The 57671-nt window shown below is 38.5% G+C and carries 52 protein-coding genes and 3 pseudogenes (2 of these 55 only partly in view); 27 read left to right on the forward strand and 28 right to left on the reverse strand.

Annotated features, from left to right (window positions below; all coding sequences use genetic code 11):
* The 7 genes and pseudogenes from ACLCEG_RS09805 to ACLCEG_RS09835 form a co-directional block, all read left to right on the forward strand.
* Positions 1–734 carry the 3' portion of a PLP-dependent transferase gene (locus tag ACLCEG_RS09805; RefSeq protein ID WP_410567329.1) on the forward strand. It extends 457 nt beyond the left edge of the window, so 734 of the gene's 1191 nt are visible here — the last part of the coding sequence; its start codon lies beyond the left edge, outside the window; it ends in the stop codon at positions 732–734.
* Positions 735–777: 43 nt separating this feature from the next.
* Positions 778–2313: a helicase HerA-like domain-containing protein gene (locus tag ACLCEG_RS09810; RefSeq protein ID WP_410567331.1), complete on the forward strand. Its 1536-nt coding sequence runs from the start codon at positions 778–780 to the stop codon at positions 2311–2313.
* Positions 2301–2431, forward strand: a pseudogene (locus ACLCEG_RS09815) (hypothetical protein). Before ACLCEG_RS09810 ends, ACLCEG_RS09815 begins: the two are co-directional and overlap by 13 nt.
* A 23-nt stretch (positions 2432–2454) precedes the next feature.
* Positions 2455–3219: a globin domain-containing protein gene (locus tag ACLCEG_RS09820; protein WP_134262388.1), complete on the forward strand. Its 765-nt coding sequence runs from the start codon at positions 2455–2457 to the stop codon at positions 3217–3219.
* An 85-nt stretch (positions 3220–3304) separates the two neighbouring features.
* Positions 3305–3742 carry an RrF2 family transcriptional regulator gene (locus tag ACLCEG_RS09825; protein ID WP_019457787.1) on the forward strand — a complete coding sequence of 146 codons (438 nt, stop codon included), beginning with the start codon at positions 3305–3307 and terminating at the stop codon, positions 3740–3742.
* Between the two features lie 108 nt (positions 3743–3850).
* On the forward strand, positions 3851–4627 hold the full coding sequence (yihA, locus tag ACLCEG_RS09830) for a ribosome biogenesis GTP-binding protein YihA/YsxC (protein ID WP_019457788.1): 777 nt from the start codon (positions 3851–3853) through the stop codon (positions 4625–4627).
* A gap of 123 nt (positions 4628–4750) precedes the next feature.
* Positions 4751–5701: a metal-dependent hydrolase gene (locus ACLCEG_RS09835; RefSeq protein ID WP_410567334.1), complete on the forward strand. Its 951-nt coding sequence runs from the start codon at positions 4751–4753 to the stop codon at positions 5699–5701.
* A 44-nt stretch (positions 5702–5745) separates the two neighbouring features.
* On the opposite strand, the gene ACLCEG_RS09840 is transcribed toward ACLCEG_RS09835, so the two are convergent.
* Both ACLCEG_RS09840 and ACLCEG_RS09845 read right to left on the reverse strand, forming a co-directional pair.
* Positions 5746–7011 carry a dicarboxylate/amino acid:cation symporter gene (locus ACLCEG_RS09840; RefSeq protein ID WP_068932529.1) on the reverse strand — a complete coding sequence of 422 codons (1266 nt, stop codon included), beginning with the start codon at positions 7009–7011 and terminating at the stop codon, positions 5746–5748.
* A gap of 106 nt (positions 7012–7117) precedes the next feature.
* Entirely contained in the window at positions 7118–7990 is an 873-nt protein-coding gene (locus ACLCEG_RS09845; protein ID WP_004705360.1) for an acyl-CoA thioesterase, read from the reverse strand.
* Between the two features lie 275 nt (positions 7991–8265).
* On the opposite strand from ACLCEG_RS09845, the gene plsB reads away from it, so the two are divergent.
* On the forward strand, positions 8266–10839 hold the full coding sequence (plsB, locus tag ACLCEG_RS09850) for a glycerol-3-phosphate 1-O-acyltransferase PlsB (RefSeq protein ID WP_410567336.1): 2574 nt from the start codon (positions 8266–8268) through the stop codon (positions 10837–10839).
* Positions 10840–10881: 42 nt separating this feature from the next.
* On the opposite strand, the gene ACLCEG_RS09855 is transcribed toward plsB, so the two are convergent.
* Together ACLCEG_RS09855 and ACLCEG_RS09860 are read right to left on the reverse strand one after the other, a co-directional pair.
* Positions 10882–11868, reverse strand: coding sequence for a putative solute-binding protein (locus tag ACLCEG_RS09855; protein WP_216985835.1), 987 nt, complete (start codon positions 11866–11868; stop codon positions 10882–10884).
* A 67-nt stretch (positions 11869–11935) separates the two neighbouring features.
* A complete protein-coding gene (locus tag ACLCEG_RS09860; protein WP_077165171.1) occupies positions 11936–12763 on the reverse strand; it encodes an NAD-dependent epimerase/dehydratase family protein in 828 nt (275 codons plus the stop codon).
* 20 nt (positions 12764–12783) lie between these two features.
* On the opposite strand from ACLCEG_RS09860, the gene recG reads away from it, so the two are divergent.
* Together recG and ACLCEG_RS09870 are read left to right on the forward strand one after the other, a co-directional pair.
* Positions 12784–14829 carry an ATP-dependent DNA helicase RecG gene (gene recG, locus ACLCEG_RS09865; RefSeq protein WP_410567338.1) on the forward strand — a complete coding sequence of 682 codons (2046 nt, stop codon included), beginning with the start codon at positions 12784–12786 and terminating at the stop codon, positions 14827–14829.
* Positions 14822–15457, forward strand: coding sequence for a ComF family protein (locus ACLCEG_RS09870; protein ID WP_410567340.1), 636 nt, complete (start codon positions 14822–14824; stop codon positions 15455–15457). The genes recG and ACLCEG_RS09870 overlap by 8 nt, the downstream gene beginning before the upstream one ends.
* A gap of 5 nt (positions 15458–15462) precedes the next feature.
* On the opposite strand, the gene ACLCEG_RS09875 is transcribed toward ACLCEG_RS09870, so the two are convergent.
* On the reverse strand, positions 15463–15861 hold the full coding sequence (locus tag ACLCEG_RS09875) for an NUDIX hydrolase (RefSeq protein ID WP_019457794.1): 399 nt from the start codon (positions 15859–15861) through the stop codon (positions 15463–15465).
* A 14-nt stretch (positions 15862–15875) separates the two neighbouring features.
* Positions 15876–16457, reverse strand: coding sequence for a TIGR00730 family Rossman fold protein (locus ACLCEG_RS09880; RefSeq protein WP_004705346.1), 582 nt, complete (start codon positions 16455–16457; stop codon positions 15876–15878).
* 157 nt (positions 16458–16614) lie between these two features.
* Between ACLCEG_RS09880 and ACLCEG_RS09885 the strand changes: the two are divergent.
* Positions 16615–17623: pseudogene (locus ACLCEG_RS09885) on the forward strand (magnesium and cobalt transport protein CorA).
* A 73-nt stretch (positions 17624–17696) separates the two neighbouring features.
* Here the strand turns inward: ACLCEG_RS09885 and ACLCEG_RS09890 are convergent.
* From ACLCEG_RS09890 to dxs, 8 genes are all read right to left on the reverse strand, one after another.
* Positions 17697–17984 (reverse strand): lipid asymmetry maintenance protein MlaB, encoded by a 288-nt coding sequence (locus ACLCEG_RS09890; protein WP_019457795.1) that lies wholly within the window; start codon positions 17982–17984, stop codon positions 17697–17699.
* Between the two features lie 11 nt (positions 17985–17995).
* Positions 17996–18637 (reverse strand): phospholipid-binding protein MlaC, encoded by a 642-nt coding sequence (locus ACLCEG_RS09895; RefSeq protein WP_039253560.1) that lies wholly within the window; start codon positions 18635–18637, stop codon positions 17996–17998.
* Between the two features lie 26 nt (positions 18638–18663).
* Positions 18664–19347 carry an outer membrane lipid asymmetry maintenance protein MlaD gene (locus tag ACLCEG_RS09900; RefSeq protein WP_019457797.1) on the reverse strand — a complete coding sequence of 228 codons (684 nt, stop codon included), beginning with the start codon at positions 19345–19347 and terminating at the stop codon, positions 18664–18666.
* A complete protein-coding gene (gene mlaE / locus ACLCEG_RS09905) occupies positions 19347–20123 on the reverse strand; it encodes a lipid asymmetry maintenance ABC transporter permease subunit MlaE (protein WP_004705340.1) in 777 nt (258 codons plus the stop codon). Before mlaE ends, ACLCEG_RS09900 begins: the two co-directional genes overlap by 1 nt.
* Complete coding sequence (locus tag ACLCEG_RS09910) at positions 20120–20938, reverse strand: ABC transporter ATP-binding protein (protein ID WP_004705339.1); 819 nt, start codon at positions 20936–20938, stop codon at positions 20120–20122. The genes mlaE and ACLCEG_RS09910 overlap by 4 nt, the downstream gene beginning before the upstream one ends.
* Before the next feature lie 404 nt (positions 20939–21342).
* Positions 21343–23208, reverse strand: a complete 1866-nt coding sequence (locus tag ACLCEG_RS09915; protein WP_039253555.1) for a DEAD/DEAH box helicase — start codon at positions 23206–23208, stop codon at positions 21343–21345.
* A 410-nt stretch (positions 23209–23618) separates the two neighbouring features.
* Positions 23619–24449, reverse strand: coding sequence for an inositol monophosphatase family protein (locus ACLCEG_RS09920; protein WP_019457801.1), 831 nt, complete (start codon positions 24447–24449; stop codon positions 23619–23621).
* Between the two features lie 121 nt (positions 24450–24570).
* Positions 24571–26475 carry a 1-deoxy-D-xylulose-5-phosphate synthase gene (dxs, locus tag ACLCEG_RS09925; RefSeq protein ID WP_410567343.1) on the reverse strand — a complete coding sequence of 635 codons (1905 nt, stop codon included), beginning with the start codon at positions 26473–26475 and terminating at the stop codon, positions 24571–24573.
* A 303-nt stretch (positions 26476–26778) separates the two neighbouring features.
* On the opposite strand from dxs, the gene ribA reads away from it, so the two are divergent.
* From ribA to aroE, 3 genes are all read left to right on the forward strand, one after another.
* On the forward strand, positions 26779–27381 hold the full coding sequence (gene ribA / locus ACLCEG_RS09930; protein WP_001121170.1) for a GTP cyclohydrolase II: 603 nt from the start codon (positions 26779–26781) through the stop codon (positions 27379–27381).
* A 128-nt stretch (positions 27382–27509) separates the two neighbouring features.
* A complete protein-coding gene (hemF, locus tag ACLCEG_RS09935; RefSeq protein ID WP_019457803.1) occupies positions 27510–28460 on the forward strand; it encodes an oxygen-dependent coproporphyrinogen oxidase in 951 nt (316 codons plus the stop codon).
* Between the two features lie 178 nt (positions 28461–28638).
* On the forward strand, positions 28639–29427 hold the full coding sequence (aroE, locus tag ACLCEG_RS09940) for a shikimate dehydrogenase (protein WP_410567345.1): 789 nt from the start codon (positions 28639–28641) through the stop codon (positions 29425–29427).
* Between the two features lie 46 nt (positions 29428–29473).
* On the opposite strand, the gene ACLCEG_RS09945 is transcribed toward aroE, so the two are convergent.
* Positions 29474–31822, reverse strand: coding sequence for a hypothetical protein (locus ACLCEG_RS09945; protein WP_410567347.1), 2349 nt, complete (start codon positions 31820–31822; stop codon positions 29474–29476).
* A gap of 256 nt (positions 31823–32078) precedes the next feature.
* Between ACLCEG_RS09945 and ACLCEG_RS09950 the strand changes: the two genes are divergently transcribed.
* Entirely contained in the window at positions 32079–33902 is a 1824-nt protein-coding gene (locus ACLCEG_RS09950) for an acyl-CoA dehydrogenase C-terminal domain-containing protein (RefSeq protein WP_077168962.1), read from the forward strand.
* 71 nt (positions 33903–33973) lie between these two features.
* On the opposite strand, the gene ACLCEG_RS09955 is transcribed toward ACLCEG_RS09950, so the two are convergent.
* Positions 33974–34633, reverse strand: a complete 660-nt coding sequence (locus tag ACLCEG_RS09955) for a hypothetical protein (protein ID WP_410567349.1) — start codon at positions 34631–34633, stop codon at positions 33974–33976.
* Positions 34634–34874: 241 nt separating this feature from the next.
* Between ACLCEG_RS09955 and ACLCEG_RS09960 the strand changes: the two genes are divergently transcribed.
* The gene (locus tag ACLCEG_RS09960; RefSeq protein ID WP_410567351.1) at positions 34875–35129 is read left to right on the forward strand and encodes a PspC domain-containing protein; all 255 of its coding nucleotides are present in this window, start codon (positions 34875–34877) and stop codon (positions 35127–35129) included.
* 68 nt (positions 35130–35197) lie between these two features.
* Here ACLCEG_RS09960 and ACLCEG_RS09965 read toward each other — a convergent pair whose 3' ends face one another.
* From ACLCEG_RS09965 to ACLCEG_RS09980, 4 genes are all read right to left on the reverse strand, one after another.
* Positions 35198–36298 carry an HPP family protein gene (locus ACLCEG_RS09965; protein ID WP_191016454.1) on the reverse strand — a complete coding sequence of 367 codons (1101 nt, stop codon included), beginning with the start codon at positions 36296–36298 and terminating at the stop codon, positions 35198–35200.
* Between the two features lie 132 nt (positions 36299–36430).
* Positions 36431–37228 (reverse strand): TIGR03915 family putative DNA repair protein, encoded by a 798-nt coding sequence (locus tag ACLCEG_RS09970; protein ID WP_410567353.1) that lies wholly within the window; start codon positions 37226–37228, stop codon positions 36431–36433.
* Positions 37229–37231: 3 nt separating this feature from the next.
* The gene (locus ACLCEG_RS09975; RefSeq protein WP_068530106.1) at positions 37232–38494 is read right to left on the reverse strand and encodes a putative DNA modification/repair radical SAM protein; all 1263 of its coding nucleotides are present in this window, start codon (positions 38492–38494) and stop codon (positions 37232–37234) included.
* A 109-nt stretch (positions 38495–38603) separates the two neighbouring features.
* Positions 38604–39020, reverse strand: a complete 417-nt coding sequence (locus tag ACLCEG_RS09980) for a lysozyme inhibitor LprI family protein (RefSeq protein ID WP_348884257.1) — start codon at positions 39018–39020, stop codon at positions 38604–38606.
* Positions 39021–39049: 29 nt separating this feature from the next.
* Here ACLCEG_RS09980 and ACLCEG_RS09985 point away from each other — a divergent pair, with 29 nt between their 5' ends.
* The 6 genes and pseudogenes from ACLCEG_RS09985 to ACLCEG_RS10010 all read left to right on the forward strand — a co-directional run bounded on the left by ACLCEG_RS09985 (position 39050) and on the right by ACLCEG_RS10010 (position 45430).
* Positions 39050–39475 (forward strand): hypothetical protein, encoded by a 426-nt coding sequence (locus ACLCEG_RS09985; protein WP_410567355.1) that lies wholly within the window; start codon positions 39050–39052, stop codon positions 39473–39475.
* An 89-nt stretch (positions 39476–39564) separates the two neighbouring features.
* Positions 39565–40542 (forward strand): glycine--tRNA ligase subunit alpha, encoded by a 978-nt coding sequence (gene glyQ, locus ACLCEG_RS09990; protein ID WP_002044989.1) that lies wholly within the window; start codon positions 39565–39567, stop codon positions 40540–40542.
* A complete protein-coding gene (glyS, locus tag ACLCEG_RS09995) occupies positions 40542–42611 on the forward strand; it encodes a glycine--tRNA ligase subunit beta (protein WP_212294928.1) in 2070 nt (689 codons plus the stop codon). Before glyQ ends, glyS begins: the two co-directional genes overlap by 1 nt.
* A gap of 85 nt (positions 42612–42696) precedes the next feature.
* Positions 42697–43170 (forward strand): hypothetical protein, encoded by a 474-nt coding sequence (locus ACLCEG_RS10000; RefSeq protein WP_410567358.1) that lies wholly within the window; start codon positions 42697–42699, stop codon positions 43168–43170.
* 41 nt (positions 43171–43211) lie between these two features.
* A pseudogene (locus tag ACLCEG_RS10005) lies at positions 43212–43348 on the forward strand (hypothetical protein); the annotation flags it as partial.
* A 72-nt stretch (positions 43349–43420) separates the two neighbouring features.
* The gene (locus tag ACLCEG_RS10010; RefSeq protein WP_325778355.1) at positions 43421–45430 is read left to right on the forward strand and encodes an AAA family ATPase; all 2010 of its coding nucleotides are present in this window, start codon (positions 43421–43423) and stop codon (positions 45428–45430) included.
* A gap of 308 nt (positions 45431–45738) precedes the next feature.
* On the opposite strand, the gene ACLCEG_RS10015 is transcribed toward ACLCEG_RS10010, so the two are convergent.
* The 3 genes from ACLCEG_RS10015 to ACLCEG_RS10025 all read right to left on the reverse strand — a co-directional run bounded on the left by ACLCEG_RS10015 (position 45739) and on the right by ACLCEG_RS10025 (position 48565).
* Entirely contained in the window at positions 45739–47097 is a 1359-nt protein-coding gene (locus tag ACLCEG_RS10015; RefSeq protein WP_325778354.1) for a hypothetical protein, read from the reverse strand.
* 175 nt (positions 47098–47272) lie between these two features.
* Positions 47273–47557, reverse strand: coding sequence for a YciI family protein (locus ACLCEG_RS10020; RefSeq protein ID WP_410567361.1), 285 nt, complete (start codon positions 47555–47557; stop codon positions 47273–47275).
* 105 nt (positions 47558–47662) lie between these two features.
* A complete protein-coding gene (locus ACLCEG_RS10025) occupies positions 47663–48565 on the reverse strand; it encodes a DMT family transporter (protein WP_410567363.1) in 903 nt (300 codons plus the stop codon).
* Positions 48566–48673: 108 nt separating this feature from the next.
* On the opposite strand from ACLCEG_RS10025, the gene ACLCEG_RS10030 reads away from it, so the two are divergent.
* Positions 48674–49540: a LysR family transcriptional regulator gene (locus tag ACLCEG_RS10030; protein WP_410567365.1), complete on the forward strand. Its 867-nt coding sequence runs from the start codon at positions 48674–48676 to the stop codon at positions 49538–49540.
* Positions 49541–49775: 235 nt separating this feature from the next.
* Entirely contained in the window at positions 49776–50486 is a 711-nt protein-coding gene (locus ACLCEG_RS10035; RefSeq protein WP_410567367.1) for an aspartate/glutamate racemase family protein, read from the forward strand.
* Between the two features lie 37 nt (positions 50487–50523).
* Here ACLCEG_RS10035 and ACLCEG_RS10040 read toward each other — a convergent pair whose 3' ends face one another.
* Positions 50524–51420, reverse strand: coding sequence for a LysR substrate-binding domain-containing protein (locus ACLCEG_RS10040; RefSeq protein WP_410567369.1), 897 nt, complete (start codon positions 51418–51420; stop codon positions 50524–50526).
* A 170-nt stretch (positions 51421–51590) separates the two neighbouring features.
* On the opposite strand from ACLCEG_RS10040, the gene ACLCEG_RS10045 reads away from it, so the two are divergent.
* Positions 51591–52010 (forward strand): hypothetical protein, encoded by a 420-nt coding sequence (locus ACLCEG_RS10045; RefSeq protein WP_004705301.1) that lies wholly within the window; start codon positions 51591–51593, stop codon positions 52008–52010.
* Positions 52011–52105: 95 nt separating this feature from the next.
* The gene (locus ACLCEG_RS10050; protein ID WP_077168950.1) at positions 52106–52537 is read left to right on the forward strand and encodes a hypothetical protein; all 432 of its coding nucleotides are present in this window, start codon (positions 52106–52108) and stop codon (positions 52535–52537) included.
* A gap of 98 nt (positions 52538–52635) precedes the next feature.
* Here ACLCEG_RS10050 and ACLCEG_RS10055 read toward each other — a convergent pair whose 3' ends face one another.
* A complete protein-coding gene (locus tag ACLCEG_RS10055) occupies positions 52636–53991 on the reverse strand; it encodes a S8 family peptidase (protein ID WP_019457823.1) in 1356 nt (451 codons plus the stop codon).
* Positions 53992–54065: 74 nt separating this feature from the next.
* On the reverse strand, positions 54066–54374 hold the full coding sequence (locus ACLCEG_RS10060) for a hypothetical protein (protein WP_134262741.1): 309 nt from the start codon (positions 54372–54374) through the stop codon (positions 54066–54068).
* 580 nt (positions 54375–54954) lie between these two features.
* Here ACLCEG_RS10060 and ACLCEG_RS10065 point away from each other — a divergent pair.
* A complete protein-coding gene (locus tag ACLCEG_RS10065) occupies positions 54955–55689 on the forward strand; it encodes a hypothetical protein (RefSeq protein ID WP_151740716.1) in 735 nt (244 codons plus the stop codon).
* Between the two features lie 62 nt (positions 55690–55751).
* Here the strand turns inward: ACLCEG_RS10065 and astE are convergent, their stop codons facing one another.
* Both astE and astB read right to left on the reverse strand, forming a co-directional pair.
* Positions 55752–56726 carry a succinylglutamate desuccinylase gene (gene astE, locus ACLCEG_RS10070; RefSeq protein ID WP_410567371.1) on the reverse strand — a complete coding sequence of 325 codons (975 nt, stop codon included), beginning with the start codon at positions 56724–56726 and terminating at the stop codon, positions 55752–55754.
* A gap of 12 nt (positions 56727–56738) precedes the next feature.
* On the reverse strand, positions 56739–57671 hold the 3' portion of the coding sequence (gene astB, locus ACLCEG_RS10075; protein ID WP_410567373.1) for an N-succinylarginine dihydrolase. The gene runs 411 nt beyond the window's last position; 933 of the gene's 1344 nt are visible here — the last part of the coding sequence; its start codon lies beyond the right edge, outside the window; it ends in the stop codon at positions 56739–56741.

A 57671-nucleotide genomic window follows, 5' to 3' on the forward strand; every position in this document is an offset into this window, starting at 1 on the left:
CCGCGGGCTCTGTCACTATGGAGTTTCCAAATCTTAAAGAGTTAGTAAAAAAGGCAAAAGATCAAGGTGTTTTAACAGCTTTAGATAACACTTGGGGGGCTGGGCTTGCATTTAATGCTTTTGATTTTTCTAACGAACATCTATCAGTTGACTTAACTGTGCATGCACTTACCAAATATCCAAGTGGTGGTGGCGATATATTGATGGGTAGCATTGTAACTCGTGATGAAAAACTATATCACCGCCTGTTCCGTACACATGCAATTCTAGGTATTGCTATTTCAGGAGATGATGCAGCACAAGTTCAGCGTAGCCTCGCACACATGTCTCTACGATATGAACAGCAATCAAATAATGCGAAAACTTTATTGGAATGGTTAAAGCAACAGCCTCAATTTGCACAAGTTCTACATCCAAGTGATAAAGCTTCCCCAGGTCATCAATATTGGCAAGAGATTTGCACTACAGGTAAGAGTGCAGGATTAGTCAGTGTCATATTTAAACCTGATTATGATATTTCAGCTATACGTCGCTTTTGCGATGCTCTTAAGCTATTTAAACTTGGTTTTAGTTGGGGTGGTCCAGTTAGTCTTGTCATGCTTTATGATCTAAAAATGATGCGAAAACTTGAAAATACACATTTACAACAAGGTTTATTGGTTCGTTTGTGTATAGGTCTGGAAGATCCGCAAGATTTAATTCAAGATATCGAAAATGCGCTGAAATATTTGTAAAACGACAAGATCAACAGTGACTCACACCGAAGGATAAAAATATATGGGTACACCGATTGTTATTGCTAAAAATATTAATGACACCTCTAAAGAAATTGTTTTGCTTTCTCAATTTGCTAACCGGCATGGCCTAATTGCAGGTGCTACGGGTACAGGTAAAACAGTCACTCTAAAGGTTCTTGCAGAAAGTTTTTCTAGAATCGGTGTTCCCGTCTTTCTTGCCGACGCAAAAGGCGATGTTTCTAGCCTAGCAAAAGCTGGAGAGGCATCAGATAAATTTAATGAACGCTTAAAGCTTCTACAAATTAATAGTGTTCCTTTTGCTGCCAATCCCGTTATTTTTTGGGACTTATTTGGGCAACAAGGCCATCCTATTCGAACCACTATTTCTGAAATTGGGCCAATTTTATTAGCACGTATACTCAATCTAAATGACACTCAAGAAGGTGTTCTATCTGCTGTTTTCCGAATTGCAGATGATCAAGGATTACTGTTAGTCGACTTTAAAGACCTAAAAGCCATGATCACTTTTGTGAGTGAACATGCAGCGGAATTTAAAGCTGAGTACGGCAACTTATCTCCAGCCAGTTTAGGAGCAATTCAGCGCAATTTACTCGCTCTTGCCGACCAAGGTGGGGATCAGTTCTTTGGAGAGCCAGCTTTAAATATTCTGGACTTTATACAAACCGATGCTAATGGCCGCGGCTATATCAATATTCTTGCTGCTGACAAGCTAATGAATACACCCAAGCTATACGCTACTTTTTTATTATGGATGCTTTCCGAATTATTTGAACAGCTTCCAGAAGTTGGCGATATGGATAAACCAAAACTCGTGTTTTTCTTCGATGAAGCTCACTTATTATTTGATAATGCCAGTCAAGCTTTACAACAGAAAATTGAACAAGTTGTACGTTTAATTCGCTCTAAAGGTGTCGGTATTTATTTTATTACTCAAAATCCACTTGATTTACCAGAAAGTGTTTTGGGTCAGCTTGGTAACCGCGTACAACATGCTCTACGCGCATTTACTCCGAAAGATCAAAAGGCAGTAAAAACTGCTGCAGATACGTTTCGTGCTAATCCTAATTTCAAAGTGGATGAAGCGATTACACAGCTAGCCGTAGGTGAAGCCCTCATTAGTTGCCTAGATGAACAAGGTACTCCACAAATTGTAGAGCGTGGCTGGGTGATGCCTCCCTACTCCTCTTTTACACCCATTACACCTGAAGAACGAAAAACCCTAATTTCCCAAAGTATTATTGCTGGTGTCTATGAACAAGTTGTAGATCGTGAGAGCGCTTATGAAATGCTCCAAAATAAAGTTGCTGAACGCGAGCAGCAAAAACAGGATGCTGAGCTTGCCAAAGAGCAAGAAGCTTTAGCGAAGCAACAAGCCAAGGAACAAGAACGTTTAGCACGAGAACAGCAAAAGGAAGAAGAACGTGCTGCAAAAGAACGAGCAAAACTAACTCAAGATATAGTGGGAACTTTTGCAAAAAGCGCTGCACGCACTTTAGGCGGCAGTACAGGACAGAAATTGGTACGCGGATTACTTGGCTCATTATTTGGGAAATAGACCATTTAAATCAGCACTTTATTTTAAGGGATTTTATATCCCTTAAATTTTTTATGGTTTTATTAAGAAAACTATTGCGATTAATTTTTATAAGATGTATTTTAAATACATCTTATAAAGCCAGATAATTAAGGTCTAGCCATGACTCCACAACAAATTGAACTCGTAAAATCTACTGTACCTGTATTGCGTGAACACGGCGTTACACTGACTACATACTTTTATAAGCGGATGTTAAATAACAGTCCTGAATTAAAAAATGTTTTTAACCTCGATGACCAGACAAGCTTACGCCAACCTCGCGCCCTCGCAGCAGCAGTACTCGCATATGCTGAAAATATTGAAAATCCTACAGTGCTTGCCAAAGCAGTTGAGCGTATTACCACTAAGCACGTAAGTTTAGATATTCAACCAGATCAATATGCAATTGTTGGAGACAACTTACTTCATTCAATTAGTGAAGTTTTAAATGTTCCATTTGAGTCAGAACTGATTGAAGCGTGGAAACAAGCTTACTTACAGTTAGCAGATATTTTAATTGGCGTTGAAAAACAAAAATATGAACAGCTTGAAAGCTTAAAAGGTGGATGGGCTGGCTGGCGTTCATTTGAAATTACACAAATTGACCCACTTGAGTCTGGCAAGCGCTTTACGTTAAAAGCGACTGATCATGAAGATGTACTGACTAGCCCAGCAAATGCTTTTATTTCTGTAAAAGTACAAGTTCCCGATCAACAACTGGAACAACCTAAAGCATTTAAATTTACAGAAGCTCAGGAAAATAATGCGTACCACTTTGAAGTGCAGCCAGAAGAAAATCATACTGAATTTTCCGTTGCTAATATTTTACTTGAGCACTATAGAGTTGGTGATCAAGTACAAGTTTCAGCTCCTTTAACGCTCTAATATAAAAAGCACCAGCCTGAAAGTTTTCTTCTTTAGACTTTCAGGCTAAGATGATCGTCCGTCAACCTTTAGTTTTTTGGTGATCATGCAACTTAATAAATTTACCGATTATGCTTTACGAATATTAATGTACGTCGCTCGCCCAAGTGATGCACCGTATACGATTGCAGAAATCGCGAAAGATTTGCATGTTTCGCAAAACCATCTGGTTAAAGTTGTTCATTTCATGGGCAAGCAAGAATGGATTATTACCATTCGCGGCAAAGGTGGAGGAATTCGCTTAAATCCTAATGCACTAAACTCAAATTTGGGTGCAATTGTTCGTATATTACAAGGTGATAACCAAATCGTTGAATGCAATACACCACCATGTGTTTTACGCTCTCATTGTGGCTTAAAAGGAATTCTCGATCAGGCTTTAGAAAGTTTTTATCAAAGCTTAGACCAATACACGCTTGGAGAAGTCTTACAACAGCCGAGATCTGCTTCAAATACCTCTCCGATAGACTTTTTGCAAATCTAAACTTCGTAATTCTATTTATCTTTACAAGCAAGCTTACTGAAAATTAGCAAGAATAACCAAGCTCCTTTATACTAGGCGCGAGCCCTCTCATTTAAAAAGTTATTTTTTATGCGTCGTAGTGAAAAATCGAAAGACACCAAAGCCAGACTCGCACCCAAACAAAAGATCAGTTATGAAAAGAAACCAGATCCAGCGATCACGGAATATGCCGTACAATCCCTGAACTGGTTACGCCAAGCTGAGTTTTTAATGAGTGCACCTAAATTGGCACTTTGTGTTGAAGATAGTGGCTACGAGATTGCTTTTGCAGGACGCTCAAATGCTGGTAAGTCTAGTGCTATTAATGCCTTAACCAACAAAAAACAACTCGCACGTGCCTCAAAAAAACCAGGCCGCACTCAGATGATTAACTTCTTCAGCCTAGGTAATCCTGATCAACGCCTAGTTGACCTTCCTGGTTATGGTTATGCTGCCGTACCAGAGGACATGAAACGTGTATGGCAAAAAGAATTAGAGAACTATCTAATCCATCGTAAAAGCTTACAAGGATTAGTTTTACTTATGGATATTCGCCACCCTTTACAGCACTTTGACATGATGATGTTAGAGTGGGCTTATTCACGCCATCTATTTGTACATATTCTTTTAACTAAAGCAGACAAACTTAATCGTGGCCCAGCAAACAAAGTCTTGCTTGAAGTTAAACAACAACTGAAAAAAATGAAGCTTGATTTCTCGATTCAGCTTTTCTCTTCATTGAACAAACTAGGCTTAGAAGAACTCGCCAGTGTAATGGCTGGACGCTTACATTTTACGCTTGATCAAGAGCCAGAATTTGACGTTGATGCGATTCCTGAAGCAAGCGATGAGGATGCTGAAGAGTAAATCGTCATAACAGATACAATTTCTTTATCAAATTTATATTCAAATGGCCCCTATTGCTAAACACAAATGCAGGGGCTTTTTTTATACTCGTTATAACTTCATCGAGTTAAAAATCAGGACTAAATGATGAAATTGCTATCTTTTTTGAAGAATAAGGCTTTAGGTTCTTCTATTGATTATAAAATTCTTCCACGCAAGGTGAAATTTGATTGGAAAGACACGCCTGTAGACTGGATTCCAAACCAACCGTTTGCAAGTTACTTTATTAATGAAATTAATAATATCTTGCCTGCTGGAGAGTTCTGGTTCTGCCGTTTATATAACAAAGTTTTACCTCGCATTACCGATGAAAAACTTAAACAGGACGTTCAAGCATTTATTCGCCAAGAGGCTATGCATGCAAATGCACATACTTCTGCCAATAAAGAATATTTAAGTGCACGTAATATTGATATCCAGAGAAATCTGGACATTATGAATTATCTATTTACCACTGCCTTGGCAGATAAACCTTTTGATAAAGAAGTTCCTCAGTTCTTGCAGGAACAATGGGATTTATTTCGTTTAGGTGTTATTGCAACTGTTGAGCATATGACCTGTGTACTCGGTAAATATGCGCTTTATAACAACCGTTGGGAGGAACTAGGTGCAGATCCTGAAATGGTCGATCTGGTTAAATGGCATGGTTCTGAAGAAATTGAACACCGTACCGTAGCCTTTGATTTATATCGTCATCTTGGTGGCGGATATATTCCACGTTACTACTTAAGCCTTGCAGTTATTACCCTTGTGCTGGGATTATGGGTAGATGGCGCAGCACATATCATGAAGCAAGATCCTCGCTTTGCCGATGCTGCCAAATCTAAATTTTTTCCAGCTTGGGTTGCTTTAGAGTGGTATAAGATTAGCCGTAAGGATAATCAGGTATTACCAAATCCGTTTTGGCTTATTGCTCAGCAAATTGATTACCTCATGCCTTGGTATGATCCAGTTAAAGAAGGTAGCACTGAAGATGCGGTAAGTTATTTATCTCAATCTCCAGCAGCAAAAAGAGCCGAGCTACAAGCCGCTTAAAAATAAAAAAAGCAGGATATAAATCCTGCTTTTTTATTGAGTGATCAGATACTGATATCATTCTCTTTGGTATATCGATCTACAACCACACTAATCATCATATCGCCCTGCACATTTACCACCGTTCTTACTGTATCGAGCAACCGGTCGATTGGAAGTAAAATAGCAATTGCTTCGGCTGGTAGACCCACAGACTGCAATACCATAATCATGGTGACCATACCTGCACTCGGAATTCCCGGTGCTCCAAGTGATGCAATCATCGCAGTTAAACACACAACAATTTGCTGGGTTAGGTTTAAGTCTAGTCCAACTAAATTTGCAACAAAGAGCGCAGCAGCAGCTTCATATAAAGCTGTACCATCCATGTTAAGCTGCGAGCCTAGTGGAATAACAAAGCCTGCTGTTTGAGGACGAACACCTAAGTTTTCCTGTGTACATTTCATACTCAGTGGCATCGTTGCCGAACTAGAACTTGTTGCAAATGCAGTAATTAAGGCTGTACGTGTACCTTTGAAAAAAGTCCAAGGACTCATACGACCAACAATCCAAAGCAGTAATGGCAAAACAACAGCACCATGAAAAATAGTGGTTCCAGTTACCACAACAGCAAACTCTGCCAAGCGACTTAATACTGAAATATCTTCTGTCGCCATTAATTTAGCAAGTAATGCAAAAATTCCTAATGGTGCCAGTTTCATGACCCATCCAACCAGCATCATCATCATTTCAAAAAACTGATGACTCAATAAACGAATACTCTTAAAGCGCTCACCACCTTGAACCAATGCAAAACCAACAAATAGTGCAAATACCACAACAGCTAAAACATTTCCGTCGCTAAATGCTTTAAAGGGATTAATTAAAGTATTTTGAATAAAGTTAGTAAAAAAAGTTGCTGGATTTAAACTATCTGGTGCTTGATAGCTTTGCATTGATGCCTGAAAAATTGAAATATCCACGCCTCGGCCCACCTCAAATAAATGAGCACAGCCAATACCTAAGATTAAGGCCAATGTGGTGGTGGTGATAAAACATAAAAATGTGATTTTCCAAACCGGACCTAGCTGCCCGCCTGCCTGTAAATTTGAAACTCCAACTACAATCGAGCTAAAAATTAATGGCACCAACAACATTTTGAGTAGCCCAATAAAAACACTACTCAATATACCCAAGCCATATAAACTATGCTTTACAAAAGCAGTATCAGGATACATGGTGAGTAGGAAGCCAAAGGCTAAACCTAAAATCGCGGCAATCAGAATTTGTGTATTTAAGTTCATATCAACGTTATTTTTTTCAGTAGGCAATACTTTTGCAAATATGACATGAGCTTGATTTTCATTCGAGCAATTTTTTGTCACATGCTTTGAATTAAAAATAAAAAAGCCATCTTTTTAGATGGCTTATTATTAATTATTGAGTTTCAATTTCCCGCAAACGGATCAAACCCTCTTGCACCGTACTACAAACGAGCTGTCCATTTTGCCACATACGGCCAAAGTTTAAACCGCGAGAAGCTGCGCTCACTGTGGCTTCCATGTCATAAAGCATCCATTCATCAGCACGAAGTGGGCGATGGAAATAAATGGCATGATCAATACTGGCACATTGCAAACTTGGAGAAATATAGCTTAAACCATGAGGTCTTAAAGCCGTAGTCATTAAAGTGAAGTCTGAGTAAAACGCCACAATTGCTTGATGTAAAGCAATGTCATCTAGCTGTTTTGGAATGCGATCATGAGTACGAATATAGTGCGCATTGAACGGCGCTTCCGGCTGAGGCTGAAATGGATTGACTGGATCAATCGGACGAATTTCAACATGACGCTCACGCATGAAACTCGCACGGACATTCTCTGGTACAAAATTAAGAATACCTTCTTTCAGTTCACTTTCCGATTTTAACGTCTCAGGAGCTGGGTATTCTGGTTCTGAATGTTGGTAGTTCAAGCCTTCTTCAGGGTTCGCGAAAGACACCATTGCCGAGAAAATAACTCGACCATGCTGGATTGCCCGAACTTGGCGGCTAACAAAGCTTTTACCATCACGTAAACGATCTACTTCATAGATGATTGGAGCATTAATGTCGCCACCATATAAAAAGTAAGCATGCATTGAATGCGCAGGACGGTCGGTTGTATAAGAGGCAGCACGTAAAGCCTGACCTAAAACCTGACCTCCAAAAACACGTTTACCGACCAAATTACGGCTAATTCCACGGTAAATATTTTCTTCAAGCTTTTCTAAAGTGAGCAGCTCAACCAGTTCTTGGGTTAACGCATTCATGAGAGATACCTTCATATTGCAGGCAAAATTGGTATTAAAGGACAGATGTGTAGAATCTATTGTGCCATAAAAAACTATTTGTACATGGAACAATCAGTCAACTTCTGACGAACATTGCCCTTAAAACAGCTAAAAATACGATTTTTAACGATAAAAAATGCCAAAAGCATTATAATTTATAAGAAAGTAGCATATTGTTTTTTTTAATAAATGCCTCAAAATAATTACCCTCTGCATTTGGTGCCGGGATTTGTCTTTAAGAAGTAGGAGTTCTTATGTCCAAGAGTGGGTTTGGTCAAATGTATCGTCGGCTTTCGAGTAAGCTACTTGACCTCGTGGTAACACCACATGTTCTTGGGGAAGTTCCTACTGAACCAGTATCAGAAACAACGGAAACTGAAGCAAAGACTGAGCGCCAAAAAGTGGTGTGCTATGTCTTACAAAACCATTCTCGCAGCAATGCTTTAGTGGTGGATGGGGAAACTCGTCGTTTAAATTTAAAGCCTGCATTAGATCCGTTAGTGATCGGTTCTCATCAGGAAAAAGCATCAGTTTTATTTTTACAGCATAATGATGAAAATAACCTGTTAAATCCCCCTCCTCATGCTTTTCCACCTCGCTTAATTAAACTGATTGAAGTTTTACAGGCAAATCCTGAGCTCGATATAGAACTGGTTCCAGTAACCGTTTTGTGGGGGCGTTCTCCAGATAAAGAAGACTCTTGGTTCAAGCTCTTGTTCTCAGACACATGGGCAACACCAAGTACAGTTAAGCAGCTTGTGAATATCGGTTTACATGGTCGCCAATCTTATTTGGAGTTCCATGAACCACAGTCTTTACGTGACCTTGTTGAATATGCTCAACAACATTATCCAAACCTTTCACCAGCGACTTATATTGTTAGTACCTTAAATGACTATCTTGACCGTCAACGTGAAGTGGTTTTAGGCCCTGACTTATCAGATCGTCGTAATGTCATGCAGTCAGTTGTAAAGTCTCGTGACGTGCAAGAGGCTATTCGACGTGAGAGTATTCGCGGCAAAATTAGCATGCTTGAAGCAGAACGTCGTGCGATTGGTTATGTCAATGAAATCGTATCTGACTATTCACACTCAGCAGTCCGCTTTGCAGATTTAGCATTAACACGCCTATGGACTCAGCTTTATGACGGCGTAGAGGTTCACAACTTTAGTACGGTTCGTGAACTCGCGAAAGATTACGAAATTGTTTATACACCGTGTCATCGCAGCCATATTGACTACCTATTATTGTCTTATGTGATTTATAGACGAGGCCTAATGGTTCCGTATATTGCTGCTGGTGATAACCTGAACTTGCCTTTCGTGGGTCAGCTTTTACGTGGTGGTGGTGCTTTCTTTATTCGCCGCTCTTTCCGTGGCAATGGTCTTTATACAACTGTATTTAAAGAATATTTATACAGCATTCTTTCTCGTAATACGCCACTTGAATACTTTATTGAGGGTGGTCGTTCGCGTACAGGTCGTTTATTACCACCGAAAACCGGTATGCTTGCCATGACGGTTCATAGTCATTTACGTGGCCGTACAAAGCCAATTGTATTTGTACCAACTTATATTGGTTATGAACGCTTGATGGAAGGTTCGACTTACGTTGGCGAAATGCAAGGTAAGCCAAAAGAAGCTGAATCTATTTTTGGTATTGTTAAAACATTACGAAAAATTGAACGCATTTTCGGTAAGGTACACGTTAACTTTGGTGAACCCGTTTTTCTTGATGATTTGCTTAAACAGCATAATGCAGAAAATGTCTATATCGAGAAAAACGACGACCCAATTCCTCAAGCCGTTTCAGATGCTGTAAATAGCTCTGCACATGCAATTTTAGAAAATATTAACCGTGCGGTAGTCATTAACCCGGTTTCTTTACTCTCAATTATTTTGCTTGCTACTCCAAAGCATACTCTTGATGAAGAAATCTGTATTAAGCAGCTTGAAGCTTACCGCAATTTAGCATCGAATTTCCCATACGATCAGCGTACAGAAGTAACACCACTATCTGGCAAGGAAATTATTGCTTACGGCTTAAAGCTAAAATTAGTTAAGCGTGTACAGCATGCACTGGGCGATATTATTGCGATTGAAGATAACCAAGCAGTTCTGCTTACATACTTCCGTAATAACATTTTGCATGCTTTCGTTTTACCTTCATTGGTTGCATCGCTTGTTGAGCATAACGGTAAAATCAGTCGTGCTGATTTAAGTAATGTCATCTATACCCTTTATCCATTCTTAAAAGCTGAACTATTCCTTAAGTGGCAAAGCAGTGAGCTTAAAGAACAGATTGAACAATATGCAGATGCATTGGTTCAATCAAACCTTATTCATCAAGATGAAGAAGGTAACTTGATTAGCTCTGCACCAAACACCGAAGAGCACAATCAACTTGTTGTATTGGCAACACCTGTTAAGCAAAGTCTAGAACGCTATTACATGACTTTAGCTTTAATTACTCAGCGTGGTTCAGGCAATATTTCAGCAAAACAAGTTGAAGAGTTAAGTCATTTGTTAGGACAACGCTTGTCTGTTCTTTACGAGTTTAATTCTCCAGAATTCTTTGACAAAGCATTGTTCCAAAGCTTTATTAAAGTTTTAACTCAGCAAAATTACATCCGTACTAATGACCAAGGTCAGATTGAGTTTGACGATAATTTCCGTCAAATGGCAGCAGGCGCACAGCTAGTACTTGATGAAGTAACATTGCAGATGTTGCAGCACATCACGACCTTTACTGATGAAGAACTAAAAGAAGCACTTGAAGCAATGGCCTCTCAACAAGCGAAACGTCGTTTAAAACGTAAAAAATCTTAAAGTTTGACTCAAAATAAAAGGCAACTTAAGTTGCCTTTTATTTTATCGAGGCATTGAACACTCGAAGTAACGTGGATCATCAATACAACGTAAGCGCTTCATCAATTCAACAAAGTAAGCATCGTAATATCCAGAACGCACATATTGATTGCGTATTTTGGCCACCATAATGTCATAGCTCTGCTTTTCGTAAAAAGAAACATCTACCCAATAGTAAGCTGGCAAATGGTTTTCCCACTGTATCGCTCGATTCGTTAATAATTGACTATTTTGCGCAAACCAAGACCGAATTTTTCGGCCAAAATTGGCAGGATACGATTTAGGCTTAATAATTAGATTTACCCCAAAATAAGCCAATGGAAAGTTAATCACCTGAGTGTCTGGCCCAAAATCTTTCTGTAAGTTATATGGTAAAAGCCCATAAATCGGTGCCGGCATAATATCGATTTTGTTTTGCTGGAACTGAGTGATCGCATTGGATAAATCAACATAGACTGGCTGTGCACCTACACTTCTCACCAACGCCTGCTGTGGCGGATTATTGGCTAATACACCGACTCGTTGACCTCTAAGCTGTGCCACTTTCGATATTTTTTTGTTTTTCATGACCATATAGGCAGTTCCTACGGGAATCATACCAACTACTTCATAGTCTTGATTAATGAGTTTTTTCTCAATTGTCGGGTGATTTAAAAGCTGCAATAAATTTCGAGCAGTCCTGTTATTAGGTATAAGGCCAATCCCAGAGCTACTTCCCATAAAATGATTGTATTGATAAGTATTAAAGTTACTAGCTGCTAAACCTGAACATTTACCATCGTCAAAAGCTTGAATGGCTTGCTGCTCTTTTTGATAGCTGACAACTTTGAATTTGACATTATATTGCTGAGCATATAATCGGATGTCATTTAAACGACGCGTTATATCCCCTTGGGTGCCCATAGGATCATATGTACACCACAACTGATCCTCTGCCCAACTCGCAACAGACGTTGCACTCAAAATAAGTGCTAAACAAAATTTCTTCACTTTCAACATTTTTATCTTTATCGGCAATTTATTTGCCTCTTCAGGTATTTCTATTGTTATTTAAAGTTTAGTCTAAATTTTGATTTGTACCATGAGCATTTAAACATAATAAATAGTCATTAAAGCAAATTGGGTGTTCAAGTTGAAAACCTGTTTCAAATAAGAGTTTCGCATATATTTTTTTACCTGAAACATGAGCTGAATCTAAAGTAAGCAGCGGTAAGTCTAACTGGCTCTGAAACCAAAGGATGACTTCATGTAATGGTACAGGGGCATTATTGGCAACAAGATAACTCTTATGCGGTTTTTCATAATCGGCTAAAAATGCTAAAAATCTTGCCAAGTCATCAATATGAATACGATTACTATAGTGAATATTTGGATAGGTTTGTGTGTTTTCAGCCATCCGTTTTAATCGATCAACCGAAGCACCATAAATCCCTGTGGGACGTACAATCACACATTGAGCTGGAAAGTATTTCTGCCATAGCAATTCCATATTATGAAGAATATGGCCTTGAGCATCATTCGGGTGAATCTGACTATCATCATCAATCGTTTCACCAGAATTTTCACCATATACCCGCGTAGATGACACTACAATTAATCTTTTGACTGGATGTGATTTTAACGCCTGTCGAATAGGCTCAATACTATCCACGTAAGTATGATGATAACCTTGAACTGTACTATCGTCTGGAGAAAGCAAAATATAAACGACATCTACAGGCGCAATTTCACTTAAATCGAGCGTAAAAATATCCTGTATGAGGTGTGTCCCGTAAGGATCTGTTTTTTCACTACGGCTAATTGTGGTAATTTGATGTCCTGTCTCAAATAGTTGTTTAGCAACACGCTGAGATGTTTTACCATAACCGATAAATAATATATGCATAGAGAACTCGTTGAGGGGACATGACTTCAGTCCATCAGTTACAAGGCGTTGGATCGGCTTCAGCAGCCCTACTCGAAAAACTAAATATTTTTACCACAGATGATTTACTGTTTCATCTGCCCCGTGATTATGAAGATCGCAGTACCATTATTCCTATGAATCAGTTGGTGGTTGGTCGTAGTTATTTACTTGAGGGTGAAGTCAAATCTGTTGATTTCCCTCCAGGTAAACGTAAATCTATGGCTGCATTAATACAAGATGAATTTGGTAAGGTGACTTTACGTTTTTATCATATTTATAAAAACTTAACCGATAAAATAAAACCTGGTAACCGTTTACGTATTTTTGGTGAAGTTCGCGTAGGTGCAAGGGGACTTGAGCTTTATCATCCAGAAATTCAGCTCATTAATGAACACACGCCTCTGCCAAAAACGCAGCTCACAGCAATTTACCCGAGTACTGATGGATTAACACAACCTAAATTACGCGAATATGTTAAACAGGCGTTGAAGCATCATAGTGATGCTCTACCTGAGTTGCTTCCCAAGCAATATACAAATGGATATGCACTCAAAGAAGCATTACATTACATTCATGAGCCACCTGTCGATGCCAATATGCTCCAATTGGCCGAAGGATCTCACCCTGCACAGCGGCGTCTTATTTTTGAAGAACTGGTCGCACACCAAATTAGCCTTCTCACACGACGTGCTTATATTCGTCAAATTGCCTCACCCGCTTTCCCAAGTAGTAAGGTACTGGCAAAAAAACTGTTAGAAGCCTTACCTTTTCAAATGACCAATGCACAAAAGCGTGTATCCAAAGAAATTTTAAGCGACTTAAAACAACACCAGCCTATGCTACGTTTAGTACAAGGTGACGTAGGTGCAGGGAAAACTCTAGTTGCGGCAGTTGCAGCATGCCATGCATTAGAGGCCGATTGGCAAGTTGCATTAATGGCACCTACCGAAATTTTGGCAGAGCAGCATTATTTAAACTTTAAACGTTGGTTTGAACCTTTAGGTATTACGGTCGCTTGGTTATCAGGCAAACAAAAGGGTAAAGCGCGAGCACAAGCTGAACAACAAATTAAAGAAGGTCATGCCGAACTGATTGTAGGTACTCATGCCTTATTTCAAGATAACGTTGGGTTTGCAAAGTTAGGTCTTGTTATTATTGATGAGCAACATCGCTTTGGGGTAGACCAACGATTGGCTCTACGCAATAAAGGCGCTGAACAACTCACGCCACATCAATTGGTCATGACTGCAACGCCAATTCCTAGAACATTAGCAATGAGTGCTTATGGCGATTTAGACACATCCATTATTGATGAATTACCACCAGGTCGTACACCTATCCAAACTGTCACGATTCCACTAGACCGTCGTGAAGAAGTGCTAAATCGAATTGGTACAAATTGTCGAGAAGGCAAACAAGCCTACTGGGTATGTACTCTGGTTGAACAGTCCGAAACTTTAGACGCCCAAGCCGCGGAAGCCACCTATCAAGAAATGAGAGAGCGCTTTCCTGAACTTAATATTGGTTTAGTTCATGGCAAAATGAAACCTGATGAAAAGCAATCTGTCATGCAAGCATTTAAAAATAACGAACTACAACTCTTGATCGCCACAACTGTTATTGAAGTCGGTGTAGATGTACCTAATGCTTCAATTATGGTCATTGAAAATGCTGAACGTTTAGGACTTTCACAGCTACATCAATTACGTGGCCGTGTAGGACGAGGCGCAAAAGCCAGTTTTTGCGTTCTTCTTTATAAACCACCACTTTCACAAAATGGTCAGGAAAGACTTTCGATTTTAAGAGAGAGTAATGATGGCTTTGTGATTGCAGAAAAAGACCTTGAGCTAAGAGGTCCAGGTGAATTATTAGGAACCAAACAAACAGGCGATATGGGCTTTAGAGTCGCGCGGTTAGAACGAGATGATCATTTATTAAGTCAAGCACATTATGTTGCACAACAGGTTCTAAAGGACTATCCACAACAAGCTGATGCCCTCTTGAAACGTTGGCTACCTGAAGCGCCGCGATACGCTTATGTTTAAGTTATTCAATCCTCAGTATCTTTTTCAGTTATTGTCCCCTTGCCTATTATGTGAAATAGGAACACGGGGTAAGTACCCTCTTTGTAAAGAATGTTGGGAACAACTACCATGGCTTAAGCAGACAGTTCAGCGTAATGATCTATCTGTTCTTGTGGCCTGTCATTATGCCTATCCAATTAACCGCATAATTCAGCAGTTTAAATATGAACAAAAATTACATTACCAAACCTTACTTGCTGAAATTTTACAGCAAATAAAATTTCCTAAGGTACAGGCCATAGTACCCATGCCTATTTCTAAACAGCGTTTAACGGAGCGAGGTTTTAATCAATCATTATTACTTGCCAAGCTTCTAAGTAAACAATTAAGAATACCCGTTTGGCAGCCTGTACAGCGCCTCAATGAGCGTTCACAAAAAGGATTATCTCGACTCGAAAGATTTGAAAATATTGAACAGCAATTTGTTGCGATAGCTCAAGAAAAACGGCGCTACCGTCGTGTGCTGATTATTGATGATGTGATCACAACAGGAAGTTCAATTTCTGCTCTAAGTCAGGCATTAGAGCAGCTAGGTTGTACATCTATTTATGCAAACTGCCTAGCTGCTGCCTCATCTACATCATATTAAAATTATTAAATTGCAGATAAGTTTTGCTCACACCAAGGAATTACTATTTCTTTGGTTAATGGTGCAAGTTTAGTTTCGGAATCATTAAATTTTATCCACTTCATTTCAGCAATTTCGGCTGCAATTTGTGGAGACTGTTTTAATCGAACCAAATATAAATGGCTAATCAGCGTATGATCTGGCTCATTAGCAGCTGCTGTCTCAAAACGCCCTATAAACTGTTGTATTACACACGGGCTGCCAACTTCTTCCAGAATTTCACGTTGTATGGCTGTTTCCGGAGCCTCATTCGGCTCCAGCTTACCGCCTACTTGCATAAAAGCTTGTGTATCACGCTTTCTAACCAGTAATAATTCATTGTGCTCATTTAAGATCACCGCAGCGGCGACCGTAATTATTTTCACCGATTTAACCTCGTTTATGGTTGAACATCTGCATTAGCCCATTTTGGAGCTGGTGGTTGATATTGTTCAAATTGTTGAAGAATATCCTCAATTTTATCCGAAGCGATCAATTTATCAGCGAACCGTGCCTGACTAAAACCTTTATCTACAGTTCCTTGAACCATTTTAAGCAAATCTTCATAAAAGCCCGCTACATTTAGAAAAGCACACGGCTTTTGATGAATACCTAATTGTGCCCATGTCCATTGTTCAAAGATTTCTTCCAATGTACCTGCCCCACCTGGTAACGCAATAAAACCGTCCGACAGATCTGCCATTTTGGTCTTACGCTCATGCATATTCTCGACGACATATAATTTTGTCAGTCCGGGATGAGCTAACTCGCGATCGACTAAAGCACGAGGAATGACGCCAATGACCTGCCCACCGGCTTGCAAAGCACTATCAGCGACAACACCCATCAAACCTGAACGACCACCGCCATAAACGAGAGTTTTACCTTGCTTGGCAATAGTTTGACCGGTTAATTGAGCAATTTGTTGAAAGATTGGGTCTGAACCTAAAGATGAACCACAGAAAATGCAAATTGAATTCATAGTATAAAAACCGTTTTATTGAACTGTCATGCTGACAAACTAGACTATCGACAGAGTTTTTTTTTGCAAAATAGTGTATTGGCAAGTGTTTTTCGGCAAATCCTTGTCTAAAATACACCCATCAATTTCCATCAGACTGCGTGAGGAAAAAAGACACATGCTTGAAGCCTTTTATGCCACAGAACGCGGAAGTCTGGAAGATGCCACCATCAACGGTGGATTTGATCTACATCCCGAATTAGTATGGCTTGATCTAATTGCACCCTCTCAAGAAGAACAACAATGGGTCTTAGATGCCTACGATCAGAACTTACCTACACTAAAGTCCCTAGAAGACATTTCTTCTTCTGCTCGATTCTACCGCGATGATGACGGTATTTTGCATATCAGCACCTATTTTTTAACGAAAAATAAAAATTATCAGGTCGATGGAGATGCTGAAGAGTCATCACATATGCTTGCCATGGTGCAAACCGTAGCATTCATTTTACACAAAGATCGCTTATTTACGTTACGCGGTGAAAAGCTCGTTGCATTTCGTGCATTTCGTGCCCGAGCTCGCCGTAACGACTATGAAATGGATTATAAAGATCCAACTTGGATTTTATTAGGTCTGCTTGAAGCAAAGCTAGATGAGCTTGCGGATATCTTAGAAGATATCCACAAGGATCTAGAAAAATACTCCACTGAGGTTCTTAACAACCATCAACGTGAGAAAATTTTAGACCTTGATGACATGATTACCCGCTTGGCGCAACAAGAAGACATGCTTGGAAAAGCTCAACTGTGTTTAATTGATTTACGACGTGTCTTAACGTTTTTATCTCGTCCACGCGCCTTAGGTAGTCACATCTACGATGCTGATATCCGAGAGCTCAGTGAAGATGTCCGCTCACTTGTAGAACATGATGCGTTCTTATTCCAAAAAGTACGATTCTTGCTTGATACAACGTCTGGGTTCATTAACACCGAACAATACGATTCGTCGATTCTCGATTTTACCAAGTATGTTAGCACCACCAATGCTGATCGCGAGTATCTATGGCATGAACACTGAAGTATTGCCTTTTGCTCATGGTAAAAGTAGTTTTATCGCAGTGCTATTAATTATTGTCGGCTTTTTTATTGGCCCTATCATTTACTTCCGCTGGAAGAAATGGATTTAAAATCTGCACTTACCCCCTATTAATTTTTATAAAAAAAGCACCTAAATTTAGGTGCTTTTTTATTTTTGCATGACTAGACCAAATGTAGGTCTTCTTGCAAATGGCAAGCTTGAATGATTTTCAGCATCTTCTCTGGAACATTTTTAAAATGTAAGCCAGCCTTCTGCGGAGTCTGACGTAGCCATTGGACTAACACCGCCAATGCCAACGTATTACCATGCTCAAGCTGTTTTAGATCGACTATTAAAGGAAAGCTTGTTTGCTTCTTAATAATTGCCAATCCAGCTTGGTATTGTTGCTCAGCATTTTCAAAATCGATTTTGCCTGAAACAACTAACTCTTGGTTAAGATACTGAACCACTCTTCACCTACTTATTTTTGTTTGTTCTGATTAACAGCAGCATCTGCATCAGGTTGGAATGTCGCAATTGCTTTGTTCAAATCGCCGCCATTACGTTTCACAGTTGCAGCAAACTGATTTCGGAACTGTAACCCTAAATCAATACCAGAAACATTGATGTTACGGATTTTCCACTGTGAGCCTTTATCAGCCAACTGGAACGACACAGGAATTTTGTCGCCATTATGGTTGAAATCTAAAGTTACAACAGGGTTTTTACCTGCTGTCGCTTTATAAGGGCGCATGGTGTAAGTTTGGTTTGTGTATTTAGCAAATGCACTACCGTAATTCTCAATTAAAGTATTACGGAAGTTTGTTTCAAACTGAGCACGCTGTGCAGCCGTACTATACTGATTTGTTGCATAAGTACCCATCACAATACGAGTGAACGCTTGTGAATCAACATACGGGTCTAAGTTTTGACGTATGATTGATTTAACCAAAGCAGGGTTGTTTTGCAACTTGGCATGGTCTGTTTTCAAACGCGCAATCAAACCATCAGCAACACGCTTAATAAAATCAGGTGGTGCTTCTGAAGGTGCAGCAAAAGCTGTACCAGCAATCATAGTAGACAAAATACTTGCTGTCAGGGTTTGTTTAAACAACTTATTCACCTGGAACCACTCCTTCAAATAATCTCTTACTCAACAAATGACGGCTGTGCGCTGCTGTCAGTACTTGCAGGAGCTTTTTCTTCTGCTGAGGATGATGAACCAGCGGCAACTTTACCTGCGCCACCACCAGTAATAAATTTACTAATTAAATCTTCTAAATCCATCGTTCCTTGGGTGTTAGAAATCGTATCACCACGTTTAAGGTAGTTAAGACCACCACCTGGTACGATTTTTAAATATTTCTCACCCAACAAACCATTGGTTGCAACCATTATATAAGCATCTTCATCAATACTGGTGATGGATGACATGTTACTGATCAGTTGCTGTTCCATTGTTTTTTGTTGCGCTGGCGTCGCTTGCGTATAATCAGAACTATAACGCAATTCGTCTAAAGCATTTTTTTGAACTTCTTTTAACTGCTGAGCATTAAAACTTGTCAGTTTTCCATCAAGGTCAAAAGTTACTGTAGCTAAACGTGTAACCGGATCAAGTGTAATTGAATCAACACGACCAATTGTTACACCGCTCATCGTTACTTTAGCACGAGGCTTAAGTCCATTAACGTTGTCAAACTGAGCTTTCATCGTGTAGCCATCACTCAAGTTTGTACCAACTAAACCACTTACTTTCATCGCTAAAAAAAACAAAGCAATACCGAAGATAATGACAAAAATACCTACGGCCAGCTCACTAGTACGTGATTTCATTAAATCCCTCCGAACATGACCGCAGTCAACACGAAATCAAAACCTAAAACACATAATGAAGAATATACAACCGTACGGGTCATTGCTGTCGCAATGCCTTCAGGTGTTGGATCACACGCATACCCTTGGAAAACTGCAATCCATGTACAAAGTAAAGCAAATACAATGCTCTTAATGATGCCATTTACAACATCATGGCCAAATTGAACATTATTTTGCATACCACTCCAGAAGGAGCCTTCATCAACGCCAAGAAAATCAACGCCAACCATTTTGCCGCCAACAATACCAATCGCAGCAAAGATAACAGTTAACATTGGTAAACTGACTATGCCAGCCCAAAGACGTGGTGAGACGATTTGCTTTAAAGGATCAACACCAATCATTTCCATACTGGCAAGCTGCTCACTTTGTTTCATCGAACCAATTTCAGCAGTTAATGCAGAACCTGCGCGCCCAGCGAAGAGTAAAGCAGCAACAACTGGTGCAAGCTCACGCAGCAAAGTTAAAGACACCATAGTGCCTAGCATTGATTCACTACCCACATTGACCAATATTGAGTAGCCTTGTAGTCCGAGTACCAGACCAATAAATAAACCTGATACCGTAATAATAAGTAAAGACATTACCCCTACACGATGCATTTGATAGACGAAACGCCCAAAACCACCCGATGAAGGTAATGAAAAAATAATCTGTAAGAGCATCAGTGCCGCAACACCAATCCCTCGAATCCGCTCAATAACGAGTCTACCTAACCAGGCAATCGTATTCATGGACGAACCTCGTTATCTAAATAAGCTTGGTGGCTAAACTGGTACTCAACCGGACCTTCTGCCGAACCGGTTAAGAACTGTTTTACAAAAGGAGAAGCATATTTTTGCAATTCTTCCGGTGTTCCTTCCCCTTGAATCTTTCCTTCCGCTACGACATAAATGTAATCGGCAATAGATAAGGTTTCGGAAACATCATGCGAAACAATAATGGTGGTTAAATCCAAAGCTTCACGTAACGAACGAATTAGACGAGTTAAAACACCTTTTACAATCGGGTCTTGCCCAGCAAATGGTTCGTCATACATGATTAAATCTGGATCAAGCGCGATTGCACGAGCCAAAGCAACTCGTCGATTCATACCGCCTGATAACTCTGTAGGCATGAGCTGTTCTGTTCCACGCAGGCCAACAGACTCAAGCTTTAAAGCAACCAGTTCAGCAATCAAATTTTCAGAAAGCTTGGTATGTGCACGGATTGGAAAAGCGACATTTTCATAAACCGACATATCGGTAAATAAAGCGCCACTTTGGAAGAGCATTCCCATACGCGCACGAGCGGCAAACAATTCCTGACGTGACATTTGAGCAATATCTTTGCCATCAAGCAAAACTTCACCCTGATCAGGAACAAGTTGTCCACCAATCAAACGTAATAAAGTCGTTTTACCTGTACCAGATGGTCCCATAATGGCCGTAATCTGACCGCGACGTATATTTAAACTAATATTGTCATAAATGACGCGTTCCCCTCGATTAAAACTCAAATTTTTCACTTCAATGAGTGACTGAGTCGAGAGAGGAGTTTTATTATTCATAATGGCAATCATTCCTGCACTTTTATGCCCGCATACTATAACACTGAATTTTGGGAATCTTGTTGTAATTTTGACAAAAGCAAAGACAACTAAACGTATAAATATAGGTTAGTTTTTGAAGGGAATTTACTGATTGAGCACTTGGAACTGATCTACAAAATGGCCTGTTAGCAAAGCATAGGCAAAGTAAATCCCATTGCACAAAGCGAGTACAATAAAAAGATATGGCAACCCATGTTGAAGTAATAATTTACTCAACCATGTCAAAGATGCCCTTTTTCGATTACTTTTACGCATTATTACAATTAAATTTGAACTGCTTCACATTTTGTTATTTTATAGCAAAACTGACAAATAAAAAAGGCCAGTTTGTTAACTGGCCTTTTTTTAAATCTTTTTAAAGATTAGCGGTCGAATTTACGACGTGGTTTGTCATCAAAACTACGACGTGGGCGATCTTCACCACCGAAGCTACGTTTTGGACGATCTTCACCACCAAACGATGGACGTTCACCACGAGGTTTGTCATCAAAGCTACGACGTGGCTTATCATTAAAACCACCTTCGCGACGTGGACGATCTGAGTTGAACTCACGACGTGGACGATCTTCGCCACCAAATGACGGACGCTCACCACGTGGCTTGTCATCAAAACTACGACGTGGACGATCTTCACCACCGAAGCTACGTTTTGGACGATCACCAAAACCGCTTTCACGACGTGGTTTATAGTCTACACGGTTACCACGGTTGTCATCATTCGAGTCAAAACGCGGTTTATCATTGAAACCACCTTCACGACGTGGGCGATCTGAATTGAACTCGCGACGTGGACGGTCTTCAAAACCACCTTCACGACGTGGACGATCTGAATTGAACTCACGACGCGGACGATCTTCGCCACCGAATGGACGATCACCACGTGGCTTGTCATCAAAGCTACGACGTGGACGGTCATCACGACCACCTTCACGACGTTTGAAGTTGCTTTCGCCTTCAAAACGACGACCACCGCCAAAACCGCCACCACGACGACCATCACGGCCACCGCCATTGCCACCACGACCACGACCACCACCATCACGACCTGAACGAGCAGGAGGTGGAGATGGCTCTAAGCCTTCAATTTCAGAAACGCTTAAACGAGCTTCTAAGTATTCTTCAAGTGCACGAATCTTACCGCGTTCACGATAAGTCGCTAAAGTAATCGCTTGACCTGTACGACCAGCACGACCTGTACGACCAATACGGTGTACGTAGTCTTCGTGCTTCATCGGAAGACCAAAGTTAATTACGTGAGAAATAGTCGGTACGTCAAGACCACGAGCAGCAACGTCAGTTGCAACTAAGATCTTCGCACGGCCTTCACGGATACTACGTAAACGACGGTTACGCACTGTTTGTGGCATCGCACCGTGAAGTGCAACAACTGAATGACCTGCTTCTGCAAGTTCTTCAGCCAACATATCAGTGTCTTCTTGAGTGCTTGCAAAAACTACAGCTTGATCTAAGTTTTCATCACTTAACCAATGAGTAAGTAATTTTTTCTTATGCTCAAAGCCATCAGTCCAATGCAATGTTTGCGTAATATCTGTATTGGTTGAATGACCAGTTTCAATTGCGATACGCATTGGATCTTTCATCATGCATGCTGCAAGACGAATAATACGATCAGCAAATGTTGCAGAGAACATTAATGTTTGTTTACGGTTAGCCGCTAATTCGCTAATTGCTTCTAAGTCTTCAGAGAAGCCTAGGTCAAGCATACGGTCCGCTTCATCAACAATTAAAGCATCTACTTGGTCTAATTTAATTTGACGACGGTTTACCAAGTCAAGTAAACGACCCGGTGTTGCAACAACAACTTGCGCGCCTTTTAACTGTTGAATTTGTTTAGCAAATGGCATACCACCCATAATTGCAGCAATACGAACACCTTTCATGTGACGTACAAATGCAATTGCATCTTGGCTTACTTGTTGTGCTAATTCACGAGTAGGAGAAATAACCAAAATATTTGGTTGAGTTACTGCTTTCATGCGTTCTTTGAACGGAACGAAAGTTTCTTGACCAGCCAAGTTATTTAATGTCGGCAATAAGAAAGCTGCAGTTTTACCAGAACCAGTCTGGCTAGAAACTAAAAGGTCTTTACCTTCTAAAGCTGCAGGAATAGATTGTTCTTGCACAGGAGTCGGGGTAGTAAAACCTAAACCTTCAAGCGCTTGTTGTAAGGTTTCATGCAAAGAAAATTCGGCAAAAGTTTTGCTCATAGAGAGTTTCACCCTAATGGGTGCTCCATTTTTAATAAGTACAAAATAGACATCGGCACAAAGCGGCAAAGCAAAATTAGCTGAACCTTATTATTCAGCGGCAATCCGAGTAACGACGATGTGGATTAAACGCACGCTTGATTACGGCCGAACCTGAAGAATCGCTGAGCGATCGGGGCGCAAGAAATGGTCCTCTCTATGGACAGCGTGCGCTTACAATGAATAGAACAGAATGTTCAGGTAATGAACGGAAATTTAAGTGCGTGGGCGGATTATAGCAGAAAGAATTTAAAAGTCATGTGTTTTAATCAACTTTCTCGTTATTTCTATTATTATTTGTATTTTACCGATCATTAAAAAGTTAAAACCCTCTATAAAAAGAGGGTCTTAACAGAGAAACTATTTCTAAATTATTTTGCAGCTTTGTCCCAAGCAGGAACAACAGTTTGCATTAATGGCTTTAACATTTTAAGTGAACATGCGATCACTTGACCATTTTCAAGTGAATCATTGCCACCACGAGCATCAACAACTACACCGCCCGCTTCTTTAATAATAAGCTCACCAGCAGCGATGTCCCATGGTTTTAAACCAAGTTCAAAGAAACCATCGAAACGACCAGCAGCAACATAAGCCAAGTCTAGAGCAGCTGAACCACCACGACGGATTTGAGCACCCGCTTGAGTCACTGCTAATAATGATGCGAAATGTTGTTCTGCATAAGATACGATCTCACCAGCACGTTTAGCACGGTAAGGATGGCCTACTGCCAAGAATGTATTTTCTAAGCTATCTTTTACATTTACACGAATACGGCGTTGGTTCATAACCGCACCGCGACCGCGACTTGCAGAGAACAATTCGTCACGCACTGGGTCGTAAATTACGCCGTGCTGAGTAACACCTTTATGTTGAACTGCAATAGAAATACAGAAATGAGGGAAACCATTAATAAAGTTTTGCGTGCCATCAAGCGGGTCAATGACCCAGCACCAGTCTGCATCGTGGCCTTTGCCTTCTTGCATACCAAACTCTTCACCTAAGAAGCTATGGTTTTTATAACTTTTACGTAATGTATCAATCGTTAATTGTTCCAAATAACGATCTACACGTGTTACCGGGCCATCAATGCCTTTCTCTTCAACTTGCAAATCGAGTTTATGACGATTTTGATGCGCTTTTAAAAGCTCTTGACCAACTGTTTGAGCCGCACGCGCAGCCATAACCACCATAGGTTCCATTGAACACCCACTACAATACAAATTTGAAGATTTTGACAAAGAATAATGCATAAAAGCGCATACATTTTAGCAAATGAATGCGCTTTATGGGAAAAAATGTTTCAAATTTTTTGTGAAAGGCTTAAACGACCTGATTTTGCTTAAGCCAAGCTCTCTCAATTGAGTTCAAAATACCTTTCGTATCTAGACCACAATCTTGCAACATTTGATTATGTGAAGCCTGATGCAAGAATGAGTCTGGCAAACCTAAGTTAATGATAGGTTTAACAATTTGTTCTTGTGCCATAAACTCATTCACTGCACTACCTGCACCACCCATAATCGCATGTTCTTCAACTGTTACGAATAAATGAGTATGCTCAGCCAAGTCTCGAATGATTTGTTCATCAAGCGGTTTTACAAAGCGCATGTTTACCACACGCACACCAACATCATGTTTTTGTGCAAGTTGCTCACCAGCTTCTATAGCAACCATGACACGGCTACCAAACGCTAGAATTGTAATTTGCTCATCATTGTTTGCATTAATTTCTGCAACAATTTCAGCTTTACCTAATTCAAGGAGCACCATTTCTTTTTGAATTTCGACACCAACACCAGCACCACGTGGATAACGTACTGCGGCTGGGCCATTGTAGACATAAGCTGTATGGAGCATTTGACGACATTCATTTTCGTCTTTTGGCGCCATGATCACCATATTCGGGACAGTACGCATATAAGCATAGTCATAAGCACCAGCATGAGTTGGGCCGTCTTCACCCACTAAACCTGCACGGTCGATTCCGAAAGTTACATCAAGGTTTTGCAAGGCAACATCATGAATAAGCTGATCGTAACCGCGCTGCAAGAATGTTGAATAAATTGCAACAACAGGTTTGAGCCCTTCGCAAGCCATACCAGCCGCAAGTGTTACAGCATGCTGCTCTGCAATGGCGACATCAAAGAAACGCTGTGGAAATTGCTTGGCAAATTTAACCATGCCTGAGCCTTCACACATCGCAGGTGTGATCGCAAGCAGACGTTCATCTTGAGCAGCTTCATCACACAACCATTCACCAAATACATCGGAATACTTTGGTGGAGTTTTGCCACCTGAGGTAGCATTTATTTTACCAATCGCATGGTAAGTGATCGGGTCTGCTTCAGCAGGAGCAAATCCTTTTCCTTTCTTGGTATAAACGTGTACTAAACGCGGCCCTTTACGTTTTTTGAGCGCGTTAAAAACTTGAGCTAATTGAGTAACATCATGCCCATCAAATGGACCAAAATAGTCAAAACCAATTGCTTTAAATAAATTATCTGCTGCATCGGTTGCTGATTGGTGTAAGCGAGAGTTATAAGTCCATTTTGGGTGTGGCTGAATGTAAGCCTCACCATGTTCATCTACATTGACTAAATGACCCTTTTCCCAAATTGCAGCTAAATGCTTAGCGAAGCCACCTGTACTGCAAGAAATTGACATGTCATTGTCATTAAGGACAACAATCAAGTCAGCATCATGTGCAACAGCGTCGTTCATTGCTTCAAAAGCCATGCCCGCAGTCATTGCCCCATCACCCACAATACATACCACTTCACATGGGTCATTTTGATAGCGACGTGCAAGTGACATGCCCAAGCCAGCAGAAATAGCTGTCGATGAGTGCCCCACTCCGAAAGTATCAAAAACTGATTCTTCTCTGGCAGGGAAAGCTGCTAAACCATTTTTTGAACGGATAGTGGTAATTTGTTCGCGACGTCCAGTCAGGATTTTATGTGGGTATGCTTGATGTCCCACATCCCAAACTAAACGGTCATTTGGTGTATTAAAGCAATAATGCAGCGCAACCGTCAGCTCAACCACGCCGAGGTTAGCACCGAAATGGCCACCACTCTGGCCTGCTGCATATAAAATATATTGACGCAACTCATCAGCCACTTGAACCAGTTGGCTATGCTCGAGCTGACGTAATTGTTGAGGATGATCAATTGCATCTAACAATGGCGTAACAGGGCGTTGAGTTGGAATTTCGGTATACAACATATGTGGCAAAGCCTTTATAAGCCTGGCAAATCCTAAGCTGGGTCAAAATGGGTCGATCATACAATCGAATGAAGTCACCTTCAATCAGCCACATTTGCGAACGAGATCATGCAAAGCAGTCTCTCATACATTATGGGTATGGTTGGCAGATTATCCTGAATAATCTGACTATTTATCAACTATTATCGTCTTCTTTATACAAAAAAGAAAACCTTAGTGTGCAAAATGATTATGACAATTCGACCAATCTCCCAGCATTACGCTATACTTTAAACCGTTTTCGGTTAAAAGATGAGTTAATCTGTGCCTATAGAGTTCATTGCAACATCAAAACTCCCGACCGCTTTTGGTGAATTCAATATTTCTGTGTTTCAAGATCCAGCAACAGGTGAAGAACATGTGGCACTTTCTAAAGGGTTAGAAAATCCGCCAACAGGCCCTGTTTTAGTCCGTGTACATTCTGAATGTTTAACAGGTGATGCTTTTGCGTCATTGAAATGTGATTGTGGCCCACAATTGCAAGCGACTCAAAAACTCATCAATGAAGCAGGACAAGGCGTAATTCTATATTTACGCCAAGAAGGTCGTGGAATTGGATTAACGAATAAAATTCGTGCTTATGCCCTACAAGATCAGGGACACGATACAGTAGATGCCAATTTACTACTGAATTTACCTGCCGATGCACGTCGTTACGATATGTGTAGCATTATGCTTGATCACTTAAAAGTAAAAGAAGTGAAGTTAATTACCAATAATCCTTTGAAAATTCAGGCACTCAAAGATCAAGGTATTAACGTTGTAGACCGTGTACCGTTAACCGTAGGTCGTAATCCTTTTAATGAACAATATTTAAAAACCAAACGTGAAAGAATGGATCACCTTTATCAAAAAGATGATTTTTGATTTCAAGGGTAAAGTTTAAAAAACAATGTTTAAGGGATTTTTTCAAGATTTAGAAAAAATCCCTTACTTTTTTTATGGTTTTATGTTTTGATGTATTTAATTTATATCAATCATCTTTGAGGGTCATTATGCAACATCCGACTTCCACAGATATTCAACGTGTCCGCGAATTTCTCCTCGATTTACAAGCCCGTATTTGCGCTGGTTTAGAACAACAAGAAAAAGCTGGCGGTGGTACGGCAGAATTTATTATTGATGATTGGGAACGTCCAGAAGGCGGCGGCGGTCGCTCACGTGTGCTGCAAAATGGTACAGTGATCGAAAAAGGCGGCGTGATGTTTTCTCACATCAACATTAGCAAACTTCCTGCTTCTGCAACAGAACGTCACCCTCAAATTGCAGGTGCTAAAGCTCAAGCACTCGGTGTTTCTTTAGTTATTCACCCTAAAAACCCAAATATTCCAACCTCTCATGCAAATGTTCGTTTATTCGTTGCAGAACGTGAAGGACAAGATCCAATTTGGTGGTTTGGTGGTGGTTTTGACTTAACGCCATTTTATCCAGATGACCAAGATGTTTTAAATTGGCATCAAGCTGCTTATGACCTATGTAAACCTTTTGGCGACAATGTTTACAACGAACACAAGCAATGGTGTGATGACTACTTTTATTTAAAGCATCGCGACGAACAGCGCGGTGTCGGTGGTTTATTTTTTGATGACTTAAATTGCTGGGATTTCGAAACTTGCTTTAAATATATTCAAGCTGTAGGCAACGGTTATTTAAATGCCATTTTGCCAATTTTCGAAAAACACCGTGAACAACCTTATACCGAAGCTCAACGAGAATTTCAGCTTTATCGCCGAGGCAGATATGTTGAATATAACCTAGTGTATGACCGTGGTACTTTATTTGGTCTACAAACAGGTGGCCGTATCGAGTCTATTTTAGTCAGTCTTCCTAATTTAGCTGCATGGTCTTATCGTCCTGAATGGGATGAAGACTCACCAGAAAAACGTTTAACTGACTACTACTTAAAACCTCGTGATTGGTTAGGCTTAAAAGAAAAAGTCGCTTAATTTTTTGTTTTGGGGATTCTTTGGCTTCCACCCTAAAGAATCTCCTTTTTTATTTTTCAAGTTTTCTGACACTCTCCTAATATTTTTTCTTGTGCCAATTTGACTTATAGTGAGGCCTGCTGAATATTCAGTATAGGCTTTATTTGCTTCATGCCATTTTAAAATTTTGGATACAAGAATGACCAAACAGTTTGCAGTAATTGGCAACCCAATCGAACAATCACGCTCTCCTGAATTGCATCATGCTTTCGCTCAAAAAACAGGTGTTGATCTCGACTATCAAAAACGTCTTGCCCCTCTCGATAGCTTTGAATCAAGCATGCGCAGTTTCTTTGCAGAGGGCGGAAGTGGTATGAACGTTACCGTTCCGTTTAAAGAGCAAGCTTTTGCTTTATGTGATGTGTTAACTGAGCGTGCCCAAATTGCTAAAGCTGTAAATACGTTATGGATGGAAAATGGCAAATTGCATGGTGACAATACTGATGGTCAAGGCTTAGTTGCCGCAATTCAAGCATTAGAATGGAATCTTGAAAATACAACTATTTTAATTTTAGGGGCTGGTGGTGCAACTCGTGGTGTTATTTATCCACTGGTACAGGCTGGTGCTAAAAAGATTGTGATTGCAAATCGAACTCTGTCTCGTGCAGAGCAACTTGTAGATGACTTAAAAACAGCAGTTCCGCAAGCTCAACTACAAGCAATTTCCTTAAATGACTTAGACGGCGATTTTGATATTGTAATTAATGCGACTTCTGCAAGCCTTTCAGGCGATGCTTTACAGTTACCTGAAAAATTACAATTCAAACATGCTTATGAAATGGCTTATGGCAAGCCATCTAGTTTCTTAGATCAAGCGAAACAACGCAATGTGCCTTATGCAGAAGGTTTTGGCATGTTAGTAGGCCAAGCGATTGAAGCTTTTTATATCTGGAATGGTGTAAGGCCAGACTTAAAAGATTTCTTATAAACAAAAAAAGAACCTACTTTAAGTAGGTTCTTTTTTATCTCATTTACTATTTTTTAGCAGCGACCATTTGCTTATAAACATCTCGGAAAATTTCATAATCAATAAATTCATTATGTTCAGGTTTTAACTTCTGAATTGTTTTTTCCGTAAGCTGTTGTTTACGAGCGGCCACATAAACGTTCCCTAAAATATCAGCCGTTTCTGATAACAAATGTTTTTCTTCAGCAGAAACACCGTTTTGTTTTTCAAACTCTAACTGATACTGTTTTGAGAAAAGTTGGGCTGGCTGTTTATATTGCTTCTGTAATTTCTGCCAAGCTTCACGCCCTGCTTTACCTTGCATGGTCTCTATTACAATATGATCTACAGCACGACCTAACTCATGGTCAAACTGCTCATCTTGCTCAAGATGATGCTTTTTCTGTAAAGCTGTAATGCGTTCTAAGGCTTTTCCTTGAGGATTATAGGTATCTTCTTCTGAGAACCAGTAAGCATAAACCTCAGCAATTTCTTGTAGCTGTTGAACAGAGTAATACTTAATATATGACGGTTTTTCAGCAGTCAATTTGGCAATAAATACTGCTTTATAAGTTTTGTCATAGGCATGCGTTGCGTCATAGGTTTTATCTGCAAGTACAGCCAGATTTGCATCTAGATCTTGTACGTCACTATGCGTGCCTACTGGATGCTCTAACACATCACCTTGACCGAGTTTATCACCAAAGCCTTTAATAAAGTTTTCTAGCATAGAACCTTTACTTGCTTCAGCTACAGATTTAGCTTGTTTAAGCTGCTGCTGATCAATTGAGGTTGCTTTGCCATAGTTTAAAATTTGCATATCAGCTTTAATATTGAAGCTATGTTTAAACTCGGCTGGCGTGTAAGCAACATCATAAGCCATGTTCACTGCACGGCCTTTGTCATCTAAAGCCACATCAATCGTGATTGGATTTCTTTGCTTCGGTAAAGCTTGCTCAATCTCAGCTTTATGTTTTAACCATAAAGCTTTGAAAGTTTCATCATTGATAAACTGGTTTTGGTTATAAGCTTCAAACGTTTGTTTTAAAGCGTCTCGGCGAGACTTAGTTTGAACTTTTTCAGCACTTGCAGCGCTCTGGTCTAGCACATCAATGCCATAAACTTGGCAATAATTAATATCACCTAAAGCAACAGGTTTCTTCAGTGTTTTTAATTCAATACATTGATCTTCAGTGAGAGTTACAACCTCTTCAGCTTGTGCATCTTGTACACCATCTGCAGCAGCTTCTTCACTGGCATCTTCGTCTTCAGAAGCCGATGCATCTGCAGCTTCAGGAGCTTGCGCCGCCGCACTTAAATTATCTTCACCTTCATCATCTGATGAAAGAGCGCCATCAAAGTGTGCGTTGATTAAACTATATAGTTCCTGACTTACAGCAGCAGCATCATCGGAAGAAACTTTTTGTTCTTCCTTATTAGCCGCTCCTTTTTTTGCTTCAGAAGCAGCAAGCTCAGTTGCTACCTTTTCTGCCATCTTTTCATTATCGAAGCCTAAAACACTTTTTTGAAGGTATTTATCATTGACCTGACCATACAGCTCAACTTCTAGAAGTAACTCTTCAATCGTAGTTTTCAAACGAATTTTATCAACAGCCCCAGCCTTACGATCACTATCTGTCAGAGATACACGTTGTAAGTTTTGCGGGTCAGCCAAACGATATGACACTGCACTAGAAGCTTTAAGATATTCAACAAACTTCTTCATATCGACATTTTTAAAGAAGTCTTTGTACTTTGAAAAATCAATGTAAGTTAAATTGTTTTGATTTTCTTTATTGACTAAATACGGCATTAAACCAAAGTAATTTACATAAAACTTATAATTTTCTAAATCAAGCACCATTGGCAATTTTGCCTGGACCAATAGCGTTGGCTTTTCATATCTGGCAGTTAGGTTAAATGAACCCATTTTCTGACGATAATGAATTGAGCCGTCATAGCTAAATTGAAGATCATTTAATAAATTAATTAATACGGCATTTACTTTGTCAGAACGTGCTGATGAGGTCAGTCCCAAATCACCTTGTTCATTTGCAATAGCCGCATAGAGGGTTTGTTTCTGTGCTTTACTTAAGCCAACCTTTTGCTCACGTAGGTACTGATCAACTTTCTTTTGTAATTCAGCATCAAGCTTAGGTGTATTTTCAGCTTTTGAATTTTGCTTTATTTGTGATGGATCAACCGTAACTTTAAAGTTTCCGCGATAATCATAACTTGGATATTCATACATCGCGTTAACGCTTTGAATAGCTTTTTGCTCTAAATTCGCAGATGCCAATTGCGGACGCACACTGTGTTGCGCACACGCCGTCAAGCCCAAACTAAATAAACATAAACTGAGATATTTTAAATGCATAACCTTTTTTAAAACCTTATCGCTTTATCTTTTCAGCAAAACTTGCTAAAAATAAAAAATTAGTTGTTTTTTCACATAAAAGTATAAGACCTGACTTTATCAGAAAATATAATTTACGGTGTATTTATTTTCGACAAAATTCGCTTTTCTGACATTCTTTTCGGGTGTGATTAACATTGTATTTTTATCATGCGAGTGAATAATCAAATCATCGATTGAGATAATCCCACAATGATTCAAAATTAGGATTAAAGCCATGCCAGCATATAAAGCTCCCCTACACGATATCCGCTTCTTAATGAATGAAGTACTAGATTATCCTGCTCACTATAAAACTTTATCAAATGGTGAAAGTGCAGATCCAGATACTGTAGATATGATTCTTGAAGGTGCGGCAGATTATTGTGAAAACGTACTGTCACCACTTAACCAATCTGGCGATGAAGAAGGTTGCCATTTTGACAACGGCGAAGTAAAAACGCCAAAAGGTTTTAAAGAAGCTTATGACCAGTTCGTAATGGGTGGCTGGCAAGGGCTTTCTTATCCTGAAGAGTTTGGTGGTCAAGGCCTACCAATGTCTCTAAACCTGATTAAATCAGAGATGATGGGTACTGCAAACTGGTCATTTACCATGTATCCAGGATTAAGCTCAGGTTGTATGAACACGATTTTGCAATTCGGTACAGATGAGCAAAAACAAACGTATATGCCTAAACTTGTTGAAGGTACATGGAGCGGCACAATGTGCTTAACCGAACCTCAATGTGGTACAGACTTAGGCCAAGTAAAAACTAAAGCTGAACCTCAAGCTGACGGTACTTACAAACTCACGGGTACAAAAATCTTTATTTCTGCCGGTGAACACGATTTAACTGAAAACATTATTCACATCGTACTTGCTCGCCTTCCAGATGCGCCAGCAGGTACACGTGGTATCTCATTGTTTATCGTACCTAAATTCATGCCTACAGCAGATGGCGGTGTTGGTGAACGCAATACCGTAACTTGTGGTTCAATCGAACACAAAATGGGTATTCGTGCTTCTGCAACAGCTGTACTCAACTTTGATAATGCAACAGGTTATCTAATTGGTGAAGTAAACAAAGGTTTACATGCAATGTTTACCTTCATGAACACAGCGCGTATCGGTACTGCAGTTCAAGGTATTGCACATGCTGAGTTATCTTTCCAAGGTGCTCTTCCATATGCTAAAGACCGTATGTCTATGCGTGCGCTTTCTGGTAAGAAAGATCCAGATAAAGTTGCTGATGCAATCATTCACCACGCAGACGTACGCCGTATGCTTTTAACTCAAAAAGCGATCGCTGAAGGCGGTCGTGCAATGATTTACTATGCTGCGCAAATTGCTGACAAAATGACAGATGCGTTAACACGTGGTGATCAAGCTGCTTTTGAAGACTACGATGACAAACTTGGTTTCTATACACCGATCTTAAAAGGTTTCTTAACTGAACTTGGTTTAGAAGCAGCCAACCACGGTATGCAAGTTTACGGTGGTCATGGTTATATTAAAGAATGGGGTATGGAGCAAATCGCACGTGATGCACGTATTGCGACCCTATACGAAGGAACAACTGGTGTTCAAGCACTCGACTTAATTGGTCGTAAAGTGTTGTTAAGTTCAAAAGGTAAAGTAGTACGTGAATACACTGCTGAAATCTTAAAATTCTGTGCTGCTCACGCACGTAATAAATACTTACGTCGTTTTGCTTGGGACTTAACTAAGCTTTGTGCTCAGTGGAACACGTTAACAGTTCGTATCATGCTTGCTGCACGTAAAGACCGCGACATCGTGTCTTCTGCTTCTGTAGATTTCTTAATGTTCTCAGGCTATGTCATGATGGCTTACTTCTGGGCTCAACAAGCTGTGATTGCTTCTGAAAAATTAGAAGCTGGCAACGGTCAAGAAACTGCTGAATTCTATAAAGCAAAAATTAAAGTTGCTGATTTCTACTTCGACCGTTTATTGCCACGTGCACAAGGTCATGCAGAATCGATGGTAACTACATCTCGCACACTTACTTCATTACCAGTTGAACACTTTAGCTTCGACTACTAATGATTTGTAAATACTAAAATTAAAAGAGCGCAATTTATATTGCGCTCTTTTTTATTATATTAAAATTAACTTTATTCTTTTTTAAGGATATAAGCTTTTGTAGGAACAAAATAATTTTGCTCTAGAAACTCACGATTTTTACCATAATCACTATAAAAGAGTTTTTCTAAATTTACCGATAAAATTCTTTCTGAATCAATATTAAAGTAGAAATTCACATCTGATGCGGGGCAATGAATAATTAAATTATGTTCTACATTGTCTACTTTCCACGTTAAGTTAGGACACAATTGATTTACAACCGCACTTTTAGCACCATCTTTAGTACCTATACGTCCGTAATGAATTACATTCCAGTAGGCAGAACCATCGGCTAGTAAATTTAAAATATATTCTGCTTCCCCATTCTCACAATCAGCAAAAGCATCTGTACAAGATATGCGAGTATGATAACGTCCAACATACTGTAATGATGAGGCCGACAATTTCTGTAAGTGACCTTGTGAATTATTTGGTAGAAAAGTCCGTCCAGCAGCAGCATCTAGAGTTGTTACTGCCGAATTATTTTTTATAGGGTCATTTTCATGCTTTGAAGCTGTCGTGGATACGCTGGAATGATCTTTCGATTCCGCATGGTTTACATCGCAGGCAGTTAACCCTATACCTAGGATAATTATTAAACCTAAATGCTTTATTACAAAACCAGACTGCTTCAAAGATATATACATCATTTAAATACGACAGCAATGTTACAAGTTTATCTTTAATCCAAGAACTATTTACCTATATAAATAAGATTTAGCCCTGAAAAAGTGCATTTTAGTTGATGTTTCTTTCATTCCTTTAAATCGTTTACATATTTTAACCATTTTTAGTTTTATTAAGACTTTAACTTGGTAATTCGATCTCCATATCTTTATTAAACAAGTGAATAAATGATTCCTTGTAGTTTATATATTTGAGGAGAATTAGATGGCCAATTCTGGTTTATATCGCTCGAACCGACAAAGCATGATCGCCGGTGTAATGGGCGGTATTGCTGAACGTTTTGGTTGGAACGCAAATTCATTACGCATTATTTTCGTATTGGTTTCGGTAATGAGTGCGGCTTTCCCAGGGATTTTAGTTTATCTCGTTTTATGGTTAGTCATTCCTAAAAGACAGCCTGAACAAGTCCAAGGTTATCAACAACCTGTTCGTACTGTACGAGAAGAACAAATACATTAAATAACTTAGTTTATTTTGGTCGCTACGGTTGCATCCCCTAATCAACCGTAGCTTTTTTTATTCTAAAATTATAGCTTTCGATTTAACTGTTGCTGTAATGCAGCAATCATATCTGCACGGCTAATCATTCCTATAAGCTTACGATCTTCAACAACAGGAATGTAGTTAAAAGACTTTTCAACAAAGTATGGCACTAAATCTTGAATAGGTTGGCTTGGTAGTACAGTAACCACTCGACGACTCATGATCTGCTTTACATAATGCTGCCAAGAGTTTCTTGGATCGGCTGCGCCTTTAAACCACTCGACGACTTCATAGAGCGCTAAAGTTCCGACCAAATGGTTGTCTGCATTGACCACAGGTAAGCTCATCAAGTTCACTTGTTTAAACTTATCGAGTGCTTGGTGAATATCGTCGTCTTCATGCAACTTAATCACATCATGACTCATAATATCCTGACAGATATATTGGTTCACCATGCGTTCATTGGCATGTTCTTGAGCTTCTAAAATGATTTTTTCTAAGTCGTACTGGCTTATATCTAACAGTTCAGTGTGATGCCCTAATGCATACTCAATATCTTTTGGCTGAATCGATACTTTCTGAGTGGGCGTTGGATCCTTACTTCGCTCATTTAAATGTGCGGTAACAGGATAATGTCGCCCAATCAATCGATTAAAGAAAACAGCAAACCCTAGTAGCAGTAACGAGTTGAGTAAAACTGGATAAAGAATGAAATAAAAACCTAATTTATGAATTGCAGCACCACCCAGTACAGCCGTAATTGCAACTGCTCCACTTGGTGGGTGTAACGAGTCGGTGGTCATCATTAAAAAGATGGCAAGCCCGACAGCCACACTAAAAGCCGTAGTTAAATCAGGAATCCACTGTGCACAGGCAACGCCAATAATGCCAGCTAAAGTATTGCCAACAATCACATTCCAAGGTTGAGCCAATGGACTGGTTGAAACTGCAAATAAAAGAACAGATGAGGCCCCCATAGGCGCGATGTACCAAGCATTAATTCCACCCAGAACATACCAGCTAATTAAAGAAGAAATTGCTAAACCACATAGTGCTCCAATACCGCAAAGCAATCGCTCTTTTAGTGGTAAAACCTTAAAATTCGGCTTTAAAATCTGTAACCATTCTCGCTGTATAACACTCACAGTACACCTTTGGGGATATGCCGTTATTTATAACGGGCAAAAGTATACGCCCAAAGCCGTATAAAATGCATTTAAATTATATCTTTTAATGTTCAGAGAATTTGTTGAAGTTATTCTTACTATTTTAAAACTTTAATATTCCATCAATTTTTCATTTAAGTAGCGCCAGTAACGTTTTGGCAAATACTGCACATGAAGTTTTATATTCTGGCGTTCTGTAATATTTACGCTCTTGAAATAATCTTTCCAAAGTTGATCATACAAAACTTCTTGTTCATCCAGCTCAAGTTGAAAGCTTTGACTCATGCCATTTTTTAAATTACGGTCAACTTCAGAAGCTTCGAGTGAAACTTCATGTATTTCACTTAAATCATAATAAATACCAAACTTACGTTGCTCGTCATAAATGAGCCAACGCTGATCTTGATAACGCCGTTTAAAATGCAGCTGAATAAGCGGTAAAACATTAAAATCAGGACGTACTAAACTTAAAAAAAGCTCATCTTTAGTTTTCTTAAACCGAATAAAAGCCTCCATTCTATGCTTTTCTCGCCCGACTTTTTTCGTCCACTGCGCAATCGCTAAAACACTTGGGTGCGAATAATCTTTTTCTACAGACGAATGACTACTAAACACATAAATACAATAATTAAATAAATGCTGATAGGCATCTAAAGATTCAGATAAATAAGCAAAATAAAATTGTTTCAACGAAGAGGATGAAAGCTTTTTTTGTAGCGCAGACCACACACGTTCGGCATGTTGCTCGTTATTTGCAACCTCAATTTTATCGGCAAATAAGCCATGCTGAGCTGCATCATTCAGACAGAGTTTGACCTGTAATTCTTTAAATTGAAATGCACGAAAAACACAGCTTAGCAGCCCAACCATTGAACCATCAAAATAGTAAGCAACTTCCTCATTAAACATGGCCTAAAACCCAAGGCTTAATTGTGGCGAGAGTTGCTGCACATATTTCGAAGATCCCTGCGTTAAAATCTGCTGTCGAATATACCCAGAAGATAGTTCCTTTTGGAATTTTGGACTGTCTTCACAGCGAATAAAGAATTTTGCACGTTGGTAGGCCACGCCTAGTTTTTTAAGTAAATCGATATGGATTTTTCCAAAACGGCGAGCCTGCACAATTTTCTTGGCCGATTTCACTCCAATGCCCGGTACGCGCAGAATCATTTGATAATCTGCACGGTTTAAATCTACTGGAAACTGTTCAGGATGCCTTAAAGCCCAGCTTAATTTCGGGTCTACATCCAAATCTAAATTTGGATGTTTTTCATTGACGATTTCATTGACTTCAAAACCGTAAAAACGCATCAACCAATCGCTTTGATAGAGCCTATTTTCACGAAGCAACGGCGGTGCAGAACCCACTGCTGGCAAGTAATTATTTTCGGTATTAATTGGGATATAACCCGAAAAATAGACGCGCTTGAGTTTAAATTCTTTATAGTGCTTGTCTGCCATAAACAAGACATCTTGGTCTGACTCTTGATGGGCCCCCACTACCATCTGGGTGGTCTGCCCTGCTGGTACATATTTCGGTACATGCTTAATGATTTGTCGCTCATCTTTAAGCTGAATGAGCCTGTCACGGACTAGTCCTAAATCTTTTTGTACTTCCTGATGTGATTTTTCTGGCGCAAAAGTTTTTAGTCCAATTTCGGTCGGCATCTCTAAATTAATACTCATACGATCCGCATATAAACCTGCTTCATGGATCAGTTCAGGCGATGCACCTGGAATGGTTTTTAGATGAATATAGCCATTAAAATTTTCTTCAAGACGCAACTTTTTCACGACTTGAAGCATACGCTCCATCGTATGATCCGCCGATTTAAAAATGCCTGAGCTTAAAAATAAGCCTTCAATATAATTACGGCGGTAAAAATTAATCGTTAAGTCTACGACTTCTTGCACGGTAAATGCTGCACGCTGGACGTCATTAGAACGGCGTGAAACACAGTAGGCGCAGTCAAAAATACACACATTGCTAAATAGAATTTTTAAGAGAGATACACAGCGGCCATCTTCAGTATAGCTATGGCAAATACCCGAATGGCTGGCATCCCCTAGACCTTTATCTTTGTTTTTACGGTCACTGCCACTTGATGAACAAGACACATCATATTTAGCAGCATCAGCAAGAATCTGTAGTTTTTCTCGAATGCGATCAGACATATCAAACGACTCATTTATGGCATCGTTTAAAAAATATCATGTCGCATTTTTAAATTTAATCTAGTGAAGTACGGTCAGCGTCATGAGATGACGTTTAAAATGAACTAGCTTAATTAACGTATTCTTCAAGCTGCTTTACACGCTTTTCATACTCTTGCATAGGGCAATACGAATACATCGGTGAGCCAATGTATGAACCTGCATTATTACATTCCTGATCTACATAGGCTTTCCAAAGTCGCTGAGATTTTAAAATATCTTGGTAACGTTCTGGCTGTTTGTATTCTTCGCTTTGTGTACGAATTTGATCAATGAGAGCAACAATTTTTTCTTCATAAGTCTTTTTAGCTTTATCAGAACAACTATACACAACCATGTTATTAATACTTTCAAGCTTCATTTCCTTAATAGTCTGTTCTACACATTGATTATATTCATCTTGCTCGTCAGCATCGGTCTGCGCATATAGCCATGGACTATAAAAAAGACTGGATAAAACTATGAGTTTGCAACAAAATTTCAGCATAATTTATTCTCGATTCTATAATTTTTAATATGCTTCAATATAACAAAAAAACGATTATTCACGCACTTGTGCTTGCACCTATCCCATTGCTAAGTTTATCTGCCTTAGGAGTAATGACATTAAATGCTGAGTTCAACCTTTATTCGATTGGAGTTATTTTTCTAGCCCACTTCTTATTTTATTTACTTTTTTATGGCCTTCTGGTTATTCCTTTCACATATGTCATTTCATATTTACTCGCCCGTAAAAATCGTTTAAATCTGATGAGTATTTTCATTAGCGCAACTGCGATATGGATTTTGATTAGCCCGATTGCACGTTTGTTTTTTGTCGGGTCATTTCCATCTCCTTGGTGGGATATTTATAAGATTTACAGTTTTTATCTCATGATTTTATTTACTGGCTTTTGCTACTGGTTAAGCTTGAAGTGGCTAAGCCGAAAACAAATAGGCTAATCGCGCATTCCTTTGATTAAGCCTTTGCCACTCCCCTACAAAATCCTTATACTTAGGGGCAATTTTTCTCATAAATTCGTGGATGCTACATGAGTCGCGCCATCTCGCATATTGATACATTTCAGGGTTTAATTCTTGCCCTACAAAACTACTGGGCCGAACAAGGCTGCGTCGTATTACAACCTTACGACATGGAAATGGGCGCTGGAACATTCCACACCGCAACATTCTTACGTGCTTTAGGGCCTGAGACTTGGAACGCGGCATACGTTCAACCTTCACGTCGTCCAAAAGATGGCCGCTATGGTGAAAACCCGAACCGTTTGCAACACTACTACCAGTTCCAAGTGGTACTTAAGCCAAACCCAGACAACATCCAACAGCTTTATCTCGATTCTTTAAAAGCAATCGGAATTGATACGCTTACTCATGACATCCGCTTCGTAGAAGACAACTGGGAATCTCCAACTCTTGGTGCTTGGGGCTTAGGTTGGGAAGTTTGGCTTAACGGTATGGAAGTGACTCAGTTCACTTACTTCCAACAAGTGGGTGGCGTTGAATGTTACCCAGTAACAGGCGAAATCACTTATGGTTTAGAACGTCTAGCGATGTACCTTCAAGGTGTTGACTCAGTTTATGACCTTGTTTGGACGAAAGGCCAATTTGGTACAGTAACTTACGGCGACGTATTCCATCAAAATGAAGTTGAGCAATCCACTTATAACTTTGAATACGCTCCAGTTGAAAAACTATTTGAACTGTTTGATTTTTATGAATCAGAAGCAAATCGTCTAATAGAAGCAAAACTTTCTCTTCCTGCTTATGAGCAAGTGGTTAAAGCGTCTCATACCTTTAACTTGCTTGATGCACGTGGCGCAATTTCTGTAACTGAGCGTCAACGTTACATTTTACGTGTACGTACTTTAGCGCGTGCTATTGCACAAAGTTATGTACAAGCACGTGCAGAGCTTGGCTTCCCAATGGCAGAACCACACTTACGTGATGAAGTATTGGCACAGCTAAAAGCACAAGCTGAAAGTGAAGCAGCAAAGGCGGAGAAAAACTAATGAGCAAACATACTGTTTTATTCGAACTTGGCTGTGAAGAGCTTCCACCAAAAAGCTTAAAAACTTTACGTGATGCTTTACAGGCAGAAACGGTAAAAGGTTTAAAAGATGCGGGCTTAAACTTCGCATCAATTGAAGCTTATGCTGCTCCACGTCGTTTAGCGCTTAAAATTGTAGATATCGATGCTGCTCAAGCTGATACACAAAAGCGTTTTGACGGCCCTGCTGTTCAAGCAGCTTATGATGCAGAAGGCAAACCGACTAAAGCGCTCGAAGGCTTTATGCGTGGTCAAGGTATTACAGTTGATCAGCTTTCTACTTTCCAAGCTGGTAAAGTTGAAAAAGTTTGCTATTTAAAAGATGTAAAAGGTCAAAGCCTTGACGCTTTACTTCCACAGATTTTACAAACTGCATTAGATAATTTACCAATTGCTAAGCGTATGCGTTCTGCTGCAAGCCGTACCGAGTTTGTACGTCCAGTTAAATGGGTTCTTTTACTCAAAGACGACCAAATTGTTGATGCGACTATTCAAGATCATAAAGCGGGTAATGTGACTTATGGTCACCGTTTCCATGCACCTGAAGCTGTGACGTTAGCGCATGCAAATGACTACTTAGAGGCTTTAGAAAAAGCATACGTCGTTGCAAACTTTGAAAAGCGTCAAGCAACTATTCAAGAACAAGTTAAAAAGTTAGCTGATGAAGTGAACGCAACTGCGATTGTTCCAGCCGACTTACTTGACGAAGTAACAAGCCTCGTTGAATGGCCTGTAGCTTTACGTGCAACTTTTGAAGAACGCTACTTAGCTGTTCCTCAAGAAGCTCTTATTACGACAATGCAAGACAACCAGAAGTATTTCTGTTTGATCAATGCGGAAGGCAAATTACAGCCTTACTTCATTACTGTTTCAAATATTGAGTCTAAAGATCCAACTCAAATTATTGAAGGTAACGAGAAAGTTGTTCGTCCTCGTTTGTCTGATGCTGAATTCTTCTTCTTACAAGATCAAAAGCAACCGCTTGCATCTCGTAAAGAAAAATTAGCAAATATGGTATTCCAAGCACAGCTTGGTACGCTTTGGGACAAATCAACACGTATTGCAAAACTTGCTGTTGCATTATCTTCAATCACTGGTGCAAACCCAGCCGATGCTGAAAAAGCTGCATTACTTGCTAAATGCGACTTAACCTCTGAGCTTGTAGGTGAGTTCCCCGAACTTCAAGGTATTGCGGGTACTTACTACGCACGTATTGAAGGTGAAAACACTGAAGTTTCTGAAGCTTTAGGTGAGCAATATTTACCAAAATTTGCGGGTGATGTTTTACCTAAAACCAAAACAGGTACAACCATTGCCCTTGCCGACCGTTTAGATACGCTGGTTGGTATTTTCGGTATTGGACAAGCGCCAACAGGCTCTAAAGATCCGTTTGCTCTTCGTCGTTCAGCAATCGGTATCTTACGTTTAATCATTGAAAATGAGCTAGACGTAACAATTGAAGAGTTAGTAAATCTTGCACTTCAAGGTTATGGCGATATCGTTAAAGACCACGACAAGACTCGTGCTGATGCTGTTGCATTCTTGGAAGGTCGTTACCGTGCTAAGTACGAAGACCAAGGTGTTGCTGTTGACGTACTTCAAGCTGTTCAAGCACTTGCACCAAAATCTCCACTTGATTTTGACAAGCGCGTAAATGCTGTTAACCACTTCCGCACATTACCTGAAGCTGCTGCACTTGCTGCTGCAAATAAACGTGTGGCTAACATTCTTGCAAAAGAAGCAGCACCGGAAGGTTCTGTCGTTGAAGCGAACTTGGTTGAAGATGCTGAAAAGGCATTATTTGCTGAGCTTCAAGCAGTGACTCCTGTGGTTGAGCCATTACTTGCAGCAAAAGACTATACTGCTGCCCTTTCTAAGCTTGCAGCACTTCGCGCGCCGATTGATGCATTCTTTGATGGTGTAATGGTTATGGCAGATGATGCTGACCTAAAAGCAAACCGTTTACGTTTATTGGCTCAGTTACGTAACTTGTTTACTGCTGTAGCTGATGTGAGTGTGTTGCAGGGCTAAGCCTTTATTAGTTGTAAATTAATGAGAACCCCTCTATAGATTAGTGGGGTTTTTTAATATTAAAAATAAATCCGTAGTCATCATAATGAATACCTCTTCAATTAAAAATTTTTATCGTATAGATGCTTATCTTGTTCTTTGCCACACCTTTTTACTGGTAATCGGTTATGGCCTATGGAAACTATATCCTCATATAAAGACCAAACCAGATATGAGCGGCCTGTTCTTTATGATTATCTCTATTCTAGGCGGTTTTGCAGGGCTGATTATGCTAGCTGTAACTCTGCCTCGTTTAGATCGTTCTGTTCGTAATTTATCAGTGAACAAATTTATTTTGGCTCTGCTGTATTGGATTTCTAGTACCATTATTTTCGTGCTATTTGGTATCAGCAAATTCTTCTTCAATAATCCGCTAGTTTTGCTGGTTTTTGTTTTGGTTTTTTTCAGCAGTGTTTATCTTTCGGTGATTCGCCTTGCAGATATGCGTAAAAAAGACTGGCTGATCTTAAGCGGAATTTTTGGAGCTATTGTGCTGTTCTTCTTTTTGCCAGAGCTTTAGAAAATGGTTTAAATAAAGATGCTGAGCTTGTAATGCTTTGTGTACCTAACGATACCTTCTTTGATGGCGTAATGGTAATCGCAGATGAGCTGACCTGAAAGCAAACCGTTTACGTTTATTAGCTCAGTTGCGTAATTTGTTTACTGCTATTGCTGATGTAAGTGTATTGCAGGGTTAAGTATTTATAATACTTGATCTTTAAAATAAACCCCGCTATAAAATTAGTGGGGTTTATTTATTAGGCAATGAAATGAGATTAGTTAAAGTACAAGTACAAAACTACAGAAGTATTATTGATAGTGGCGAGCTAGATATAGAAAAAATTAAAACAGTTTTTGTTGGTATTAATGAGGCAGGAAAAACAACTTTATTAAAAGCTATTAATCAGTTAAACCCTGCTAGCGATGTTGAAGAAATCAGTCTATTACGAGATTTTCCACGTGCAAAATATGCTGATCATATTAAAGGGAAAGATATAGAAAAAGTTTGTTCTTCTACTCTTTTAGTTAAAGGTAAATTTTCTTTAGAATCCTTAGATAGAGAACAGATACTTTTAAATTTCCCAGAAATAGAAAAATTAGATGTGGATTTAGCACAAATCTTATATGTTAAAGACAAATATTACCAAGGATATAACCACAATATAGAGAAATTTAATCGTTTTACTTTTTCTCAAGTAAAAAAAGATATTTTGCGATTGAATGAGGCTTTAACTCAGACATCAAATACAGAACAATTAATACAAGATATAAATTTAATTTTGCAGCAATCGAAAGGCGATAATTATTATATTAGTGAATCAGAAGCAACAAACCTAAAAGCACTAATTGAACAAGCTGAAATAAAAATAGATGAAGATAATCAAAAAGAATTAGATCGTATTCTAAAAATTTTAAATATGTTAAACACAAATATAATTTATAATAAATTACTCAAATACCTCTCAACAAAGATTCCTAAATTTGTTTACTTTAATAATTATATTAGAGTAAAACCCCGTATTCATCTAGAGCGTCTAGCTCAACGGCAGGAAAATAATCAACTTGATGATAAATATTTTGATTATGGAAATATTTCTCTTCTTAAGTTCTTAGGCTACTCAGCAAGAGAGCTAGCAAATCTTGGCAAACCTAATGAAAGCCAAGCTGATCCTGAAGCATATGCTCGATCATTAGATGATAGATTCTATCGTCTTAATGCAGCTTCTATAAATTTATCTAAATCAATCCAAGAAATTTGGAATCCAAGTAACAAAACAGATGAAGCTTCTAATTTAGAAATTGTAGCCGATGGGCAATCCTTAAAAGTCGTAGTAACTGATATGTCGGGAGCTAAGGTAGAACTTGATCAAAGGTCAGAAGGCTTTCAATGGATGGTATCTTTTTTCATAGTTTTTGAATCACAAGCTGATAATGATTATAAAAACTGTATTCTTTTACTTGATGAGCCTGCTACCAGCTTGCATGCTTTAAAGCAAAAAGAATTTATTAAAACCATTAGTAAGCTTGCCGAAAAAAATCAAACAATTTATACAACACATTCTCCATTTATGATCTCACAAGATGAATTAGATTTGGTTAGAATTATCGAATTGACCGATAGAACGATTGGCACAAAAGTTAATAATAAAATTGTTTCAAATGACCCTGCTGCTCTATTTCCATTACAAGAAGCTTTAGGATACAACCTAGCTCAAAGTATGTTTACTGCAAAGAAAAATGTACTTTTAGAGGGCATAACAGATTTATGGTACTTAGAAGGAGTTAACTCATTATTTGATAAAAACCTTGATCCTAGTATAGCTTTATTGCCAGTAGGAACATCAGCAAAAATTTCGTACTATGCTTCTATGCTTGGTAATAATGACTTGAAAACTGTAGCTCTTTTAGACTCTGATGCTGCTGGAGATAAAGCAGCAGAACAAGATACTGTTATACATTCGCTAGGGGCAAAAAATATATTACGAACAAAAGAGTTTTTACAGAAGGAAATTAAAAATTCTGAAATTGAAGATATTATTCGTGAAACTTTAGCACAAATTTTTACAGCTAAATATCAAATAGATATTTCAGAAGAAGATAAAAATTCTGACAAGGCTATTGTTGATATCTTTAAGAAACTTAAAAAAGACTTTTCAAAAGCTCAAATGGCAAAGGCTTTTTTAGCATGGGCCAGAGATCACTCTTATCATGATTTATCTCATGAAGAAAAACAAAATTGTCAAAAATTGATTGAAGCTATCAACAAAAGATTGAAATAAATATTACAAAAGAAAGAGAGCTCTAAATTCTCTTTCTTTGTCAATTTATATACACATTTATCATGATACCTCCGTATCGAGCATTACAATTATTGACAGTTTTTTCATTTAATAAAATCAAACTGATAATTAATCAAAAAATATATAAATTCGATGCAATGCTGAATACTATTTTTAGATACCATTCAAAGTATATAATTCATCATACTGAGAAAAATACCAATAACTCAATTAATACACTGATTAGCCTATAAAGTTTTATTAAGAATGATAATATTAATAGAACAATCTACTCTTATGAAGGTATTTTACTTTATTATAAAAGGTGAAAATGGAACTCTTTTTCCCCACGATTTTATTGTCTCTTGTACATCAAACATTTGATTAACATCCTCATAGTAAGTGAGATTGTGTATCTTGATCGAAATGTCCGCGGGTAATTCTTTTTCTAATTCTTTCATTTTGTCTTCAATTTTCCCCCATCTTTTTAATTCAACAACCGGATCTTCTAATGCTTCATATAAAACATGCACCACTCTATTCTGATAATTTTCTAATTGATCTAAAGCTTCTTTCACTTGTTTCAAAACTTCTTTAGATTTTTTATTTTGAGAATTTTCATTTGTAAAAATCCTAGTAACACCTAAAAACTTACCTAATTTATTAACAAACAGACCCAAAACAGGAGCAGAGGCAAGCTCAAGAATATTAGGCTGCATTATTAATATATGAGTTCTATCAGCATTGGAATATACATACTCCTCACCAAGTAATTTAGAAAAAGTAAAACTCTCCATTTTTACATAATTAGCCTGAAGATAATTATTAATTTTATATAAATCTCTCTTCTTGCCTATAAGAGCTACTTCACTATCTTCATATGAGAGAATATCACCTTCCTCAGACAATCTATCAAATTTCTCTATTAAATTAATTACTTCATTATCCACTAGTTCAGTTTTTATTTCTAAAAAGAACCAATAATTTGGATAATTCTTTAATAATATTTTTTTACTTTCATCCCACGACTTAAGAAATAAATTTCTTTCTTTTTCTGCATAATCTGTACGTCTTTGCAACTTTTTACACTCTACATAAAAATTTTCATCACCTTTAAATACCCTCATATCAGGTGTTTTAAGATTATTTTCTTCCAAAAACTCAACACTATAACCTTGCTTTAAATATGTAGCTGCAACTAATAACTCAAATAAAGTTCCATCAGGATTTCCTTTATATTTCTTAACTAAATCCTTAAGTTTATTTTCAATACCCTCTATTTTTTTTAAATCACTAACGGATTTTCCTAAACTAATAATCCAAGGAGCAATTCTACTTATCTGACTAGGATTAGTTAATAAAGGATTTCTAAAAAATTCCTCACAGAGAAAAATATACCAAGATGTTTCATCTGTAGTAAATCTAATTTTTCCATTTGGTGAACTATAATCTAAAGGTCTATCTTTTAAATATTCTATAATTGCTTGTTTTCTTTTTAGCCAATCATTTGGATGCAATTTATCTCTTAAAAATTCATATCCCAATTTTAAATAAGACATATTCTGATCTGAAAAATCTATCATATTCTCTGTAAGTTCTTTTAGTATTTTACTTTGTCTCAGATCTTTTCTTTCTTGAAATGTTCCTCTTCTCTTCGCCTCTCCCATCTTTCATAAACTCTTTAATAAACAATTTTAAAATAATATAAAATATATGTTACAACGTCAAATTAAGTATAAAAAGTATATTTATATAGTTCTAGAAATGGATTAAAAAATAACTTTAGCTATACGTTAAATAGATAATAGAATTGCTTTTCATTAGATAATCCTTTTTTCTTAATCAAACAAACGCTTTAATTTCTTCTAAACTTTTCGATGGCTCAAACCACATAAAATCATAATTGGCCACATCATGAATATAAAATGGATCATTTTTCATGATTTCCTCGGCTTCTTGAATAGAAGAGCTGAGAACCAAAATTACCCCACCTACTCTATTTTCGCGGCGACCTGATGCCAGAAATTTCTTTTGCTCATAGTAATGATCTAAAAATGCAATATGTTCTTTTAGCACTGCATCAACTTCGGCTAACGGTTTTTTATAGGTCAAGGTAACAATTATCATCTCATTCTCTTAAAGCAAATAGCGCATGACTTAGCATTAATCTATAGATAGTTTAATAATCTATAGATAGTTTAATAATCTATAGATAGTTTAATAATCTATAGCTTATTCGATAGTACGCCGATTCCCCCAATTCATCCACACCAAACTCCCCACAATAATCACTCCACCTAGTAGCACCATCATTGATGGTTTTTCATTTAAGAAAACAATGGCCAAACTCATGGCGACAATAGGAGAGCAATACAAAAAATTTGATGCAATCGTCAACGGCATATTTTTAAGTACATATCCCCAAAGTACATAAGCCATCGCACTTGGAAAAATACCTAATAGGACAACTGACATATTGGCTTGCCAAGTAGCATGTAGAATTTCACTAGGTAAATGGGCACTATAAAATAGTAAAGGAATGGTCCCGAACCAGATGATGTAACACATCATGCTCAAAGCATCATAATTTAAGGCAAATTTCTTATATAAATTAAAGTACAGCCCCCATGCAATTGCAGCTAAAACAATCAACAAACTGTAAGGGCTCGGCACACCAAAACCATGATCTCCACTAACCACCAGCACGGCGCCACAAAGGCCAAGTAAAATACATAACCACTGTTTAAAACTGATTTTTTCTTTAAAAAGCAAAGCTGAAATAATAAAAGTGAATAGCGGAATAGATTGACTCAAAATACTAGAGGCGACCGCAGTCACATATTGCTGCCCTGTATTGATCAACAAATGATGCAACGTTACAGAGAAAAATCCTAATACAGCAAGCGCAGGAACATCTTTCCACTTTAGAGGCTGTATGCCTTTTTTCATGACCAAAAGCAGTAAAAAAACCGATGCAATCAAAAAACGGAGCAAGGCAATGTGCTGAGGGGTATATGAATGTAAAGCACTATGTACGCCAATAGGTGAGTAGCCCCAACAAAAAACGGTTACAGCAATACATAAATAGAGCTTAAATACGGGAGGCTGAGTTTCGGCAGCAAGAGAAATTGCCATGTTAAATCTGCACTAGTGAAATTGAACACTTTCATCATATGCGCATGGATAGTTGAATAAAATTAACTTATATTGAGTCATATATTCATTAAAAGTGAATGATAAAACATGGATATCACTCAGTTAAAAATCTTTCAAACCGTGGTTGAATGCGGAACAATGGCAAAGGCATCAATCCAACTACATTGTGTACCATCCAACATTACGACACGGATTAAACAACTCGAAGAAGAACTCGGTGCACCACTGTTTTATCGGGAAGGAAAAAGTTTAAACCTCACTCCCTCTGGTGAAATTTTTCTTAATTATTGCCATAAAATTTTAGCGCTCTGCGATGAAGCCAAACGAAGTGTTCATCCTGACGCACCACCTTCTGGCCCACTCAAAATTGGAGCGATTGAATCGTCTGCCACAACTCGTCTGCCTAGCTTACTTGCGAAATATCACCAACGCTATCCAGAGGTTTCCATTCAAATTATTACGGGCACATGGAAACAGCTATTAGTTGATATTTCTCAGCATAAACTCGATGGTGCAATTGTCGCGGGTAATATTGAATTTCCAATGTTAAATAAGCTCGGTATTTATCAAGAAGAAATTATTTTAATTGCCCCAGAATCTTTCGGTGAAATCCACTGCCAAGAAGACTTGATTGGTAAGGAAATTTTTATGTGGACGGAAGGCTGCCCTTACCGAGCGGCTCTTGAAGAATGGCTTAAGCTTAAAAATATTTCGCTTCCAATTACGAGCATTACCAGTTATGCCACGATTATTGGTTGCGTGAGTGCAGGCTCTGGTGTGTCTTTAGTGCCAAAGAGTCTTTTTGAGCAATATAAAAACTTAACCAATATTCGAGGCTATAAATTTGAACACCTTGCCTTTATGCAAAACCAGTTTTTCTGGCACAAAAATGTAAGCAACCATAAAGCCAGAGATATGTTTTTAGAATTGATTAAATCTGAATTTATCGTTTAGTTTTTTGCCTGAAATAAACTATCCATGCAAAAATCTATGCTTTATATAAAATTGTCATGCATGAAAAGCATAACTAAATTTCAGAAATTTAAATTTTATACTTATAAAACAAATACTTTAAATTAAATTAATTTTTAATTTAGAAATAAAACCTGCATAAACCATCCGCTTTTTGCAATGATCTTAATAAAAATACGCTCATTCTAAACATATAGAATTTTTTGAGTCGTTCAACATGAATAAAGCAATTGGAATTTTAGGTGGTATGGGGCCACAAGCTACGATTGATGCTATGAATAAAATTATTAAAAATACACCAGCACATTGTGATCAAGAACATATTCCTGTCGTTACAGTTTCTATCCCAGATATTCCTGACAGAACTCAATCCATTATAAATCATGATGATAAACCACTCGAAAAAATGGCTGAATATCTTAAAATCTTAGAAGCAGCACAAGTCGGTTGTATCATTATTCCTTGTAATACTGCTCATTTCTGGTTTAACCAACTACAAAAGCGCACCCAAACTAAAATGATCAGTATCATTGAGTCTGCGGTTCATTTTATTCAAGACAGTCAAATTGATGAGGTGTGTATTCTTGCTACATCTGCCACAATAAACACCGAGCTTTATCAAAGCCAGTTTATTGAAAATAGTATTGGTTTCTCTACTCCTTCTACCGAAATGCAAAATAAAGTAATGCAAAGTATTTACCAATACAAAGCAGGAAATATTCAACAAGCTAAAGAAATGATGAAGGAAGTTATTAATTTTTACACTAACAAGAGAAATATAAAATTCCTGTTGGCTTGTACAGAAATACCTCTCATTTTAGAAGAAAGTATTGAGGCTTATCCTGAACTATTCATAGACACAACCGACGTACTCATTAAAAATGCGATTGCGTGGTATCAAAACTCCCCCATAGCAAAAGTTGCATAGCTAAATGAAAGATAATGCAACTTATGCATAAAATGGTTTAGGCAATTGTCCAATCAATTGCCTTCATAAAGTTCCATAAACTTTCAGAAGCTGTATTGAGCCTCGCACTACTACGATATAAGTAAATATCTACAGATAAGACTGAATCTTTCAAAGGCACAATCATAAGTTGTTTTTTTTCAAGCTCCTCCTCAATACTGTAATCGGGTAACCACCCTACTCCATACCCACCTTTGATCATGTCCTTAAGCAATAAACTCATTGAAGATACAAAGTTTGTCTCAAATTTGTCTGAATGATGCTCTTGTAGAAACTTATTTACTTTTTTACCCATGTAACTATCGTCGGTGTAATTCATGAGCGGAACTGAAGCATCTTCGAGTGAATATTTGGGACGACCTAAATAATTAGGTGCAGTGACTAAATAAAGCTTTGCTGAAAATAATTTATGACACAAGAATTGTGGATTCATAAGATCATCATCATAAAAAGATGCGATAAAGTCACATTGACCATTTTTAAGAGAATCTACGGTTTCATTTACGTTAATGGCTTCAACATGAAAAATCTTTTCTTGGTAGTTTTTTAAATTTCCTAAAATTTTAGGAAAAATATAACCTGCCAAAGAATGCGCAGATGCAATAGTGACTTTACTTCTAACATGATTGTCACCTTTAATTCGATCTATATTGAACTCAAAATCATCTAGCAAATTTCTGGCGTGCAGCACAAAAAGCTTACCCTTTTCTGTGAGCTGTAATGGCGAAGTTTCTCGGTCAAAAACCTCGAATCCCAAACTACTTTCTAGGGCCTGAATACGACGACTTAGAGAAGACTGTGAAATATTCCTAATATCAGAAGCGATTGTAAAATTTCGGTATTTTTCTAGAATGATCAGATCATATAACCATTTTAATTCTATATTTTGTATCACCTGAAGCTCCAGATCATTCTAGGAATTTAGATAAGCTATTTAAGTATATTTGAAATGATGATTTATCGTAATCAAATCGTATGGGTTTTATCTCATTGCTGCACAAGGTTTATTTTTAACAGTAAGATCAGCACTTGATATTTTGACAGTCATTGGGGAGTTTGAACCAAATGAAAACCTTAAAAGTTTTATGTATTGCAAGCTCTATATTGGCTTCATCGACGCTCTTTGCTGAAACAACACAGCCTCAACCTACAAATGAGACAACGTCTAAAGCTCAACCTTATGGTGATAATCCAAGTTTAGGTCGTGTGTTGTTATATAAAACAGGAAAAGGCATACAAAACCTAGGGAACTCTATTCAAGGTGCTTCTGAAAATACGTCAAATAAAATTAGTGAAAAATGGCAAAGCACTAAAGAATTTACAGCTGAAAAATCAGAAGTTGCCCAGCAAAAAGTAGATACTGCAAAAGCATATACTGAAGAGAAAATAGAACAAGCTAAACAAAATATCACCAGTAGCCGAAATGGTGAAAACATTCCGATCGAACAAGGTGAGTTAAGTAAATCTAGTACGACGACTAATTAAAATTAGGTTTGAGAAGCGCGATTACTTCGCGCTCATAAAAATGTATACGTTTAAAAAGAAATACTACCCATTACAAAGAGCTAGGAATCTGCCTTATGAATAGTCAAAAACTTCTCTTTTCAACACTATGCTGTATCGCACTATCTGCATGTGCAACTACTAAATCTGTTTCTTCTTATTCTCAATCAAAGGTTTTAGAACAAGATACCAATATTGAAGCTTATCCAACCACCACAGGAAATGTAGCCAAGCTCATTAAACATGATAAGCAGGCCTGCATGATCGAATTTACGGGTTACTTAGGTGGAGGCCAAGTCACTGAGCACTGGATTTTTAATAATAAAGGCCTGATTTCAGCTCAATCATTTACCGAACAATATCCCGACTCATCTGGCATACTAAGTCAAGCCACCAACTCGACAACAAAAAGCTCGACCACTTTTAATATTCAAGATCCAGCAATTCAAAATAATTTTAAAAAGCTCCAAAGCAATTTTAGTAAAGCCAATTTAGCAAAATGTAATTAAAGATTTTCCATAAAAAACCCGTTGCAGAGGCAGTTTGCTGCAACGGGCCATAGCCATTCAAATTTCTTGGACCTAATAAAAAATTATAAATATGCTATTTAATTAATGGTTAAACCATTGGTTGCAGCCAGTAAATCAATACGAGGGAAAACCAAACCTGTTCTTGGGTCAGTAATAGGTTTACCCGTAGTTCTTAAACGATTAATCGTCTGATCGATAGTTTCAGTTGGTGTCACACTATTTGCTCTTAATAGTGCAATTGCGCCAGCAACATGTGGTGTAGCTTGGGAAGTACCGCCCATAGTGTAGCCACCTGCTGTAATCATTGCCCCTGGAGCTAGTAAAGTCACAAGACTACCGCCGTTACTAAAACATGCTACTTTGTCTGCTGCTGTAGTTGAGTCAGTACATTTCACAGGTTTACCCCACGATACACCACCAATATTACTATCATATACTGCGCCAACTCTTACCGCTCCAGCAACACAAGCAGGTGACGAAATTCCATCAGGGAACGCATCATTACCAGATGCCACTACAGGGACCACGCCAGCAGCTCGCGCATTTGCAAATGCTGTTGCATAACTACTATTACTGCATTGAGATGTGTATTTAACGTCAGGTACACCAAGGCTTAAATTGATCGCTTTAATATTGTAGGTTTTAGCATTATTTACTGCCCAGTTAATACCGGCAATGATATCGCTATCATAGGCTGAGCTTAACAATTGACCATTCACGCGAACTTTTCGGAAAACGTCTATTCCTATAATTTTTGTTTTACTCGCCACTTTAGACACAATCGCTGAGACATTACTCCCATGGCCATCATCATCCAGTGCACCATCATCTGGGGCGCTATCAAATGAATAAACGACACGACATGTACTTGAAGGTGAATTAACTGCCGTACAACCAAAATCCGAATGTAAATAATTTACCCCAGTATCCAATACAGCCACACTAGAGCCAGTACCATTAAAGCCTTTGGTATTAGCTTGAGGCTGATTAATTAAAGGCAGACTTTCCATCGTAGTGGCCCGATTAATTCTGTTTGGATATACAGCCTTAACGTTTGGGTCATTTAGTAAATCAACTAATGCCTCTCTATTACTAACTCGATAAAAAGCTAAGGGCAAATTATTGTAGTCCCGAAGTACTTGCACCCCTACACCACGATTAAACCTTGACTGTAAGTTCTTTTTATTTGAAGCAATATAACTTCGCCGTTCCAAACCTGTAGCCACGCTTTCCGTAGGAATATTATATTCAACAATAAGGTCATTAGACTCATTGGTGACCAAGGCATCTAAATCGATTTTACCCTGAAACACTTTTTGTTTTGCTGCCTGATTTAGCTGTTGTTTGGCTCCCTTAGAATCCAAAGGAAGAGCGAAAGCTGTTGTACTTAATATTGTAGATAGACCTAATAGTAATAACGTTTTACTTTGCATTATTTTTCTCCGTAGTTCTTTGGTAAAGAACATTTGAACGTCTAGTATTTCTTGGATAAAGAAAACTAGATTATTTAAAGTGTTTTAATTTCATTAGCAGGATCTTTTTCTGGATCAATCGGTTGAATAGAAAGATCACTTTTTGTGTCATATAAAGGAACAGTATCTGCGGATACTGGTTTAGGTTGAGTAGAATTTAAAGATACATTTTTAGGTTGAACAGGCTCCTTAAGTTGGGAATGTAAAGATGAAGTGTCTGATTGCGATGGATTCGACTTGTGCAAAGTAGAATTCATCACATCTGATGCACCGCTTGATGGCTTAAAATAGAGAACAACGGCGACTAAGCCGAGTAATACGACAAGGGAAGCAATAATTTTCATCATTTAAGATCTCTGTTTTTTTGTTTATAGACATCTCTATTTATTTTTGATTATTCGAAATAAAGCGCTATTTCTTAGGATATATGTCATGTGAAATTTCATTTCATAAAACATGTAAGCCCGAGGAACACTAAAATTCTTTTTCCCGAATAAACAAAAATACTGTTCTGCCCTGTGCATTTATATTTCTGGCAGAATGTGGTTCAAAAAAGTGCCAAAAAGCACTTTATTCTCATAATAAGCAATAACTATGCCGTTATCTCGATTAAAAAAAGAAAAGAAAATCTTCTTTATAGATATAAAAAATGGTCGTGTTGAATAAGTTTAAATATTTGTATTTCTAAAAAATGAGAGAAGTTATTTTTTATTAGCTTTTTAAACAGTCAAATATCGATATCTATTTCACTTTATTATTAATATTTTCTTTTCTCCACAATTTCTCCCTCATGTGTTTAGTGACTGTAATACTGTTGTAAGGTTTTGATGAAGTCTATTCCTAAGCAAAGCAAGGTTTGACTATGATGCGATTGCGTTTATGAAATACCTCACTAAAAAGGTATATTCTTTGAAGGATATCGCAATGAAAATGATGAAAACAGCTATCGTGACTGCAAGTGTTCTTGCCTCTGCTTCTATTTTTGCACAAAGTGGGGGCATTAATGCAGACGCTTCTGCCCAAGTAAATGTACAACCGGGTGGTCTTGTTAGTGGCGTAGCCAACACAGTCAAAAGTACTGCACATACTGTAGGTAGCACAGCAAAGCATGCTGGTCATGTTGCTGCTGACACTACAGTTAAAGCAACTAAAAAAACAACTGGAAAAGTGACTGAACTTTCTTCTAAAGCTGCAAATGGTACAAAACACTTTGCTACCGAAGCTGCTACAGGTACTAAAAATGTAGCGACTAAAGCTGCAAACGGTACTAAAAATCTAACCGTTGAAGCGAAAGCTGATACAAAAGCACATTTAAATGCGGTAAAAACTAAAGTAGCAGCACATGAAGCTGAACAAAAAGAGTTTACTGCTGAAAAACAAGCTAATGCTCAAGCACGTGTAGATGCAGTTAAAGCTCGCGTAGCTCAAAATCAAGCTGAGCAAAAAGAAATAGTGGCTGACACCAAAGCTGATGCTCAAGCAAAATTAAATGCAGCTCAATCAGCGCACGCGATTAATGCTCAAACAGGTGTAAACGTTGGGGTTAATGTTGCCCCTGTTGGAGTTAGTGCAAATGCAAACTTAAATGCAGGTGCTCAAGGCTCTACCCAAAAAACTGAAAAGAAATCTTTCATGAAAGGTCTTTTCGGTACTAACTAATTAAAGCTAGCAATAAAAAAGGGCAATCAATTGCCCTTTTTTATTTACTTTAAATTAGACATTTAAAGAGTTTCAGTTAAAACCAAACCAGCGCGCAAACCAATTTTCACATTTGGGTTTGGAAATAAAATCCAGACTTGATCTTGCTCAACCACATAATTCCCAGAAGGTTGCATGGTAATGATTTCACCTTTCGTAAATGTCGAAAAGTTTGGAGCCTCAGCCGATAAGTTCATTTGAAAATCTTCATCTTTTTTAATTAAAGAATCAGACACCTGAAACACTCGAATTTTCGATTTATGTCGCGTCGGTAAAACTTGTTCAGAAACCACATCACGAATGACTTCATCAATTGCAGTAAACTGACTTAAGTCATTTTGTCCAAATGGCAAGGCTTTACCTAACTCTAAGGTTGCACTCGCAGCTTTAAAGCTCTCGCTGGTAAAATGTGTAAATGTTTTACCCGCAGCACGATGATAAACCAGAGCATCTAAATCGGCAGCTTCAAGACTCGCTGTCAAATCAGCATCATAGTCATGTGTTTGATAAGGCAATAAAGCAAAAGTGGGTAACAAAGAAGCACGAATTGCGGTGTGCAAATCATAGTGATAGCGCTTAGCATTACTCGCACTTTCCTGAAAGAAAGTGGCTACTGCCTGCTCTAAAACCGCAGCTCGCTTAGACTCTTCTGTTACAGGTAGAGTTTTATACCCACCACAAAACATTCGGTTTACATCGTCATATACATAGCGCTTGCCTTGGCGCATTGCATACGGATTACCTAATACAAGCAGCAACCTCACAGCAAGGTTTAAACGCCCTGCAAATAAATCGTTGCAAAGTTGAGACAACAACTCAATTGGTGCTGTTTCATTACCATGTACCCCAGCTGACAGTACGACAGCTTTGTCGTACTGTACATGTGGCGTACACTCAAGAAGTCCTTCACCTAGCCAACGCCAAGAAAAGTTTTCTTGCTTTCCTTCGCGAGTTGTAGGCTGCTCGCCCTGTAAGGTTAATGCTAGAAAATCTTGCATGTCACCTCCTCATTATTTTTGGAAAGGATAAACCGAACCCAAACCTAAAATTTTGGTGAGTTCATCAAGCGCCATACGGCTTTCCATAAGTAGGTGCGGATCTGCTAAATCTTCTTGAGCTAAACGATCACGATAATGTTTATCAACCCATTGATTGAGCGTTCCAAACAATTGATCATTCATTAATACTTTTGGATTTACAGCATTTAATTCAGTTTCGTTCAAAGCCACACGTAAACGCAAACATGCTGGTCCACCACCATTACGCATACTTTCACGTAAGTCATATACCTGAATCGCATCAATTGGTGTGCTCATTTGAATCATATCGTTCAAGTAGCCCCACACTGCTGCATTTTGACGAGATTCTTCTGGCACAACAATCGTCATACCACCATCTGGACGAGTCAAAATCTGGCTATTAAACAAATAAGTAGCAACAGCATCGTCTACAGTAACGCGGTTTTCAGGCACTTCAATCGAAATAAAATCTTCACCAATGCTTGCCATTTTTTGACGAATTTCAGCAAAAGCTTGATCTTGATTTAAGAAAGCATGTTGATGGTGGAATAAAACCTGTTGGTTACTTACCGCGATCACATCGTTATGAAAAACGCCCTGATCAATTACATCCGGATTTTGCTGAACAAAAACCGTATGTGCATCATCTAAACGGTGCAAACGTGCAATTGCTTCACTTGCTTCACGCGTCTGACGTGCTGGATAACGCTTTGGTCCCGGTAAGCCATTATTTAAATGTTGTTGACCATAAACAAAAACCTGAACACCGCGCTTAGCATAATCACCACCTAAACGATTGTGATTTGCCGCACCTTCATCACCGAACAAAGCCACTTGTGGTAAAGCTTCATGATGTACAAAGTGACGTTCATTTTTAAAGATGGCTTGTAAAACTTGGCTTGTAGTTTCAGCCTCAATTGAACG

Origin of the sequence: Acinetobacter sp. H1(2024), from assembly GCF_046557555.1 — a bacterium.
Lineage (GTDB): Bacteria > Pseudomonadota > Gammaproteobacteria > Pseudomonadales > Moraxellaceae > Acinetobacter > Acinetobacter seifertii.

What these genes read in the sequence shown, in the direction of transcription:
- ACLCEG_RS09810 (WP_410567331.1), top strand. Translation starts at nt 778, where the DNA reads ATGGGTACACCGATTGTTATTGCTAAAAATATTAATGACACCTCTAAA.
- ACLCEG_RS09820 (WP_134262388.1), top strand. Translation starts at nt 2,455, where the DNA reads ATGACTCCACAACAAATTGAACTCGTAAAATCTACTGTACCTGTATTG.
- ACLCEG_RS09825 (WP_019457787.1), top strand. Translation starts at nt 3,305, where the DNA reads ATGCAACTTAATAAATTTACCGATTATGCTTTACGAATATTAATGTAC.
- yihA (WP_019457788.1), top strand. Translation starts at nt 3,851, where the DNA reads ATGCGTCGTAGTGAAAAATCGAAAGACACCAAAGCCAGACTCGCACCC.
- ACLCEG_RS09835 (WP_410567334.1), top strand. Translation starts at nt 4,751, where the DNA reads ATGATGAAATTGCTATCTTTTTTGAAGAATAAGGCTTTAGGTTCTTCT.
- ACLCEG_RS09845 (WP_004705360.1), bottom strand. Translation starts at nt 7,990, where the DNA reads ATGAATGCGTTAACCCAAGAACTGGTTGAGCTGCTCACTTTAGAAAAG.
- plsB (WP_410567336.1), top strand. Translation starts at nt 8,266, where the DNA reads ATGTCCAAGAGTGGGTTTGGTCAAATGTATCGTCGGCTTTCGAGTAAG.
- ACLCEG_RS09860 (WP_077165171.1), bottom strand. Translation starts at nt 12,763, where the DNA reads ATGCATATATTATTTATCGGTTATGGTAAAACATCTCAGCGTGTTGCT.
- recG (WP_410567338.1), top strand. Translation starts at nt 12,784, where the DNA reads ATGACTTCAGTCCATCAGTTACAAGGCGTTGGATCGGCTTCAGCAGCC.
- ACLCEG_RS09870 (WP_410567340.1), top strand. Translation starts at nt 14,822, where the DNA reads ATGTTTAAGTTATTCAATCCTCAGTATCTTTTTCAGTTATTGTCCCCT.
- ACLCEG_RS09880 (WP_004705346.1), bottom strand. Translation starts at nt 16,457, where the DNA reads ATGAATTCAATTTGCATTTTCTGTGGTTCATCTTTAGGTTCAGACCCA.
- ACLCEG_RS09900 (WP_019457797.1), bottom strand. Translation starts at nt 19,347, where the DNA reads ATGAAATCACGTACTAGTGAGCTGGCCGTAGGTATTTTTGTCATTATC.
- mlaE (WP_004705340.1), bottom strand. Translation starts at nt 20,123, where the DNA reads ATGAATACGATTGCCTGGTTAGGTAGACTCGTTATTGAGCGGATTCGA.
- ACLCEG_RS09910 (WP_004705339.1), bottom strand. Translation starts at nt 20,938, where the DNA reads ATGAATAATAAAACTCCTCTCTCGACTCAGTCACTCATTGAAGTGAAA.
- ACLCEG_RS09915 (WP_039253555.1), bottom strand. Translation starts at nt 23,208, where the DNA reads ATGAGCAAAACTTTTGCCGAATTTTCTTTGCATGAAACCTTACAACAA.
- ACLCEG_RS09920 (WP_019457801.1), bottom strand. Translation starts at nt 24,449, where the DNA reads ATGGAACCTATGGTGGTTATGGCTGCGCGTGCGGCTCAAACAGTTGGT.
- dxs (WP_410567343.1), bottom strand. Translation starts at nt 26,475, where the DNA reads ATGTTGTATACCGAAATTCCAACTCAACGCCCTGTTACGCCATTGTTA.
- hemF (WP_019457803.1), top strand. Translation starts at nt 27,510, where the DNA reads ATGCAACATCCGACTTCCACAGATATTCAACGTGTCCGCGAATTTCTC.
- aroE (WP_410567345.1), top strand. Translation starts at nt 28,639, where the DNA reads ATGACCAAACAGTTTGCAGTAATTGGCAACCCAATCGAACAATCACGC.
- ACLCEG_RS09945 (WP_410567347.1), bottom strand. Translation starts at nt 31,822, where the DNA reads ATGCATTTAAAATATCTCAGTTTATGTTTATTTAGTTTGGGCTTGACG.
- ACLCEG_RS09950 (WP_077168962.1), top strand. Translation starts at nt 32,079, where the DNA reads ATGCCAGCATATAAAGCTCCCCTACACGATATCCGCTTCTTAATGAAT.
- ACLCEG_RS09955 (WP_410567349.1), bottom strand. Translation starts at nt 34,633, where the DNA reads ATGATGTATATATCTTTGAAGCAGTCTGGTTTTGTAATAAAGCATTTA.
- ACLCEG_RS09960 (WP_410567351.1), top strand. Translation starts at nt 34,875, where the DNA reads ATGGCCAATTCTGGTTTATATCGCTCGAACCGACAAAGCATGATCGCC.
- ACLCEG_RS09970 (WP_410567353.1), bottom strand. Translation starts at nt 37,228, where the DNA reads ATGTTTAATGAGGAAGTTGCTTACTATTTTGATGGTTCAATGGTTGGG.
- ACLCEG_RS09975 (WP_068530106.1), bottom strand. Translation starts at nt 38,494, where the DNA reads ATGTCTGATCGCATTCGAGAAAAACTACAGATTCTTGCTGATGCTGCT.
- ACLCEG_RS09980 (WP_348884257.1), bottom strand. Translation starts at nt 39,020, where the DNA reads ATGCTGAAATTTTGTTGCAAACTCATAGTTTTATCCAGTCTTTTTTAT.
- ACLCEG_RS09985 (WP_410567355.1), top strand. Translation starts at nt 39,050, where the DNA reads ATGCTTCAATATAACAAAAAAACGATTATTCACGCACTTGTGCTTGCA.
- glyQ (WP_002044989.1), top strand. Translation starts at nt 39,565, where the DNA reads ATGAGTCGCGCCATCTCGCATATTGATACATTTCAGGGTTTAATTCTT.
- glyS (WP_212294928.1), top strand. Translation starts at nt 40,542, where the DNA reads ATGAGCAAACATACTGTTTTATTCGAACTTGGCTGTGAAGAGCTTCCA.
- ACLCEG_RS10000 (WP_410567358.1), top strand. Translation starts at nt 42,697, where the DNA reads ATGAATACCTCTTCAATTAAAAATTTTTATCGTATAGATGCTTATCTT.
- ACLCEG_RS10010 (WP_325778355.1), top strand. Translation starts at nt 43,421, where the DNA reads ATGAGATTAGTTAAAGTACAAGTACAAAACTACAGAAGTATTATTGAT.
- ACLCEG_RS10015 (WP_325778354.1), bottom strand. Translation starts at nt 47,097, where the DNA reads ATGGGAGAGGCGAAGAGAAGAGGAACATTTCAAGAAAGAAAAGATCTG.
- ACLCEG_RS10020 (WP_410567361.1), bottom strand. Translation starts at nt 47,557, where the DNA reads ATGATAATTGTTACCTTGACCTATAAAAAACCGTTAGCCGAAGTTGAT.
- ACLCEG_RS10025 (WP_410567363.1), bottom strand. Translation starts at nt 48,565, where the DNA reads ATGGCAATTTCTCTTGCTGCCGAAACTCAGCCTCCCGTATTTAAGCTC.
- ACLCEG_RS10030 (WP_410567365.1), top strand. Translation starts at nt 48,674, where the DNA reads ATGGATATCACTCAGTTAAAAATCTTTCAAACCGTGGTTGAATGCGGA.
- ACLCEG_RS10035 (WP_410567367.1), top strand. Translation starts at nt 49,776, where the DNA reads ATGAATAAAGCAATTGGAATTTTAGGTGGTATGGGGCCACAAGCTACG.
- ACLCEG_RS10045 (WP_004705301.1), top strand. Translation starts at nt 51,591, where the DNA reads ATGAAAACCTTAAAAGTTTTATGTATTGCAAGCTCTATATTGGCTTCA.
- ACLCEG_RS10050 (WP_077168950.1), top strand. Translation starts at nt 52,106, where the DNA reads ATGAATAGTCAAAAACTTCTCTTTTCAACACTATGCTGTATCGCACTA.
- ACLCEG_RS10055 (WP_019457823.1), bottom strand. Translation starts at nt 53,991, where the DNA reads ATGCAAAGTAAAACGTTATTACTATTAGGTCTATCTACAATATTAAGT.
- ACLCEG_RS10060 (WP_134262741.1), bottom strand. Translation starts at nt 54,374, where the DNA reads ATGAAAATTATTGCTTCCCTTGTCGTATTACTCGGCTTAGTCGCCGTT.
- ACLCEG_RS10065 (WP_151740716.1), top strand. Translation starts at nt 54,955, where the DNA reads ATGAAAATGATGAAAACAGCTATCGTGACTGCAAGTGTTCTTGCCTCT.
- astE (WP_410567371.1), bottom strand. Translation starts at nt 56,726, where the DNA reads ATGCAAGATTTTCTAGCATTAACCTTACAGGGCGAGCAGCCTACAACT.